Below are 57,671 nucleotides of genomic sequence, written 5' to 3'. Positions count from 1 at the left end.
TAGAGACAGAAACCAACTATTTAGAGTCAATGAGCTAGGTGAAGTCGAAAATACGTACACACTAAAAATCATCAATAAAACACAACAAAAGCAAGAATATAAACTGGACGTAAAAGGGTTAACGGATGTGTCTTGGTATGGAAAGCAAACCGTCAACGTCTTGCCTGGAGAAGTCTTTAGCTTACCTATGAGTCTTGGCGTACAACCCGAGAGCCTTAGCTCCCCCGTTGCAACCATAGAGTTTACTCTCTCAGATAATCATGACTTTACTATGTCGGTAGAAAGTAGGTTTATCAAAAAGCTCTAAGCTAGCGCCATTTCCCGAGTAGGAAGAAAGTCTACCCTTAGACTTTTCTCTTATTCGGGACTAACCACTTGCTGAAACTTTGGCTTCATTGGCACAAAGGCCACTAGCTGACCGTTATTATCGAAAAGCATGCCTTGCTCACTGACCCTATCAATCGATAGATATTCGCAACCTATCAACTTCTAGGCGAAAGAAACAAGGCTAGTAATAAAAAAGCGAACGCTTATACTCTGGCTGATTTATTCGTTAGGTATCCTAATGCCGCCCCTTGATGTATATTGTTCCATATGAAGTCGTCGAGCTTTTATTACAAGCCATTACACCAGCTACAATACTTGAGCTGCGGATCCTTTGACCTATGACACAACAAGCTTTTAACTTCGATGCATTAACTCCAGACTTTATGTGGTACGCCATAGAAAGCGTTGGAATTCGAGCAGAGTCTGGCTTCTTGCCACTTAATAGTTATGAAAATCGCGTTTATCAATTCACCGATGAGCAGCGCCAACGCTATGTAGTTAAGTTCTATCGTCCAGAACGTTGGACTGCATTGCAAATACAGGAAGAGCATGACTTTACACTAGAGTTGGTAGAATCTGAGATCCCAGTGGCTCCTCCTGTAAAAATCCATGACAAAACACTGCATCAGTACCAAGGCTACCTATTCGCCCTATTTGCAAGTGTAGGAGGGAGACAATTTGAAGTGGATAACCTTGATCAACTTGAAGGGGTAGGACGATTTTTAGGACGAATTCATAAAGTAGGCTCAAGAGTCCCCTTTCAGCACAGACCCACCATTGGCTTGGATGAATACTTATATCAACCACGCCAACTACTTGAGCAGTCTCAGTTTATCCCCACTCATTTAGAAACAGCTTTTTTCAATGACTTAGACTTACTTATCCAGTCTATTAAACAGCATTGGAATGAGCCTGATGACATCATTCGTCTTCATGGCGACTGTCATCCTGGCAATATTCTCTGGCGTGACGGTCCGATGTTTGTCGATCTCGACGATTCGCGCAATGGACCTGCAATACAAGATTTATGGATGCTATTAAGCGGTGAACGCTCTGAAAAACTGGCACAACTTGATATTATCTTGGAGGCGTATCAAGAATTTAACGATTTCGACACTAACCAACTGAAACTAATTGAACCGTTACGTGGTCTACGCATGGTGCATTACATGGCATGGTTAGCCAAGCGATGGCAAGATCCTGCATTTCCAATCGCCTTTCCTTGGTTCAATGACGCAAAATACTGGGAAAGCCAAGTTCTGGCTTTTAAAGAACAAATCTCGGCACTCAGTGAGCCACCACTCTCACTCATGCCACAGTGGTAAGAAGCCAAAATAATCAACACGGAGTCAACAATGAAAAAGCTGTTTGCACTTGTCGCAACTGTCATGCTGAGCCTGTCTGCTCAAGCAGCCCAATACAAAGAAGGAGAACATTACAAAGTTCTCGACTTGGAAGCATCCAAAAAGCCAACGGTCACCGAGTACTTCTCCTTTTTCTGCCCCCATTGCAACACTTTTGAACCCATCATTCAGCAGCTCAAAGCTCAGCTTCCTAAAGACACCAAGTTTCAAAAAGTCCATGTGTCTTTTATGGGAGGCAGTATGGGAGAGCCTATGAGCAGAGCCTATGCGACCATGGTGGTGCTAAAAGCTGAAGACAAAATGATCCCCGTGATGTTTAATCGTATACACAATATGCGCAAGCCACCTCAAAATGAGCAAGAGCTGCGCCAAATTTTTCTTGACCAAGGTATTGATGCCAAGAAGTTTGATGCCGCATTCAAAGGTTTTGCGGTAGATTCCATGGCGCGCCGCTTTGACAAGCAATTTGAACAAAGTGGACTTACAGGGGTGCCCGCTGTAATAGTCAACAATAAATATCTTGTTGAAGCTCAAGGCCTCAAGACAATAGATGAGTATTTCGAACTGGTTAATTTCCTAGTTAGCAAAAAGTAGCCGCTTACCCAGAGTAGCAAAAGAACATCATCTTCTTTTGCTACTCTCAATACCTGATTTTTTCACTCTGATGAATGTCTTGTAGCTGCTGATCTTTTTCCTGCCACACATCCCCAAGCCACTGTTGAAACTGACGCTTATAAGGTTTGTCGTTAAAATAATCACCTTTTAGAGTTTCATCTACTGGTAGTATTTGGCTACGCACCACAACTTTTTTCATACGTCCAGTTAATAAATCTCGAAATGGACTTTGATTGTTACTGGGGTAAGCTAAGGTAACATCAATAACATTATCAAACTGCTCTCCCATAGCGGCCAGAGTGTAGGCTATACCACCACTTTTAGGTTGCAGCAGGTATTGATACCCAGCGGAGCTTTTTCGCTGTTTTTGTATGGTAAAACGCGTTCCTTCAACATAATTAACCACTGTGGTTGGTGTGTGTTTAAACTTGACGCAAGAACGCCGCGTCGTTGCGAGATCTTGACCACGCTTTTCTGGATGACGCAGCAGATACTCCCGTGAATAGCGACGCATAAAGGGCATATCTAAAGCCCAGCAAGCCAAACCAATAAATGGCACATAGAGTAATTGCTGCTTAAGAAAAAACTTCGGCATGGGAATGCGGTCTTTAAATACGCAGCACAGCACCACAATATCTGTCCAACTTAAGTGATTACTGATAAGCAAATACCAACCGTCTTTGCGTAAGTTATCATCAACCTCTATATCCCACTCAATCGAATTTGTAACAGATAGAATACCGGAATTGATCGTTGCCCAAAGCCACATAACACGATTAGCCATTGCTGTCGCTTTTGCTTTCAACTGATCGGTTTGCAAGGCCATTTTTATCATAGCAATCAGACATATTAGCACTGAACACAATGCAGAATTCAGTATGACTAGGGTGGTATTCAATACAAGAACTAGATATGCAAACATAAGACTAAATAATAATGAGATCTCGAGTAGAATTTATAGGACTTCACCTGTTGAAGATGAAAACAGCGTGTAATTATACAAGCCCATGGTCATATTGAAATCGATATGACAGAGTTTTGTACTCTCTCTGACTCAGGTCAGACAAGTTCTGCGAGAATACCCCCAATTTTTAATTAACTCCGATAAATAAATGACAAGGAAATCACCTAATGAAAACAAGACTCTCGTTGTTAGCCTTTTCGCTTATAGCGTCTTGTGCACAAGCACAGCTAGCAGATCACTCAGGATTTAGTGGAGAGTTAGCGCTCAGTGCGGGCTTTGCCTCAACAACGTCTAACCTCAATACTAATGGTGATAAAGTCATTACTGATGTCAACCAAGGTGCTGCTGAAGATAGCGGCGGCTTAGTACTTCCACTTGGCGTCTTAGCTTATACGTTTGGCAATAACAAAGATAAACAAGTCTATGCTGGTACCTCTCGTGAGGATATCGCGGTCGGTACTCTAGTTCTAGAAGTCGGCTACAAACAAGAGCTATCGTCTGGGACTATAGTTGACGCCTCATTTCTCCCCACGGTTATGTCAGGTGAAACATGGGCGGATCCCTTTCTCACCAATCAAGAGCGTCAAACCACGGATGAAAAAGGCAACGCATTTCGTCTTAAGTTCAATAACATCATGGGATCTAGATTTAGCTTAGATACGGTTTACGGCAGTCGAGATATTGATAATGAATTATCAGGATCGAGTCTAACGAGTGAGGAAAGAAACGCTCTACAACGCGACGCAAAAACTTTCTATATTAAAGGCGACTTCCGACAACCAATCAGTAGAACCTCTTTCTTGAAGCCTTCCATTACTTACATCAACACAGATGCAGATGGCGATGCGAACTCTCTTAGCTCTGTTGGCGGTGAACTTACCTATCTTAGAATATTCGATAGACATCAACTCGCGCTGACTGCTGGCTACACCAGCCGTTCGTTTGACGGTACTAACCCAATCTATAATAAAGTTCGCGATGAGGACGAGTGGAGCTTATTCGCTGCATACGAATACAAAAACTTTATGGGCTGGCAAAACTGGTCTCTAATCTCACTTTCGGGTTACACAGAATCTGACTCAAATATTGATTTCTACGATACAAAGCAGTACCTATTTACCGTGGGTATGAACTACAAGTTCTAAATCAATCGGCCCACAGCTAGTGGGCCATTACACTGCTTGATTGGTTAGCTGTTTAAGTAAACGATCCATGGCTCTATAACCCAAAGCTTCGGCTATGTGATGACGCGCTATGCGTTCTTTACCATCCAAATCTGCAATGGTTCGAGCCACTTTGATAATCCGATGATACGCGCGTATCGACAAACCAAGCTGATGCAAAGCCGCTTCTAAAAATTGAGCGTCTGATTTTGCAAGCGGGCAGTACTGCTCCATTTCTCGACTGCCGAGCAAAGCATTAACCTTACCCGCTCTCTCCAGCATATAGTATCTTGCCTGTTCAACTCTAGCTTTTACAATTTCAGTTGGCTCCCCTCGTTCTCCTCCCTCAGACAAGGTGCCTTTGGGCAGTGCCGGTATTTCGATAGACATGTCAAAGCGATCTAGCAAAGGACCAGAAAGGCGACTCAGATAACGCAAAACAATTTGTGGATTCGCTCTTGAATGATGATCGTCATAATAGCCCGTAGGGCTCGGGTTTAAAGCACCAACCAACTGAAAACGAGCTGGAAAGCGGGTTTTTCCCTGTGCTCTTGAAATAATAATTTCTCCAGATTCCAGCGGCTCTCGCAAAGAGTCCAGAACTTTCCTTTCAAATTCAGGCATTTCATCTAGAAACAATAAACCATTATGCGCTAACGAAATCTCTCCTGGCCTTGGGATAGTCCCACCACCAACTAAAGCAGCCATAGAACTTGAATGGTGCGGAGCACGAAAGGGCCGTTTTTTCCAGTTAAGTGCATTGATGTCTTGCTGGGTTAAAGAAGCCACAGAAGCCGTCTCCATTGCTTCTTCTTCCGTCATATCTGGCAATAAGTCACACAAGCGCGACGCCAACATAGTTTTACCCGTTCCTGGCGGACCAAGAAAAAGTACGTTGTGATTGCCCGCTGCCGCAATCTCTAGAGCTCGCTTTCCTTGCTGCTGGCCTATGATATCTTGCAGATCGCGTTTTTGTTCAACTACTTGGCATTGAATCATGTTTTGATGCAAATCTAGTGCTTTTTGACCACAGATATCAGCGCAAACTTCAAGTAAACTAGCCGCTGATTGATGTATATCGTGTCCCACTAATGCAGCTTGATCGCCATTGAAATGGGGGACAACCAAGCGTCTTTTCACCTTTTGGGCGGCTAGCGCTGCCGGTAAAACCCCTTTCACTCTGCGCAGTTTACCCGACAGTGCTAACTCACCAACAAACTCGCGGCTGGATAAACCCTCAGCGGGGATTTACTCAGAGGCAGCGAGAATACCAAGGGCAATAGGTAAGTCGAATCTTCCACCCTCTTTGGGTAAATCTGCTGGGGCTAAATTCACCGTGATTCGCTTCGCGGGAAACTCAAAGCGTGAGTTGATAATCGCGCTTCTCACTCTATCACGTGATTCTTTGACTGTTGTTTCTGGCAATCCCACCAAGGTAAAACCTGGCATACCGTTGCTGATGTGTACTTCAACTGCTACCTGAGGGGCTTCGACCCCGACCGACGCTCGGCTGTAAATAATCGCGAGTCCCATACTCAACTTTACTCCCACACTATCAGTTTATCCCTCTGATAATTCGTTTAATTTAACGGCATGCTTGTTATATAACCTGCAGAGATAATGAAAGAATGTGAAAAAAGAATGAGATTTTGCTTGTCATGTAACAGAATTCTGTGTTAACACTAAGGACGCAAACATTTAGTATCAAATTACATAAATAAAACATCACAACAAGATATGAATAAAAACGCTCACATTAAACTGCTGATTAACCTGATTATCGTGGTCATTATCGATTCCGCGCGGGGGCTGGTGGGCGAAAAATAAACACCAAATTTGAAAAAACCCCCGCACTGAGAAGTTCGGGGGTTTTTTTCAACTTAAAAGCTGCTATCAGCAAAATAATAATCACAAATTTAAATGAGTCGGAAAACTTAGCTCGGCCAATAACGGGCAGGAAGAATGGGGAGCGCACATGAAGTGCAACACAACAAAAAGAATACCAAGCAAGATGGGGAGCGTTCAATGACAGGTGCGGAATTAGTCGTTGCAGCCCTCAAGCAACAAGGCATTAAAACGGTATTTGGCTACCCAGGTGGTGCCATAATGCCAATTTATGATGCGCTCTATGATGGTGGCGTTGAACATATACTCTGTCGTCATGAACAAGGAGCCGCAATGGCAGCCATTGGCATGGCTAGAGCAACGCAAGATGTTGCCGTATGTATGGCCACTTCAGGACCTGGCGCCACTAACCTAGTGACTGGTCTTGCAGACGCCTTGATGGACTCCATCCCTATGGTGGCAATAACAGGTCAAGTCGCAAGCTCGCACATAGGTACAGATGCATTCCAAGAAATGGATGTGATAGGTATGTCGCTTTCTTGCACCAAACATAGCTATCTAGTAACGGATATAGATGAATTAGCGCCAACCCTAGCCGAAGCATTTGAAGTTGCCAAAGCGGGTAGACCAGGGCCTGTCATCGTTGATATTGCTAAAGATGTCCAACTGGCTCAAGCACCCGTTGATAGTTTGCCATCTTTCACGCCTCCCTCCTCCCCACAACCTGGTGAGCAAGCGCTGGTTACAGCACAAAACCTGCTGTCACAATGTACTCGGCCTGTTTTTTATGTCGGTGGCGGCGTGCAACTTGGACAAGCAACAGAGACGGTACGCGAATTCTTACGCTTAAATCCTATGCCTTCGGTAAGCACCTTAAAAGGCCTAGGTACCATAGAGCGCCATGATCCTCATTACTTAGGTATGCTAGGGATGCACGGCACCAAAGCAGCAAACTTAGTCGTTCAAGAATGTGACTTATTGATTGCTGTCGGCGCTCGATTTGATGACCGAGTGACTGGAAAACTTGAAACCTTTGCTCCTCACGCACGTGTTATCCATATTGATATTGACGCTGCAGAGATCAACAAACTGCGCCATGCACATGCACCTTTGCGTGGTACTATCGATAGCATACTGCCCAAATTGGAGTTAGCTCAAGATATTACGCCTTGGGTTAAGCATAGTGAAAGTCTTCGTAGCGGCTTTAAATGGCGCTATGACCACCCTGGGGACCTAATTTTTGCTCCTAGGCTATTAAAACAGCTGTCCGATATGATGCCTGATAGCTCAATGGTATCGACAGATGTAGGCCAACATCAAATGTGGGCAGCTCAACACATTCAGCCTCGCGACCCACAAAACTTTATCACTTCTGCTGGGCTTGGCACTATGGGATTTGGACTTCCAGCGGCAATGGGGGCCGCTGTCGCCAGACCTAATGATCAATCTATCCTTATTACAGGTGATGGCTCTTTCATGATGAACATCCAAGAGCTGGGCACATTAAAGCGACGTCAGATCCCGGTAAAAATTGTTCTATTGAACAATCAACGCCTTGGGATGGTACGCCAGTGGCAATCGCTCTTCTTTGATGGTCGCCACAGCGAAACGATACTGGATGACAACCCAGATTTCATAACCCTAGCAAAAGCATTCGATATTCCAGGAAAAACCATCACCACCAAGCAAGAGGTGGAACCCGCACTCAAAGAGATGTTGGCAAGTGAAACATCGTATTTACTTCACGTCATGATTGATGAGGAAGAAAATGTATGGCCACTCGTACCACCGGGTGCGTCAAACAATGATATGCTGGAGAACACGTAAAATGGAAAGATATTTAATCGACATAAAAGCAGACGATAAACCCGTTTTACTTGAGCGCGTCCTTAGAGTGGTTCGCCATCGCGGTTTCATTGTTAGGCAGGTTGCTGGGACACAAAACCATGAAAGCAAGATTGCCAGTGTTGAAATCATTGTCGATAGCGATAGACCTATCTCTTTTCTGACCAATCAGATTGAAAAACTCTGGGATGTGCGTACTGTTGAGGTGACTCAAATTGCGAGTGATCAACTCCCTAACAACAATCTTCAGCAAAAAGTTTGCGCATAAAGGAAGGCAACAATGGCTACAAAAACAGCGGAATTTATTTGGTTTAACGGTGAACTGGTTCCTTGGGACAAAGCGAATGTTCATGTTCTCACTCATGCAATGCACTACGGTACTTCTGTGTTCGAGGGCGTGCGTTGTTACAATACTCCAAAAGGTCCAATCATCTTCCGCCATCGTGAGCATGCAAAAAGACTCAAAGATTCTGCCAAGATTTACCGCTTCCCAATTCCCTATTCGGTTGATGAAATCATGGAAGCAACGCGAGAAACCGTGCGTGCAAATCAATTAGACAGCGCTTACATCAGGCCGCTTGGCTTTGTCGGCAATGTGGGGCTGGGTGTTTGCCCGCCTGCAAATACAGCAATGGAATTAATTATTGCTGCTTTCCCATGGGGATCTTACCTAGGTGAAGAAGCATTAGAAAAAGGCGTTGACGCCATGATTTCCAGCTGGAACCGAGCGGCACCTAACACTATACCTACAGCAGCAAAAGCGGGTGGTAACTACCTATCATCCCTACTCGTTGGTGGTGAGGCTCGTCGCCACGGTTATGATGAAGGTATCGCATTAAGCGTCGATGGCTATTTATCAGAAGGTGCTGGTGAAAATATTTTTGTAATCAAAGATGGCGTTCTCACCACTCCTCCAGCAACTAGCGCAATTCTCCCTGGCATCACGCGTGATTCAATCATGACACTCGCTCGAGATAAAGGCTATCAAGTACAAGAAGCTAACATTGCTCGTGAAGCGCTTTATCTCGCCGACGAAGTGTTTATGACAGGTACTGCAGCAGAGGTCGTTCCTGTTGCAACTATCGATAAGATTGAAGTCGGCAGCGGAAAACGCGGACCTATAACAAAAGAGCTCCAAGAAGCTTACTTTGGACTTTTCAACGGTACCACAGAAGATAAGTGGGGCTGGTTGGATTACGTCCACCCATAAGACACGGCAAATTAAGGAAGTAGTAGAATGCCTAAATACAGATCAGCAACCACCACCCATGGTCGTAACATGGCGGGCGCCCGTGCTCTATGGCGTGCAACCGGCGTAAAAGATGAAGATTTTGGTAAGCCCATTATCGCTGTAGTGAACTCTTTCACTCAATTTGTACCCGGTCATGTGCACCTCAAAGACATGGGCCAATTGGTCGCGGGTGAAATAGAAAAAGCAGGTGGTATCGCGAAAGAGTTCAACACAATAGCCGTTGACGATGGTATTGCCATGGGCCACGGCGGCATGTTGTACTCACTGCCATCTCGTGAGCTTATTGCTGATTCGGTAGAATATATGGTAAATGCACACTGTGCTGATGCCATGGTCTGTATCTCAAACTGTGACAAAATCACACCGGGAATGCTGATGGCCTCAATGCGCCTCAACATTCCCGTTATTTTTGTTTCAGGTGGTCCAATGGAAGCAGGCAAAACCAAGCTTTCAGACCAATTGATCAAGCTCGACTTAGTTGATGCCATGATTCAAGGTGCAGACCCTAAGGTATCGGACAAACAAAGCGAGCAAGTCGAACGTTCAGCGTGTCCCACCTGTGGTTCGTGTTCTGGCATGTTCACCGCAAACTCTATGAACTGTTTAACCGAAGCACTGGGTTTATCTCAGCCAGGTAACGGATCAATGCTTGCAACTCACGCCGATCGTGAAGCTTTGTTTATCAATGCAGGTAAGCGCATTGTCGAGCTAACTCGTCGTTACTACGAACAAGATGATGAGTCTGCATTACCACGCAACATCGCCACCTTTGATGCCTTTGAGAATGCTATGGCATTGGATATTGCTATGGGTGGCTCAACCAATACTATTCTTCACCTTCTTGCGGCAGCGCAAGAAGGTGAGGTTGACTTCGATATGGACGATATTGACCGTCTATCTCGTCAAGTTCCACACCTGTGTAAAGTCGCTCCATCAACACCCAAGTATCATATGGAAGATGTACACCGCGCAGGCGGAGTAATGGCGATCTTAGGTGAATTAGACCGAGCAGGTCTGTTGCACAATGATGCGCGAACTGTGCTCGGACTCTCGATGAAAGAACAGCTTGCTAAATACGACATTATGCAAACAGAAGATGCTGATGTACTTAAGTTTTATCGAGCAGGACCAGCAGGCATTCGTACGACCAAAGCCTTTTCTCAAGATTGTCGCTGGGATCGCCTCGACGATGATCGCGTCGATGGCTGTATTCGCACCAAAGACAATGCCTTTAGCCAAGAAGGCGGGCTTGCAGTTCTATCCGGTAACATTGCCCTTGATGGCTGCATTGTCAAAACCGCGGGCGTCGATGAAAGCATTCTCAAGTTTACAGGACCTGCGGTCGTTTTTGAGAGTCAAGAAGACGCGGTTGAAGGCATTCTTGGTGGCAAGGTAAAAGCGGGGGATGTGGTCGTCATTCGCTACGAAGGCCCTAAAGGTGGCCCAGGTATGCAAGAGATGCTTTACCCAACCACTTATCTAAAGTCTATGGGGCTTGGCAAAGAATGCGCACTACTTACTGATGGGCGCTTCTCTGGTGGTACATCAGGGTTATCCATTGGACATGCATCTCCTGAAGCGGCTAACGGCGGTGCAATTGGCCTAGTTAAGCAAGGCGACATGATTGCGATTGATATTCCCAATCGCTCAATCGCATTAGAGGTCTCTGAGCAAGAACTTACCGAACGTAGGGCCAAACAAGACGAGCTAGGTTGGAAACCCGTCGATCGTCAGCGTGAGGTTTCTTTTGCCCTAAAAGCATATGCGAGTATGGCAACCAGTGCTGACAAAGGTGCAGTGCGAGACAAGTCTAAGCTAGAGGACTAGCTTATGTCAGCGTGTGAATTTTCAGGGAAAGAGAACCAGACTGGCGCAGACTACCTGCGCCAGATCCTAAGAGCACCAGTCTATGAAGCTGCAACCGTCACGCCATTACAAGCCATGCCGCGCTTGAGTGAGCGTATTGGTAATAAGGTGCAGATCAAGCGAGAAGACCGCCAGCCTGTTCACTCTTTTAAGTTGCGCGGTGCCTACAACATGGTTGCTAGCTTATCAGAAGAGCAGAAAGCTGCAGGTGTGATTGCCGCCTCAGCCGGCAACCACGCGCAAGGCATGGCGTTATCAGGCACTAAGCTTGGCATCAAAACCACCATTGTCATGCCAAAAACAACCCCAGACATCAAAGTCGATGCTGTACGTAGTTTTGGTGGGCTTGTTGTCTTGCATGGTAATAATTTCGACGAAGCAAAAGCAGAAGCGGAACGGTTAGCCAAGCAACATGGTTATACCTTTGTTCCCCCCTTCGATCACCCACTCGTGATTGCAGGTCAGGGGACAATTGGTATGGAGATGCTGCAGCAAAATGGCCACCTCGATCATATCTTTGTACCTGTTGGCGGGGGTGGCTTAGCAGCCGGTGTGGCTGTGCTTGTTAAGCAATTGATGCCAGAAATCAAAGTTATCGCAGTTGAGCCTGAAGATTCAGCCTGCCTTAAAGCAGCGCTGGATGCAGGCGAGCCCGTGGTTATTGATCAGGTCAGTATGTTTGCTGATGGTGTTGCGGTAAAACGTATCGGCGATGAAACATTTAGACTCTGTCAGCAATATCTTGATGGACATGTTACTGTTTCAAGTGATGAAATTTGCGCCGCAGTCAAAGATATCTTCGAGGATACCCGCGCGATTGCTGAACCTTCTGGCGCACTGGCTCTTGCAGGCCTTAAAAAATACAGCGAGCAAAACAAGCTCGAAAATTGCATCCTTGGCACAGTGCTATCTGGTGCCAATACCAACTTCCATGGTCTGCGCTATGTTTCAGAGCGTTGTGAACTTGGTGAAAAGCGTGAAGGCTTACTGGCTGTAACCATTCCCGAGCGTCAAGGGGCCTTTTTTGAGTTTTGTCACCTCATTGGTGGGCGCGCGGTGACTGAGTTCAACTACCGCTATAACGACGATGCATTAGCGAATATATTTGTTGGTGTGCGCCTTCAAGGCGGCCAAGAAGAACTAGAGCACATCATCCATGATCTGCGTGAAGGTGGGTATCCTGTGGTAGATTTGTCAGAGGATGAAATGGCTAAGCTACACATTCGCTATATGATTGGAGGCAGACCATCAAAGCAACTGAAAGAGCGTCTCTACAGCTTCGAGTTCCCTGAGTATCCCGGTGCCTTACTCAAGTTCCTCAGCACTCTTGGGACCCATTGGAATATCAGCTTATTCAACTACCGCAACCATGGAGCGGACTATGGCCGTGTGCTGTGTGGCTTTGAGCTTGATGAATCCGATCTGTCACGCTTTTCCTCTCATTTGAGAGAGCTTGGCTATCAATGTAAAGACGAAACCGATAATCCATCTTATAAGTTCTTCTTATCATCCTAACAAAGCCTGGGGGCTAGGCTTGTTCTGCCCCTAGTTTCTATGGTTTCATCACTAAATATGCCTAGCATCTACCCAAAGATTAAATGACGACCAAACTTTAATCTAGCTCAACAACATCTCCATAATACGAAAGTTTCATTTCAGTCAGCTACCTTTTGGATCTAAACTCAAAGCCCAACAAAACTCTTGCTTGGTTGTGGAGACCATTTTATGTTTAGCGCACTCGTTTTAAGACAAGAACAAAACCAAACTCTCGCTGGTATTGACAAGATAGACGAAAGTCAATTGCCACATGGTGATGTATTGATTGATGTTGATTACTCATCTCTCAATTATAAAGACGGCTTAGCCATCACTGGAAAAGGTAAAATCATCCGCAACTTCCCTATGGTGCCAGGCATAGATCTCTCTGGCACAGTTGCTCATTCGGATAATGATCGTTACCAAGCCGGTGATAAAGTCGTATTAACAGGTTGGGGAGTAGGTGAAAATCACTGGGGGGGGATGGCTCAGCGCGCTCGTCTACAATCCGACTGGCTTGTCCCCTTACCCAAAGGCCTTAGCGGTAAACAGGCTATGATGGTGGGTACTGCGGGCTTAACGGCCATGCTATGTGTTGAGGCTCTCATCGACGCAGGCATTCAACCAGACTCTGGGGAAATTTTGGTAACAGGTGCAAGCGGTGGTGTGGGCTCTGTGGCAATAACCCTACTCTCTCAGCTTGGATACCAAGTCTCAGCGGTAACTGGTCGTATCGAACAAAACGGTCCTCTGCTAGAGAAGCTTGGTGCGACGCGTATAATAGACCGTTCAGAATTTGAACAAACCGCACGCCCACTAGAAAAGCAAGCTTGGGCAGGCGCTATAGATACTGTTGGTAGTAAGGTATTAGCAAAAGTTTTATCCCAAATGGACTACAACGGAGCCGTGGCAGCTTGTGGGCTCGCGGGAGGCTTCGATTTACCAACCACAGTTATGCCATTTATTCTCCGTAACGTGCGTCTACAAGGTATTGATTCAGTCATGTGCCCAACAGAAAAACGCATTCAGGCATGGAATAAGCTGGCGAAACTATTGCCTCAAAGCTACTTCGAACAAGCATGTACAGAAATCAAGCTAGAACAAGCATCCAACTACGCAGAAGACATCACTAACGGAAAGGTTACCGGGCGAGTTGTAATTAAACTCTAACGGCGAAATAATTTAGAGTCAGTTGCAGTTTGACTGACTCAGCAGACACTCTGTTTGCTTGGGCTTGGCACTTATCCGAACGACTATGATGTTTACTAGCTAACAGCTTATAAGCTGTCATAAAATTTAGATAAAAAAATCCCGCCTTTCAGCGGGGAAGCCCAAGAAAAAATGGGGATAGTATCGGAATGTAACTGGCGCTTTTACCACACTCTTAAGCTTGGCGGTTATTGGATGACTCTCGCCAATAACGGGTCTCAAACCAAATACCAAAGATAGTAGCTAACATACCCACTGCCGGTAATAGCGAAACCTCATGTGAAGGTCGAAATACAAGAGTGCAAAAACACAGAAAGCAAAGCACGGAGTATATTGTTAATCGATCAAGCTCATTCATAAGCAATCCCCGCACACAATGTTATCAAGTTGTTAACCACGTTAAATCAATTCGTGTCGTTTGCCAAGAGGTTATTGAATATTTTTTCTCCGCCAGTATCATCTAGCCCCTTAAAGTTAACTTGAGATATGACCACAATGTTCAATGTAGAGCAGGCAGACAAAATACTGGACGCTGAAGGAATGCGCTGTCCAGAGCCAGTAATGATGGTCAGGAAGACGATCCGTAATATGAAAGACGGTGAAATATTACTTGTGACTGCTGACGATCCTTCCACCACCAGAGATATACCAAGCTTTTGCCGGTTCATGGATCATCAACTAATCGACTCACAAACCGAGCAGCTACCCTATCAATACCTGATCAGAAAAGGGATTGAATAGATACAAAAGCCTTTTCATTACAGGCTTTCTTTTATGCTTAACCTTTTACTTTAGCTTGGAGTGTAACTGCTCGACTTGCTCTTTCATTTGGCGCATTTCTTCCTGTAAAGGCAGGATATGCGCAACCCTGATCCAAGCCTCAACAGTCAGGGCAGTCAGAACAAACGAGCCTGCAACGATTGGCAGCCACATATCCGTCAGCGCCATTGCCAGCAAACATAGTACTAGGCCAAAGCTAAACAAGTAACTCTGACTTTTGGGAGATATCCCCATATAACGTGTCAGCATAATATTGACCTCTCATGCAGTCTGGTGAAAATTCATAAGATCTCACAACACTTTGAGTAACATTATTCAAATAGCTAACATAGCACGAGTATAGTTTGACTGGTATGCTAGGTGTCACGCCCTATATCTAGCGATATACAATTTATTTAGCCTGATAGGCTAGAGAGCCAAACTGCTCACTGCCAAGCCAGCAAACAATATCGCTGTAACTTTACGAATCATATCAAGCGGTAACCTGCCTGCTGACATACGACCAATAAAAACAACCGGTATATTCGCTAGCAACATACCTATTGTTGTACCGACAATGACCAAAACGAATGACTGGGCGTATTGGGCTCCAAGAATAGACGTCGCTATTTGAGTTTTATCTCCTATCTCAGCTATAAAAAAAGCAACAAAGCTGGTTAGAAATGCGCCACGATTTTTCATGCTGCTGTCTTCGTTTAGTTTGTCTGGAATAACAATCCAACACGCCATTACAAGAAAGCTAATGAAGAGAACCCATTTTAAAAGATTTGCAGGTATATGATCAGCGACAACGACACCCAACCATGCTGCCAAGGCGTGATTGACCAATGTTGCTAACGAGATAGCAATGATAATGGGAATTGGCTTTTGATATCGGCTGGCAAGCAACAAAGATAACAACTGGGTTTTGTCACCTATTTCGGCTAAGGCGACTGTGGTAATTGATATAGCTAAAACGCTCACGACATGCTCAATGAGGCAGGGATTATAATTTTAACCTAAGATAAACCTCGTGCCCCGCCCCGGTTCACGATGTTTATCTAAGGTCTTGCTAAACTCATCAGGCGATGAGTCTCGAACGCCATGGTGATTGTGCACCAAATATGTTGACGAACGAACCGAACAAATACTCCGTCGGCAAGCTACTCCCCAAAGATGGCCAAATTTTAAAGACCACTGCCAAAAATCACAAGTCAGATTTTCATCAAATCATGTGTTTTAGAAAAAATAGCAATAATAAGCGCCATAAATTCTATTAAATCGCACTTTTGATTACCAATTAAGCAAGATTACCCCTACTCCCATAGCCCAGTTATGGGTATACTTGATTGTTATTTTTTCAACCCTAGTTACTTTGAATCGCACTTTTTGCCTAAAAAGGCAACGAAGCAGGCGAAAATACAAGTAATCACAGAATTGCGCGAACCTGACTTATGCACAAATACGATACCAAAACCTTCCAAGGAATGATCCTCGCGCTGCAGGATTATTGGGCTCAAAATGGTTGCACTATTGTTCAACCACTTGATATGGAGGTTGGCGCTGGCACATCGCATCCAATGACCTGTTTGCGAGCGCTTGGCCCAGAGCCCATGTCAACAGCCTACGTACAACCTTCTCGTCGCCCAACGGATGGTCGTTATGGTGAAAACCCTAACCGTCTACAGCACTACTACCAATTTCAAGTCGCGCTGAAGCCATCCCCAGACAATATTCAAGAATTGTACTTAGGCTCTCTCGAAGTTCTTGGTGTCGACCCGCTAGTACATGACATTCGCTTCGTAGAAGATAACTGGGAAAATCCAACACTAGGTGCTTGGGGACTAGGTTGGGAAGTCTGGCTAAATGGTATGGAGATCTCTCAGTTTACTTACTTCCAGCAAGTGGGCGGACTTGAGTGTAAACCTGTTACTGGTGAGATAACGTACGGCATCGAGCGCCTTGCTATGTATATTCAAGAGGTCGATTCTGTCTACGATTTAGTATGGAACAAAGCACCAGATGGCAGCGTTGTCACTTATGGTGACATTTTTCATCAAAATGAAGTCGAGCAATCTACTTATAACTTCGAACATGCTGATGTTGACTTCTTATTTAGCTTCTTTGAGCAGTGCGAAAAAGAATGCCGTGAGTTACTTGAGCTTGAAAAGCCATTGCCACTTCCTGCCTATGAGCGCATCTTAAAAGCAGGCCATGCATTCAACTTGCTTGATGCCCGCAAGGCGATTTCAGTAACAGAACGTCAGCGCTATATTTTGCGTATTCGCAACCTGACCAAGTCAGTTGCTGAAGCATACTATGCATCTCGTGAAGCGCTTGGCTTCCCAATGTGTAAGAAAGAACAGGCGTAAGGGATAAGAGTAACATGGCAAAAGAATTTCTAATCGAACTTGGTACAGAAGAACTTCCACCAACACAGCTTCGTACTCTTGCTGAAGCTTTCGCTGCAAATTTTGAATCCGAGCTGCAAAGCGCTGAGCTTGCTCACCGAGGTATCAAGTGGTTTGCTGCACCTAGACGCCTTGCGCTTAAAGTCACTGAGCTAGCAGAAAGCCAAGCAGATAAGATTGTTGAAAAGCGTGGCCCTGCCATAACAGCGGCTTTTGATGCAGAAGGTAACCCAACCAAAGCTGCTCAAGGCTGGGCTCGTGGCTGTGGAATAGCGGTAGAGCAAGCCGATCGCATGGTGACAGACAAAGGTGAATGGCTGCTGTTCAAGCAAGAGGTCAAAGGTAAGCAAACGAGTGAAATAATAGTCAGTCTCGCTTCAAAAGCGCTCGCCAACCTCCCGATTGCAAAACCAATGCGTTGGGGCAACAAAACCACCCAATTTATCCGTCCAGTAAAAACTTTGACCATACTGATGGGCGCGGAACTGATCGACGGTGAAATACTTGGTGTCGCATCTGGACGTAGCATTCGAGGCCATCGCTTCATGGGTGAGCAAGTGTTCACTATCGAGTCTGCTGAGCAATACCCTGAGATCTTGCAAGAGCGCGGTAAAGTTATGGCTGATTACGAGACTCGTAAACAGATAATCATTGCCGAGGCACAAAAAGCGGCATCAGCAGTTGGCGGCATCGCCGATCTCGAAGATGATCTAGTCGAAGAAGTCACATCTCTGGTTGAATGGCCAGTTGTACTAACGGCCAAATTTGAACAAGAATTCCTAAAGGTACCTTCTGAAGCTCTGGTTTACACCATGAAAGGTGACCAGAAGTATTTCCCTGTTTACGATCAAAACAAGAAGCTTCTACCCAACTTCATCTTCGTATCAAACATAGAATCGAAAGAGCCTAAGTACGTCATCGAAGGTAACGAAAAGGTCGTTCGCCCTCGTCTAGCTGACGCAGAGTTCTTCTTTAACACTGATAGAAAACGTCCTCTTATCGACCGCTTACCTGAGCTAGAGCAAGCCATCTTCCAAAAACAGCTAGGCACGATTAAAGACAAAACCGACCGCATTACCGAATTAGCGGGTTATATCGCTGATAAAATCGGTGCGGACGTTGAAAAGTCAAAACGGGCAGGCCTGCTAGCTAAGTGCGATCTAATGACATCTATGGTGTTTGAGTTTACCGATACTCAAGGTGTCATGGGCATGCACTATGCGAGGCACGATGGAGAAGCGGAAGAAGTCGCTGTGGCAATTAATGAACAATATATGCCGCGCTTCGCTGGTGATACTTTACCATCACACGGCGTGTCTACTGCTGTAGCTATCGCAGATAAGCTTGACACCATAGTGGGTATTTTTGGCATTGGACAAGCGCCCAAAGGAAGCGATCCATTTGCTTTGCGCCGTGCTTCTTTGGGAGTGCTGCGTATCATCGTTGAAAATGGCTACCATCTGGATCTAACCGATCTGATTGCGAAAGCCAAATCTTTATTTGGTGATAAGTTAACCAATGCAAGTGTTGAAGACGATGTTGTCGAGTTCATGCTTGGTCGCTTTAACGCTTGGTATAAAGATGAAGGGTTCAGCGTAGACATTATTCAGGCCGTTCTAGCACGCCGCCCTACCAAACCAGCTGACTTCGACAGACGCGTAAAAGCGGTTTCCCACTTCCGAGAGCTTGAAGCCGCAGAAGCACTTTCTGCTGCTAACAAGCGAGTGGGCAACATACTGGCTAAGTTTGATGGTGAGCTTGCAGAGTCTATTGATCTTACTCTTCTTCAAGAAGATGCCGAAAAGGCGCTGGCTGAAAGTGTTGAAGTCATGGCAGAAGCTCTAGAGCCCGCCTTTGCAACTGGCAACTATCAAGATGCACTGAGCAAACTCGCGGATTTACGAGAGCCTGTCGATGCTTTCTTTGATAATGTCATGGTTATGGCAGATGATGAAGCCTTGAAAAAGAACCGTCTTACTCTTCTTAATAAGTTGAGAAACCTGTTCCTACAAATCGCAGATATTTCACTTCTTCAAAAGTAAAACATGCAACAATAGACATGTGATAAAGCCCAACTTATCAAAGTTGGGCTTTATTTTTTTACACGACCAAATTTTGTCCTTTGCCTCACGATCACATTAAGGTATGTTCAAGGATTGCCTGAACATTGACAGTCAATTAGTCTTGCGCAAGGAAGCCTTATTGACCTCAGGTTTTAGCAATTAATATAAAAACAATCACAACACATCAGGTATAACGACAAATGCAATTCTCTAAGTTTGGTGAAAAGTTTAACCAATATTCCGGAATAACTCGTCTCATGGATGACTTAAACGATGGCCTGCGCACCCCTGGTGCCATGATGCTTGGAGGAGGCAACCCTGCAGCCATTCCCGCAATGCTCGATTACTTTCAACAAGCTAGTGAAAAAATGCTCTCAAATGGAGAGCTTGTCGCCGCTCTGACCAACTATGACGGCCCTCAAGGGAAAAATACGTTTATTACCGCCTTAGCAGATCTACTCAAAAAAACCTATGGATGGGATATTAGCGCTAAAAACATCAGCCTTACCAACGGCAGCCAAAGTGGTTTTTTTTACCTATTCAACTTACTGGCAGGCCAGCAACCTGACGGCTCACATAAGAAAATTCTCTTACCTTTAGCACCAGAGTACATAGGTTATGGCGACGCAGGCGTTGATGAGAATATTTTTGTTTCATACCAACCGGATATTGAAATTCTCGATAATGGCCTTTTCAAATACCATGTGAATTTTGAAGAACTAAAAGTCGATGAGTCTGTCGCTGCTATTTGCGCATCACGGCCAACAAACCCCACAGGTAATGTTCTCACTGATGAAGAAATAGAGAAGCTAGATCAAATCGCTCGTGAAAACAATATTCCACTTTTAATAGACAACGCCTATGGGCTGCCCTTCCCCAATATTATTTTTGAGGATGTAAAACCATTTTGGAATGAAAATACCATTTTGTGTATGAGTCTATCGAAGCTTGGGCTGCCCGGAATACGCTGTGGAATTGTGATTGCGAGCGAAGAAATCACTCAAGCTCTAACCAATATGAATGGCATCATTAGCCTAGCCCCCGGAAGCTTAGGCCCGGCTCTTGGGTATCATATGATCGAAAATGATGATCTACTCAAGCTAAGCACTGAAGTTATTAAACCTTTCTACCAACAAAAATCACAGCGAGCAGTAGAGCTACTACAAAGAGAAATAACGGACCCTCGCTTTAGAATCCACAAACCCGAAGGCGCGATTTTCCTTTGGCTTTGGTTTGATGAACTACCGATAACCACGATGGAGCTCTATCAAAGGTTAAAAGCACGAGGCGTTCTTATTGTTCCAGGCGAGTACTTCTTTATTGGTCAAGAAGATGATTGGGAACATGCTCACCAATGTTTGCGCATGAACTATGTGCAAGACGATGACATGATGCAAAAAGGCATCAGAATTATTGCTGAAGAAGTAGGCAAAGCCTACCAACAAAAGTAACGATTGATGAACGCAACAAAAAAGAGCGCCTATGGCGCTCTTTCACTCTTCATCTAAAAGCAATTTTGTGGTTCTAGCCTTCAATAAGCTTTTTACCATTTATGGCTATAGTACGTGGCTGCATAGCTTCTGGTATTTCTCTTTCCAGCTCTATATGCAAAAGCCCATTTTCCATACTGGCACCAACCACTTTTACATAATCGGCCAACTGGAACTTGCGTTCAAAGTCACGCTCAGCGATCCCCTGATACACATAATTTTTGCTTTCTTCCTCTTTACGTTCACCTTTAACAATCAAGGTATTCTCTTTCTGAGTTAGCTCTAGCTGCTCTTCAGCAAAACCTGCAACTGCCATAGTGATACGGTAGTTGTTTTCATCTTTTTGCTCGATGTTATAAGGAGGGTAACCGCCAGAAGTGTTTTTCGCGGATGTTGCTTCCATCATATTAAACAAACGATCGAAGCCAATTGCGTTGCGGTAAAGTGGAGTGAAATCTACAGTTCTCATAATGCTATCCTCGTAGTAAGCAATAGTCTTAGCCGTGAGTTTGCGCGGATCTATCTCGTACAGGTCCTTGCCGACTAAGGGATTCATTCACTACTCCTCGGGTTCTGTTAACTCTGGGACCTAGTGTCGAATCAAGTTCAATTGTGTGCCTCTAAAGTCATCCTCTCCTGAGCGATACTTTATTAGCGGTTAGTGAGGTTCTGTTTCTTCTCTCTTGAGCAAGACAGCTTCCCTCTTCACAACTAGATATATGGATTAAGCAAACTGTTTTCAAGGGATTATTTTCAAATAATTTTAAAACTCAATATTTTTAATACACTTAAAAACAAAAAGACCACCATTTCTGGCAGTCCTTTAGAAGGTTTAGATTATTTTTATCAAAGCTGGACGAGCTTAGTTCAAGGAGAGGGCGGTTTATAAGCGTAAATGAGCACCCTCAGTACAGAAATCAGTTCATCGCGATCTAAACGTCTAGGTTTGCTACCTTGAGTGCATTCTCTTCGATAAAGTTTCGACGCGGCTCTACTTGATCACCCATCAAGGTCGTAAACAGCTGGTCCGCACCAACCGCATCTTCAATCGTTACTTGCATCATGCGGCGCGTTTCAGGATCCATAGTCGTCTCCCACAACTGGTCCGGGTTCATTTCTCCCAACCCTTTGTAGCGCTGGCGAGTAAGACCTCGGCGAGACTCTTTAATCAACCAATTTAGCGCATCAACAAAACTAGACACTAGCTGAGTGCGCTCACCTCGTTGAATGTAAGCGCCTTCTTCAATTAAGCCATCAAGCGCCTCTGACAAGCTCGCTAACTTAGCGTATTCCTTTGAATTGATCAGATCGACGCTTAACGCAAACTCATGAGTCACACCATGAGTGCGAACTAAAATCTTCGGCAGGTTAAGACCAAGTTCAGCATGCTGCTCAACTTCATAACTGTACTGGCTTGCACCCACTTCCTTAGCGTTAAGCTGCTCCACCAGCTGCTTGGTCCATGCATCAACAAAGCTAGCATCATGACATTTTTCTGCCGTAATACGCGGCGTGTAGATCAACTCATGAACCAAAGCACGCGGATAGCGGCGGCTCATACGTTCCACCAGCTTAATTGCCGCATTATATTGGTGAACCAATTTTTCAAGCGCTTCTCCAGCAAGAGCTGGTGCTTGTGCATTTACATGCAAGGCCGCATTATCAAGCGCGAGAGCAACCTCATATTGATTCATCGCATCTTCATCTTTGATGTATTGCTCTTGCTTACCTTTCTTCACTTTATAAAGCGGTGGCTGAGCAATGTACACATAGCCACGCTCTATAAGCTCTGGCATTTGGCGATAGAAGAAGGTCAAAAGCAATGTACGAATATGAGAACCATCGACATCCGCATCTGTCATGATAATGATGTTGTGATAGCGCAGTTTATCAGGGTTGTACTCATCCCGTCCGATACCACAACCCAACGCCGTAATTAAGGTAGCGACTTCTTGCGAAGACAGCATTTTGTCAAAACGCGCTTTTTCTACGTTAAGAATTTTACCCTTCAATGGCAAAATTGCTTGATTCTTGCGGTTACGACCTTGTTTAGCTGAGCCACCCGCAGAGTCACCCTCCACTATATAAAGCTCTGAAAGTGCGGGGTCTTTTTCCTGACAGTCTGCCAGCTTACCTGGCAAACCCGCCAAATCAAGAGCGCCTTTGCGACGTGTCATTTCACGAGCTTTTCGAGCAGCTTCACGGGCTCGAGCTGCATCGATAATCTTACTACAAACCGTCTTGGCTTCTGTTGGGTGTTCAACCAAAAACTCAGACAGCTTTTCTCCCATAACCGACTCAACCGCTGACTTCACCTCTGAAGAAACAAGCTTGTCTTTTGTCTGACTGGAGAATTTTGGATCTGGCACTTTAACAGAGATAACAGCAGTCAGACCTTCCCGAGCATCATCACCCGATGTGGCTGTTTTTGCTTTCTTAGAAAAGCCTTCCTTGTCCATAAAGGAGTTCAGAGTACGAGTCAGAGCCGCTCTAAAACCCGCAAGGTGAGTTCCGCCATCACGCTGAGGAATATTGTTGGTGAAACAGTAAATATTTTCTTGGAAACCATCATTCCATTGCATTGCTACTTCTACCGCAATGCCATCTTCTCGCTCGGCATTAAAATGAAATACTTTCTCAATGATGGGGGTTTTGTTGGTGTTAAGATGTTCAACGAAGGCCTGAATACCACCTTCATACATGAAGTGATCGCTTTTATCCTCTTCACGCTCATCAACTAACTTAATAGACACACCAGAGTTAAGAAATGACAGCTCACGCAAGCGCTTGGCTAAAATATCATAGTGAAACTCTATATTAGAGAAAGTCTCTTCACTCGGCCAAAAACGAATTTCTGTGCCGGTTTTATCTGTATTACCAATAACTGACAGAGGAGCCTTGGGCTCACCATGATGATAGGTTTGAGCATGAATCTGTCCACCTCGGTGAATCGTTAATGACACTTCTTTAGATAGAGCATTAACAACTGAAACACCAACACCGTGCAAACCACCCGATACCTTATACGAGTTGTCATCAAACTTACCACCAGCATGAAGTACTGTCATGATAACTTCTGCAGCAGAAACATTCTCTTCAGGGTGCATCTCGGTTGGTATACCACGTCCATCATCACGTACAGAGACTGATCCATCTTCATGAATCGTCACTATGATGTCTTTACAGTGGCCAGCTAACGCTTCATCAATAGAGTTATCCACCACCTCAAACACCATGTGGTGTAGGCCGGTACCATCGTCGGTATCGCCTATGTACATTCCCGGACGCTTACGTACCGCATCTAGGCCCTTTAGTACTTTAATACTCGATGAATCGTAATTTTCAGACATGAGTTATCTTCCACTATATATTTTGCTCTATTGTGCCATGTTCCAGCCGGAACATCTTGCCCTTTTCGTCTAACATATCGTCGATTTGACTTTGCGTAATAGAGCTGACAAAAACTTGTGCCCGCGTCTCTCTCAAGCAATCAGCAAGACGCTTACGACGTTGGCTATCTAATTCTGAAGCAAAGTCATCAATTAAATAGATGCATTGCTTACCGGTCACTTCAGTCAGGTGTTGTCCTTGTGCCACTCTCAAGGCACATACCATAAGCTTAAGTTGACCACGTGAAAGCACATCCTCAACAGGTGTCCCATTCACTTTGATTTTTAAATCGGCTTTGTTTGGGCCGCTAAAAGTATACCCTAACACCTGATCTCGTTCGAAGTTTTCGGCCAAGATTGATGCATAAGGAGTGCTCTTTTCCCACCCTCGATAGTACTTAAGCTGAATTTCATATTCAGGTAAAAATATCTGGCATATTCGCGCTATTTTTTCACTCACCTGACTGACATATTCTGCTCGCCAGCGGCTTATATTTTCAGCTAAGCTAGCCATTTCTTGATCCCAATAAGAAAGCTCGCGGTAACAGGAAGCGGTTTTCAAAAGAGCATTGCGCTGTTTATTGAGACGCTTAAATCTTCCCCACGTATCAAAAAATGCAGGCTCAACATGAAATACACCCCAATCAATAAATGCTCTGCGATGCTTTGGTCCATCGGTTAACAAATCAAAACCTTCTGGATGAATCATTTGCAATGGTAAAACCTGTGCGAGCTGGGCTAATTTCTGACCGGGTTGACCCCCTATCTTAACCTCTGTTGAACCATCACGCTGCTTATTAATACCAATAGGTAGCTCAAATTGATCCGAGTTCAAAAAACGGCCATGAACAAACAACTGATCGCAATCATTCTGAATTACTCGTCCAGTTAGACTGCTCTTAAATGAGCGGCCATGCCCAAGCATGTATATGGCCTCAAGAACGCTAGTTTTACCACTGCCATTTGGTCCAATAAGAAAGTTAAAGCCTGCAGATAATTCAATATCACAGGCTTCAATGTTACGAAACTGCTGAATAGCAAGGCGTGAAAGTGGCATATTAAAGTCGCATCGGCGAGACCACATATATAGAGCTGTCGTCTTGCGTATTTTCAATCATCGCACTGGCGTTGGCTCCTGACATTGACACTCTCACCTTTTCACAGCGCAAGGTATTCAATACATCTGAGACATAACTGACATTAAAGCCAATCTCAATCGGTTCACCTTCATAGCTGACATCAAGCGTTTCTTCTGCTTCTTCTTGCTCTGGGTTATTAGCCGTAATCCTCAACTCATTACCAGATAAGTTAACTCGCACACCACGAAACTTCTCATTGGATAAAATCGCTGCGCGCGAGAAAGCCTGACGCAACTCATCACAATCAGCTTCAAGTATCTTAGTTGTTGATTGAGGCATAACTCGGCGATAGTCAGGAAAACGACCATCAACGAGTTTGGAAGTAAACACAAAACGGTCAACTTCAGCACGAAGATTGGAGCTACCAATCTGCAAGGTGACATCCTGCTCAGGCGCGTCTAGTAATTTCATCAACTCTAATACACCTTTGCGCGGAACTATAATTTGCTGCTGGGCAAACTCGGTATCGAGCTGCGCTTGTGATACAGCCATACGATGTCCATCTGTTGCAACACTACGCAATGTTGTACCATCGATTTCAAACAGCATACCATTGAGATAGTAACGCACATCTTGGTTAGCCATGGAAAACTGCGTTTTCTCAATCAATGCTCGAAGTGTTCCTTGAGTAAGGGATAGCTTCACATCACTTTGCCAATCTTCAATATTGGGAAAATCGTTTGCTGGTAAGGTCGATAAAGAAAAGCGACTTCTACCCGAACGTACTTGTGCTTTATCCCCATCAAGAACGAAGGTGATAACCGAATCATCAGCAAGTCCTCGACAGATATCGAGAAATTTACGCGAAGGTACTGTTACACTGCCAGCTTCGAAGTCTCCTTCTAAAGCCACACGACTAATAAGTTCAACTTCCAAATCCGTTGCCGTCATTGAAAGCATATTACCCTCAACTTTAAGCAACAAATTACCGAGAATAGGAAGGGCTGGGCGTCCACCCAAAGCACCCGAGACTTGTTGAAGCGGCTTAAGTAGATGGCTACGCTCAATAGAAAATTTCATAGTACGCTCTTTTCAGAATTCGTTTAGCTTAATGAAAGAATGAATCGATTTTTTGCTTAGAATAATGCGATTTAAGAAGAAAGTGTACGAATCAAATTAGAATAATCTTCTTTGATATCGTGGCTTTCTTCACGCAACTGCTCGATTTTCCGACAAGCATGCAGTACCGTTGTGTGGTCACGACCGCCAAAGGCATCACCTATCTCTGGCAAACTGTGGTTAGTCAGCTCTTTAGCTAACGCCATGGCTAATTGACGAGGACGAGCAACAGAGCGCGAACGACGCTTTGACAACAAGTCAGCAACTTTGATTTTATAGTACTCTGCCACCGTCTTCTGAATATTATCGATAGTGACAAGCTTTTCTTGCAAGGCAAGAAGATCGCGTAATGCTTCTCGTACAAAATCAATGGTGATTGGGCGTCCAGTAAAATTGGCATTGGCGATAACACGGTTAAGCGCGCCTTCCAACTCTCGAACATTAGAGCGCAGCCTTTTAGCAATAAAGAAAGCAACTTCATCAGCAAGATGAATTTGGTGATCCTCTGCTTTTTTCATCAAGATAGCGACGCGAGTTTCTAGCTCGGGTGGTTCGATCGCAACCGTAAGTCCCCAACCGAAACGAGATTTAAGACGATCTTCTACACCACTGATCTCTTTAGGGTATCGATCGGATGTTAGGATGATCTGTTGATTGCCTTCTAGCAAAGCATTAAAAGTGTGGAAAAACTCTTCTTGAGATCGCTCTTTATTGGCAAAGAACTGGATGTCATCTATCAGCAAAGCATCAACACTGCGATAGTAGCGCTTGAACTCTTCAATCGCATTATTTTGCAGCGCTTTAACCATATCCTGCACAAAACGCTCAGAGTGCATATAAACAACTTTAGCGTTAGGCTTGTTATCCACAATAGCGTTACCAACGGCATGCAATAAGTGTGTTTTACCTAGGCCTGTCCCACCGTATAGAAATAAAGGGTTATACGCAGCTCCAGGATTATCAGCGACCTGCCTCGCGGCAGCTAAACCAAGTTGGTTAGACTTACCTTCAACAAAGTTATTGAATTTATGCTTAATGTTAACGTTAGATCTATGGTTTATTTCAGCTACTCGCTGCTCATCATCATCCCAAGTTTTGTGCACTGGCTTGCGCGCTTGCAACTGAGCAGGCGCTGATGACTCGGCAGCAACATCTGCCGGTGTTCTTTTGGGCACAGGCTTAGGTGCTGAGACAGGTTTACTCCCAACCTCAAAACGCAAGCTAGGAATATCGTTTCCACAGTAATCCTGCAGTAAGCGGTTGATACTATTTAGATATCTATCGCGAACCCAATCCATTACAAAACGATTAGGTGCGAATAAAGTGAGCGTGCTGTCATTGAGCTCCGCTTGTAACGGGCGTACCCACATACTGAATTCTGTAGCTGGTAGCTCTTCTTGAAGCTGCTGCATACATTGCAACCAAAGCGAAGATGACACGTTGGGCCCACCCTAAATAAATGATCGAAAAAGATTTGTAATTTTACCTGTTGATAACCAAGATCGCCAGTAAATGATCGCGGTTCCAGTGAATAAGATCTAAGTTATTCACAATATCTTCTTTATTATTCGTAAGATCAACACAAGCAGCCCTATTGTTACTCACAAAAAGATCCACATTTGAGCAATTTCTCACAGATCTAAACTCTGGTGATAACTCTGTGGAACAAGTTTTCTTAAGTTGTGATTGGTCGCGCTATTTTTGATCCTTTCACTCACAGCTTATTCCTCGACTGTCTAGGTTATTGCTCTTGGTTATTTTTATTAGTAAGCAAATTAGCAGTAGTATCAGCTCCATTAAACTATGGAGTTTTACTATGAAGACCTGGATTAAGGCTGCAATAGCCGCATTAGCACTTTCTGCAATAACCGTTCAAGCCGCAACGAATGTCAAGGTTGGCATGTCTGGACGTTATTACCCTTTTACATTTGTTGAACAAGACAAGCTACAAGGATTTGAAGTTGATCTTTGGGATGAGATTGGTAAACGTAATGACTACAAGGTCGAGTACGTTACCGCCAATTTCTCTGGGTTGTTTGGTCTACTTGAAACAGGACGTATCGATACTATTTCAAACCAAATAACGATTACCGATGCACGAAAAAACAAATACCTTTTTGCCAACCCTTATGTTGTTGATGGTGCACAAATCACGGTTAGAAAGGGCAATACAAGTATAAAAAACATAAACGATCTAGAAGGTAAAACGGTTGCCGTTAACTTGGGATCTAACTTCGAACAACTGCTAAGAAAGCATGACCAAAGCGGTAAAATAAACATTAAGACATACGATACTGGAATAGAGCACGATGTCGCTTTAGGTCGAGCAGATGCTTTTGTCATGGACCGACTTTCTGCACTTGAACTTATCAAGAAAACAGGTTTGCCTTTGCAACTCGCTGGCAAACCATTCGAAACCATTGAAAATGCCTGGCCATTTGTTGATAACGAAAAAGGTCACAAGCTTCAAGGTGAAGTGAATAAAGCTCTAGCAGCCATGCGTGCTGACGGAACATTAAATACCATTTCACAAAAATGGTTTGGTGCAGACATCACCCAATAATTTAGAAAAAGGTAATACAGCCCACTGTGCCTGGTTATTGCAGTGGGTTGTTACTTTTTGGTAAGACGAATTTTATCGAGATACGCTATGGGATTTGATTTCAACTACATGCTAAACCTAATGCCAATACTTCTAAAGTATCTTGGTACTACCATGGAAATGGCAACATTAGGTTTGGTCTTCGCTCTAATATTAGCTGTTGTATTAGCCAACATTAGAGTCTTTCGCGTACCAGTATTGGATCAATTGAGCCAAGTCTATATTAGCTTTTTCCGTGGTACACCGCTCCTCGTTCAACTGTTTCTTCTTTATTATGGGTTACCACAAATTTTTCCTCTATTTGTGGGGCTCAATGCCTTTAGCGCAGCTGTGATCGGTCTAACTCTGCACTTTGCAGCCTATATGGCGGAAAGCATTCGAGCAGCAATAATAGGGGTAGACCGCAGTCAGATGGAAGCCAGTATGTCTGTGGGAATGACCACTTTCCAAGCTATGCGTCGGATAATCCTTCCTCAAGCAACGCGAATTGCGCTTCCCTCACTGATGAATTACTTCATTGATATGATTAAGTCGACTTCGCTGGCCTTTACTTTGGGCGTAGCTGAGATCATGGCTAAAGCGCAAATGGAGGCTTCATCCAGTTTCCGTTTTTTCGAAGCCTTTTTGGCCGTCGCGTTAATTTACTGGGCCGTGGTTGTCATTCTCACCCGAATACAAAACTGGGCAGAGGTCAAACTGAATAAGGCGTATATAAGATGATTAAGCTTACCAATATCCATAAACGCTTTGGTGATTCAAAGGTTCTCAACGGCATTAATCTTGAAATCAACCAAGGTGAAATCATTGTCATTATCGGCTCCAGCGGAACAGGAAAATCAACCCTACTGCGCACAGTTAATTTTTTAGAACAAGCCGACAAAGGTGAAATAACCATAGGTGAAATTAGCGTTGATGCAGAAAAACACTCAAAATTTGAGATACTCAAGCTGCGTCGAAAAACAGGATTTGTTTTCCAAAACTATGCCTTATTCGCCCATATGACAGCAAAGCAAAACATTGCTGAAGGTTTAATTACGGTTCACGGCTGGAAAAAAGCACTCGCCCTAACACACGCACAAAAAATTCTCGATGATATTGGCCTTGGAGATAAAGGAGATAGTTATCCAGCTGCTCTTTCTGGCGGTCAGCAGCAACGTGTAGGCATAGGTCGAGCCATGGCGCTTCAACCAGAACTACTATTGTTTGATGAACCAACTTCAGCTCTGGATCCTGAGTGGGTTGGCGAGGTTCTACAACTTATGAAAGAATTGGCCAACAAGGATCAGACCATGTTGGTAGTCACTCACGAAATGCAATTTGCCCGAGAAGTCGCAGACAGAGTGATCTTTATGGCCGAAGGAAATATTGTAGAACAGGGTATTCCACAGGATATTTTTAATCATCCACAGGATCCTCGACTTAAAAAATTCCTTAGACAAGTTGGCGAAAAATAAAGATCGCCACCGAACAGCGCTTGATCCTTGAGATTTTGCGTACACTCCGTATAATCGCTCAGCCGGAATTTAGCAGTTGCTCAATGATTGACACTTTGTGTGACTGTGATTACAATTCCGCCTCTTTGTTTAGAGGTGTCGGTCTGTCTAATTTGCGTAGCAAGAGACAAAATGGCCAACGCAAGGATAACATTGACCTAAAACTACTGATCAGTAAAGGTAATTATCATGAAACGCACTTTTCAACCTTCAGTTCTAAAGCGCAAGCGTACTCACGGTTTCCGTGCTCGCATGGCAACTAAGAACGGTCGTAAAGTAATCAATGCACGTCGTGCAAAAGGCCGTGCGCGCCTTTCAAAGTAATCATTAGTTTATTTTGAATACGTACGCGTTCAATCGGGAGTTACGTTTGTTAACTCCCGAGCATTACAAAAATGTCTTCCAGCAAGCTCATAGAGCTGGCTCACCTCATTTCACTATCATTGCTCGTAATAACTCTCTTTCTCACCCAAGATTGGGGTTAGCTGTTCCGAAAAAGCAAATTAAAACAGCGCCTGCTCGTAATCGCTTTAAGCGCCTAGCTCGTGAAAGTTTTCGCAATAAACAACATCAGCTTCCTAATAAGGATTTTGTTGTAATTGCTAAAAAAAGTGCTCAGGATCTCAGCAATGATGAAATTTTTAAGTTGTTTGATAAATTATGGCAACGTCTGTCTCGCCCTTCGCGTGGGTAGCTATCGGGTTAGTCCGTCTTTACCAAGGCCTAATAAGTCCACTGATAGGACCGCGTTGTCGTTTCACTCCAACCTGCTCAAGTTACGCTATTGAAGCACTTAAATCTTATGGATTTGTAAAAGGTTGTTGGTTATCGAGCAAACGTCTATTAAAATGCCACCCTTTGAATGCGGGTGGTTTTGACCCAGTACCACCAGTCCAGAAACAAGACAGAGATAAATAACGATGGATTCTCAACGTAATATCCTGTTGATCGCGCTAGCACTGGTTTCTTTCTTGTTGTTTCAACAATGGCAAGTAGCAAAGAATCCAGCACCACAGCCGGTTGAACAGGCACAATCAAGCAGTACAGCACCTGCACCGTCTCTTGCGGATGATTTAGATCCCGCTCCCGCGCAGCAAGCGTCTGCTAAAACGATTACCGTGACAACTGACGTCTTGACTCTGTCGATTGATGCGGTAGGTGGTGATGTAATCACCGCAGACCTAAATCAATACTCAGCTGAACTTAACTCCGCAGACCCATTCGTTCTATTGAAAAATGAAGCGGGTCATCAGTTCATCGCCCAAAGTGGATTAGTCGGACCTCAAGGTATCGATTTGAGCAGTGGCAACCGTCCTGCTTATCAAGTCGCAGCCGACAGTTTCACCCTAGCCGATGGCCAAGATGAGTTACGTATTCCAATGACTTATCAAGCCAATGGACTTGAGTATACAAAGACCTTCATTTTAAAGCGCGGCAGTTATGCAGTTGATGTTGAATATGATGTAGTAAACAACTCAGGCAACAACGCCACTTTTGGTATGTATGCTCACCTGCGTCAAAATTTAATGGATGATGGCGGCAGTATAACCATGCCAACATACCGTGGCGGTGCTTACTCAAGCGAAGAAACACGCTATAAAAAATACAGCTTTGACGATATGCAAGACCGCAATCTATCGGTCAACTTGCCAGATGGTCAAGGTTGGGCTGCTATGATTCAGCACTATTTTGCTACTGCATGGGTCCCTCGCAATGAACCTGGTACCAACCTTTATACTCGTGTAATTGGTAACCTTGGTGATATTGGTGTTCGCATGCCAAACAAAACTATCGCTAACGGTGACTCTGCTCAGTTTAAAGCCACACTTTGGATTGGTCCTAAGCTTCAAGAGCAAATGGCAGAAGTGGCTCCAAATCTAGATTTGGTAGTGGATTACGGCTGGTTATGGTTTATCGCTAAACCACTTCATACTCTGCTTTCTTTCATCCAAGGCTTTGTGGGCAACTGGGGTCTGGCAATTATCTGTCTAACCTTCATTGTACGTGGTGCTATGTACCCACTTACTAAAGCTCAGTACACCTCAATGGCTAAAATGCGTATGCTTCAGCCTAAGCTACAAGCTATGCGTGAGCGTATTGGTGACGATCGCCAGCGTATGAGCCAAGAGATGATGGAGCTGTATAAGAAAGAGAAAGTGAATCCATTGGGTGGCTGTTTACCTCTACTTTTACAAATGCCTATTTTCATCGCTCTGTATTGGGCACTGATGGAATCGGTAGAACTTCGCCACTCTCCATTCTTTGGTTGGATTACTGACTTATCAGCACAAGATCCGTATTACATCTTGCCATTGCTGATGGGCGCTTCTATGTTCATGATTCAAAAGATGAGCCCAACTACAGTCACAGATCCTATGCAACAGAAGATCATGACCTTTATGCCGGTTATGTTTACTTTCTTCTTCCTATTTTTCCCATCAGGCCTAGTGCTGTACTGGCTAGTATCAAATGTTGTGACACTTATCCAACAAACCTTGATATACAAGTCATTGGAAAAGAAAGGCTTGCATAGTAAGTAAGCCATTAATAGAAATACTATCAAAAGGCGACCAAAGGGTCGCCTTTTCGTTTTGAGCTGATTACAATTCAGCTAACAGATATTTGCCATATAGGGCATGCAAAGACTACACAGGCACATTTATGACAACTGATACCATAGTGGCTCAAGCCACCGCTCCTGGTCGTGGGGGCGTAGGCATTATTCGTGTATCCGGTCCTCTTGCGAGTCAAGTCGCGTTAGCAGTTACGGGTAAGCAACTACGGCCTCGATATGCTGAATACCTGCCATTTATCGACCAAGATGGTATTCAGCTTGACCAAGGTATTGCCCTATTTTTCCCGAATCCAAATTCTTTTACAGGGGAAGATGTTCTTGAACTTCAAGGACACGGTGGACCAGTCGTGATGGACATGCTCATCAAGCGTATCTTAAAAATAGAGGGGATCAGAACCGCGCGTCCTGGTGAATTTTCTGAGCGAGCGTTTCTAAATGATAAGCTGGATCTTGCTCAAGCAGAAGCGATCGCCGATTTAATTGATGCCAGTTCAGAGCAAGCAGCAAAGTCTGCGTTAAAATCTCTCCAAGGTGCTTTCTCACAGCGTATTCATGCACTAGTAGAGTCTCTAATCCATCTAAGAATATATGTCGAAGCGGCGATCGATTTTCCTGAAGAGGAAATAGACTTCCTTGCTGATGGCAAAGTATCAACTGATCTACAGGCAATCATAGACAAACTCAATTCAGTTCGAAAAGAGGCCAATCAAGGGGCCATTATGCGCGAAGGCATGAAAGTGGTTATTGCAGGTAGACCAAATGCGGGAAAATCCAGCCTTCTCAATGCGCTATCAGGTAAAGAGTCTGCGATAGTCACAGACATTGCAGGTACTACACGTGATGTTCTTCGTGAGCACATACATATAGATGGTATGCCACTGCATATTATAGACACAGCAGGGTTACGCGATGCCTCTGATGAAGTAGAAAAGATCGGTATTGAAAGAGCTTGGGAAGAGATAGAGCAAGCTGATCGCGTACTTTTCATGGTGGATGGCACAACAACCGATGCCACCGACCCCAAAGAAATATGGCCAGACTTTGTTGATCGCTTAGCGGATAATATCGGCATGACAGTGATCCGCAACAAAGCCGATCAAACCAATGAGGAAATCGGAATTTGTCATGTTAATAATCCGACCTTGATTCGCTTATCTGCTCGAACAGGACAAGGTGTTGAAGCGCTGCGTCATCATCTCAAAGAATGTATGGGCTTTGCCGGTAGTAGCGAAGGTGGTTTTATGGCTCGCCGGCGTCACTTGGAAGCACTTGAACAAGCTGCAACGCACCTTAATATTGGTCAGCAACAACTCGAAGGCTATATGGCAGGAGAGATTCTTGCAGAAGAGCTCAGAATCGCCCAGCAGCACCTTAATGAAATCACAGGCGAATTTAGCTCTGATGATCTTCTTGGACGTATTTTTTCTTCTTTTTGTATTGGGAAATAATTCATCTGTTCAGCACATAAAGAAAGCAATCTTTAGATAAAGGAAACAACATGATCCAAATCATTACAGGCAGTACTTTAGGTGGCGCAGAATATGTTGGTGATCACCTAAACGATCTATTAGTAAAACATGGTTTTGAAACCTGTATCCATAACGAGCCAGTACTCGATGAAATTCCAGCAGAGGGGACTTGGCTTATCATCACCTCCACTCATGGTGCTGGAGATTATCCGGATAATATTCAGCCATTTATTCAAGCGTTACAAGACACCCCACCAAAAATGTCTAATGTAAAATATGCCGTGATCGCGATTGGAGACTCAAGTTATGACACCTTTTGTGGTGCAGGGAAACATGCGCATACTTTACTTGAGGATATAGGAGGCACACCTATTACAGAATGCCTCACCATTGATGTTCTAAGCCATGATGTACCTGAAGATGCCGCAGAAACTTGGTTAACAAAGTACATTAATCAACTATAAAATCGGTGGGAAGTAGCAGCTCTGGCTACTTCCTACCTGAAATATTTTCGCCAAATTCTCAAAAAGTGTTGTGGATAAAATGATAATTATCCGGTGATCAACCTATAGTTATCCCAATAACAACTTAATGATCCTAATTCGCCTGTGTATAACCAGCCATTTTGATCTCAGGAAATCCTTGTTTAGATCAAAGCTAGATCACAAGATTAGATCCACCTAAGATCCATGATCTTGTTGATCAAAATTCACTTATCCACAGAAAACTGCGATCCTAATAATAGATCCAATAAAAGATCATATATAAGATCATATAAGATTAAACTTTGTCAGTGGCTTAGATTAAAAACATCAAAAGCGATTTTCTATCTCAGCGAAAGCAGGTAGAATAACGCTCCTTTTAGTTGCCTATATCTCTTTTGAATACCAGAGGTCAGTACATGTTGTACCATGAAAGTTTTGATGTCATCGTTGTTGGTGGTGGACATGCAGGAACCGAAGCGGCTCTTGCCTCTGCTCGTACAGGACAAAAAACCTTATTGTTGACTCATAACATCGATACTTTAGGTCAAATGTCCTGCAATCCTGCAATCGGCGGGATTGGTAAAGGACATTTAGTTAAAGAAGTAGATGCTATGGGCGGTCTGATGGCAAAAGCGATTGACCATGCAGGTATTCAATTTAGAACTCTCAATGCATCTAAAGGACCAGCGGTAAGGGCAACACGCGCTCAGGCCGATAGAGCTTTGTACAAAGCTTATGTTCGTGAAGCATTAGAAAATGAGCCAAATCTCACCTTATTTCAACAATCAGTCGATGATTTAATTGTTGAGCAAGATCGCGCTGTCGGGGTTGTCACCCAAATGGGGCTCAAATTTAAAGCTCAAGCGATTGTACTTACAGTTGGAACTTTTCTCGGTGGTAAGCTTCACATTGGTATGGAAAGTTCATCAGGAGGTCGTGCAGGCGATCCTCCTTCAATTGCTCTTTCAGATCGATTGCGTGAGCTCCCATTTAGAGTTGATCGACTTAAAACGGGAACCCCGCCAAGAATTGATGCCAGAAGTGTAGATTTCTCCGATCTTCAGGTTCAACATGGTGATGATCCCACTCCTATATTTTCATTCATGGGTCAAAGATCTCAGCATCCTAGGCAAATACCATGCTTCATTACTCACACTAATGATCAAACTCATGAGATCATTAGAAACAATCTCGATCGCAGTCCAATGTACTCTGGAGTTATTGAAGGAATTGGCCCGCGTTATTGCCCATCAATTGAAGATAAGGTAATGCGTTTTGCTGATAAGAATAGTCACCAGATCTTCATTGAGCCTGAGGGGCTAACAACGCATGAGCTTTATCCTAATGGTATTTCCACCAGTCTACCTTTCGATGTTCAGGTCGAAATTGTAAGATCCATGAAAGGGTTTGAAAATGCGCATATTGTTCGACCTGGTTATGCAATCGAATATGACTTTTTTGATCCTAGAGACCTGAAACAAACCTATGAAACTAAATTTATTCAGGGTTTATTTTTTGCTGGTCAAATCAATGGTACAACAGGTTATGAAGAAGCTGCGGCGCAAGGATTGGTTGCAGGGCTTAATGCCAGCCTATATAGCCAAGAAAAAGAAGGTTGGAGTCCACGAAGAGATCAAGCTTATATGGGTGTTTTGATCGATGATCTCTCTACCATGGGGACAAAGGAACCTTACCGTATGTTTACTTCTCGCGCCGAATATCGGCTGCTCCTAAGGGAAGATAATGCTGATTTACGTTTGACAGAAAAAGCGCGTGAGCTTGGTCTGGTAGATAATACTCGCTGGGCACGATTCAATCAGAAATTAGACAACATAGCGAAGGAAAGACAAAGACTTCAAGATGTGTGGATGAACCCAAAGTCTGCAGGTGTTGATGATCTCAATCTGTTGCTCAAAACACCAATGATCCGTGAGGCGAGTGGCGAAGATTTGTTACGTCGACCTGAAATGACGTATCAAAAGTTGACTCAACTTGATGCTTTTAGCCCAGCGATGGATGATACCCAGGCTGCAGAGCAAGTTGAAATACAAGTTAAGTACGAAGGCTATATCAAACGTCAACAAGATGAGATTGAGAAATCACTTCGTCATGAGAACACTTTACTACCAGCTGATCTCGATTATTCGAACATTAAGGGCTTATCCAACGAAGTGGTGGTAAAATTGAGTGATTCGAGACCAGAATCTATTGGTATTGCATCTCGTATCTCTGGAATAACACCAGCAGCAATATCAATCTTGCTTGTTCATTTAAAAAAACAAGGCATGCTGCGCAAAGGCGGTGAAGCATAATGAGCCAATTACGTCTACAGTTGGATTCTTTGATCGCCCAAACTACACTTGAAGTATCTGATAAACAACGCCAACAGCTTGTTGGTTATGTTGAAATGCTACACAAGTGGAATAAAGCGTATAATCTCACTTCCGTTCGTGAGCCAAGTGATATGCTCGTCAAACATATTTTAGATAGCATAGTGGTTGGTGAGTATTTAGAAGGCGAACGCTTTATTGATGTAGGAACAGGCCCAGGATTGCCAGGTATACCGCTGGCGATCATGCATCCAACAAAAGAGTTTTATTTACTTGATAGCTTGGGCAAGCGTATTCGTTTTATTAAACAAGTTTTACATGAGTTACAGATTGAAAATGTCACTCCAGTTCAGAGCCGAGTTGAGCAGTTCCAGCCTGACGATAAGTTTGATGGTGTGTTGAGCCGAGCATTCGCATCCATGGTTGATATGGTTGAATGGTGCCATCATCTTCCTAAACAAGGAGTTGGACGTTTCTTTGCATTAAAGGGACAACTACCACAGGATGAGATTACACAGTTACCAAGTTGGTGTTCTGTGATGGACATCAAAGCTTTGACTGTTCCTCAATTGGAAGGTGAGCGTCATCTAGTAATCTTATCCCGCAAGGAATAAAAGCGAGGTTCGTCGTGGGAAAAATCGTAGCAATTGCAAACCAGAAAGGTGGTGTTGGTAAAACAACGACCTGCATTAACTTAGCCGCGTCTATGGCGGCGACAAAGCGCAAGGTGTTGGTTATTGACCTCGATCCCCAAGGCAATGCCACTATGGCCAGTGGTGTAGATAAATACCAAGTTGATGCGACCGCTTACGAATTGTTGGTCGAAGAAATGGCCTTTGACGATGTCGTTTGTCGTAAGACATCGGGTAACTATGATCTCATTGCTGCAAATGGTGATGTGACTGCTGCAGAGATCAAATTAATGGAAGTCTTTGCTCGAGAAGTCCGTTTAAAGCACGCGCTTGCTGGCGTGCGAGATCATTATGACTTTATTTTTATTGATTGCCCCCCTTCGCTTAATCTTCTTACCGTTAATGCGATGGCTGCTGCTGATTCTGTATTGGTACCTATGCAGTGTGAGTATTTTGCTTTAGAGGGGTTGACGGCTTTGATGGATACCATCAGTAAGCTTGCCGCTGTCGTTAATGATAAACTCAAAATAGAGGGTCTTTTACGTACCATGTATGACCCTCGTAACCGTCTATCCAATGAAGTTTCGGATCAGTTGAAAAAGCATTTCGGTAATAAAGTCTATCGGACGGTTATTCCGCGTAATGTCCGTCTGGCTGAAGCGCCTAGCCATGGCAAACCAGCTATGTACTACGACAAGTATTCTGCAGGTGCTAAAGCTTATCTTGCTCTGGCCGGAGAGATGCTTCGCCGTGATGAAGTTCCTGCATAACTCAACCAAAGGAATTGTGTTTCATGTCTAAACGTGGCTTAGGTAAGGGGCTAGATGCTCTGCTTTCAACAAGTTCTCTTGCGCGTGAGAAACAGCAAAGTGCAATACACAGTCAGGAGTTGTCTTCTGAGGGAGATTTCACTGAAATTAATATTAATTATCTCAAGCCAGGTATGTACCAACCGCGCACAGATATGGAACCAGAAGCGCTTGAAGAGTTGGCGGCATCAATAGAATCTCAAGGCATAATACAGCCTATTGTTGTTCGTCAGGTCGAGAATGATAAGTATGAGATAATTGCTGGTGAAAGGCGTTGGCGCGCGGCGCGCAAAGCCGGTTTAAAAGAAGTACCTTGCGTGATCAAAAATGTTGATGATCGCGCGGCGATCGCTATGGCTTTGATCGAGAATATCCAGCGAGAAGATCTTAATGTGATCGAAGAAGCTGTGGCGTTAGATCGTCTCCAAGAAGAGTTTTCTCTGACTCATCAGCAAGTCGCTGAAGTCATCGGTAAGTCGCGAACAACAGTAACCAACTTGCTCAGACTCAACCAGTTAGAGATGGATGTTAAGTATCTCTTGTCCGAAAGGTTGCTCGAAATGGGCCATGCTCGCGCTTTACTTGCTCTTGAGGGTGAACAGCAAGTTGATGTGGCAGAGCTTGTGGCTAAAAAGCGCATGACGGTTCGTCAGACAGAGCAGCTAGTGAAAAAATGCCTTCAGCCACAATCTGAAGAGAAAAATCAGCCGCAAGACACTGAAGCACAACAAATGTCACAGAAATTAAGTCAAATGTTGGATGCTAAGGTTGCAATTGTAAAAGCCAAAAATGGAACATCCAAGGTAACTATTAGTCTAGATGAACCTCACAAATTAGAGCATCTTATTGCCAAGCTAGCAGGCTAGATGAGATAATCGCTCCCAATCAATTATGTAAAAAACGATTTTTTGTGCGAAAGTTGTCGGTTTGTAAACAAAATTGTAACTTTTTGCGGTGTTTTAATTGCATTCAATAAGACTCACCGTATAATTTTCGCCAATTTCCCAGCATGAGGTAGTAAGGCTGTGGATTTTACTCGAGGTACGAATACATGGTAGCGGCGTTAGCTAGACCAGGGCGAGAGCTTGCAAAGCGATTGTTAATGATCCAGTTAAGCGCGGTTACACTTACGGCAGTGGTAATGGCACTGGCTGTGAATGTTAAATGGGGACTTTCTGCACTGATTGGCGGCGGCATTTTTGTCGTGGCTAATGCGGTGTTTGCTTTATTTGTGTTTATGTATGGAGGAGCTCGTGCTGCAAAGCGCATAGCGAACTCTTTCTACGCAGGTGAAGCACTGAAAATCCTGATCACGGTTGCGCTTTTTTCCATTGCTTACATGTATATACAGGTGGAACTTGTTCCCCTTAAGCTAACCTATTTGCTGGCACTAGGTATTAATATCTGTGCGCCAGTGCTATTCATTAACAACAAAAAAATAGGATGAGTTATGGCTGCGCCAGGTGAAGCGCTAACTTCGTCCGGATACATTTCCCACCACCTTGCAAACCTTTCTACTTATAAGTTAGGTCTTGTAGCGGAGGAGGCAAGTTTCTGGAACGTACATATCGATAGCCTGTTTTTTTCTTGGTTTACTGGTTTAATTTTCCTTGGAATTTTTTACAAAGTAGCAAAGAGAACAACAGCGGGTGTACCAGGTAAGCTTCAGTGTGCTGTAGAAATGATCGTTGAATTTGTCGCAGAAAACGTCAAAGACACGTTCCATGGACGCAACCCACTGATCGCACCTTTAGCACTGACTATCTTTTGTTGGGTATTTTTAATGAACGTGATGGACCTAGTGCCTATCGACTTCTTACCTTACCCAGCACAACATTGGCTTGGTATTCCTTATCTTAAGGTTGTACCGTCAGCTGATGTTAATATCACCATGGCTATGGCTCTAGGCGTGTTTGCTCTGATGATTTATTACAGCATCAAAGTGAAAGGTCTAGGTGGATTCGCTAAAGAATTAGCATTGCATCCATTTAATCACCCCTTGATGATTCCGTTTAACCTGCTAATCGAAGTGGTTTCGCTACTGGCAAAACCTCTCTCACTTGGTATGCGTCTTTTCGGTAACATGTTCGCGGGTGAGGTTGTATTCATTCTTTGTGCGGCAATGCTGCCATGGTATTTACAATGGATGGGTTCACTACCGTGGGCAATCTTCCATGTATTGGTTATTACGATTCAAGCCTTCGTGTTTATGATGTTGACAATTGTTTACCTGTCAATGGCACATGAAGACAGCGATCATTAATTTTTTTAAAAGCTTTTATTTGGGCAACTAGCCAAAAAACTATAAATTGGAGATAGTAATGGAAACTTTACTGAGCTTTTCTGCAATCGCCGTAGGTCTTATCGTCGGTCTTGCTTCTCTTGGTACAGCGATTGGTTTCGCACTTCTAGGTGGCAAATTCCTTGAAGGTGCAGCGCGTCAACCAGAAATGGCTCCTATGCTACAAGTTAAGATGTTCATCATCGCAGGTCTACTTGATGCGGTTCCAATGATCGGTATCGTTATCGCACTTCTATTCACGTTCGCTAACCCGTTCGTTGGTCAGCTAGGTTAATCTCGTTTAAGGTCGACAAGCCTAGCTTGTTATTGATTAACACTAAGTCCGAATAGAAGGGGTAGCTGTTGTGAACATAAACGCAACTCTGCTGGGTCAAGCAATCTCGTTTGCACTATTTGTATGGTTCTGCATGAAGTATGTATGGCCACCATTGATGCAAGCGATCGAAGAACGTCAGAAAAAAATCGCTGACGGTCTGCAAGCAGCTGAACGTGCTGCTAAAGATCTAGACCTAGCACAAGCAAACGCTTCTGATCAGTTGAAAGAAGCGAAGCGCACAGCAACTGAGATCATCGAGCAAGCGAATAAGCGTAAAGCTCAAATTTTAGATGAAGCTCGTGAAGATGCTCAGACAGAACGTCAGAAAATTCTTTCGCAAGCAGAAGCTGAACTTGAAGCTGAACGTAACCGTGCACGCGATGAGCTGCGCAAACAAGTTGCAACTCTGGCTGTAGCTGGTGCTGAGAAAATCATTGAACGCTCTATTGATAAAGAAGCGCACAAAGATATTCTCGACAACATTACTGCAAAACTTTAAGTCTGGGGGCGCTTATGTCTGATTTGACTACTATCGCACGCCCCTATGCTAAAGCAGCATTTGACTTTGCCGTAGAAAAGAACGCATTGGACCAATGGGGTCAAATGCTATCTTTCGCTGCGGAAGTTGCTAGAAACGAGCAAATCCATGAACTCTTAACCGGGTCTATGTCAGCAGATAAGCTGGCTGAGGTATTTGTAGCTGTTTGTGGCGACCAAGTTGATGTTCATGGTCAGAACCTTTTGAAGGTGATGGCGGAGAATGGTCGTTTGGCGACCCTTCCTGATGTTTGTGAGCAGTTTTTAGCGCTTAAAAAAGAGCGTGAGAAAGAAATTGACGTTGAAGTTATTTCAGCATCAGAGCTTTCGCAGGAACAGTGCGCAAATATCAGCAGCAAACTTGAGCAGCGTTTAGAGCGCAAAGTTAAGCTGAATTGCAGTATAGATGAGGCCCTACTTGGTGGGGTGATTATTCGAGCCGGAGACTTAGTCATCGATGATTCAGCACGTGGTCGTCTGAATCGCCTAAGCGATGCATTGCAGTCTTAATGGGGATTGGAGCATGCAACTTAATTCCACGGAAATTAGCGATCTAATTAAACAACGTATCGAATCTTTCGACGTTGTTAGTGAAGCTCGCAATGAAGGTACTATCGTATCGGTAAGCGATGGTATCATCCGCATTCACGGCTTAGCTGACGTGATGCAAGGTGAAATGATTGAATTACCGGGTGGCCGTTATGCCCTTGCACTTAACCTTGAGCGTGACTCGGTTGGTGCGGTTGTAATGGGTCCTTATGCCGACTTAAAAGAAGGCATGAAAGTTACAGGTACAGGTCGTATTCTTGAAGTTCCTGTTGGTCCAGAACTTTTAGGTCGCGTAGTGAATACACTAGGTGAGCCTATTGATGGTAAAGGTCCAATTGAAGCCAAGTTATCTTCACCTGTAGAAGTGATTGCACCTGGTGTAATCGACCGTCAGTCGGTTGATCAACCAGTTCAAACTGGTTACAAATCAGTTGACTCAATGATCCCAATCGGTCGTGGTCAGCGTGAGCTTGTGATCGGTGACCGTCAGACAGGTAAAACTGCTCTAGCGATCGATGCAATCATCAACCAGAAAGATTCTGGTATTTACTCAATCTACGTAGCAATTGGTCAGAAAGCCTCGACGATTGCTAACGTTGTTCGCAAATTGGAAGAGCATGGTGCGCTAGCAAACACTATCGTGGTTGTGGCATCAGCTTCTGAATCTGCTGCGCTACAATATCTAGCGCCTTATTCAGGTTGTGCGATGGGTGAATACTTCCGCGATCGCGGTGAAGACGCATTGATTGTTTATGATGATCTATCAAAGCAAGCGGTGGCTTACCGTCAGATCTCTCTACTACTAAAACGTCCACCAGGCCGTGAAGCATTCCCAGGGGATGTATTCTACCTTCACTCTCGTCTACTAGAGCGTGCTGCTCGAGTAAATGCAGACTACGTAGAAAAATTCACTAACGGTGAAGTGAAAGGTAAAACTGGTTCATTGACCGCTCTGCCTATCATTGAAACTCAAGCCGGTGACGTTTCAGCATTCGTACCGACTAACGTAATCTCGATTACCGATGGTCAGATCTTCCTACAAACTGAGCTATTCAATGCGGGCGTACGTCCAGCGGTTGATCCAGGTATCTCAGTATCTCGTGTAGGTGGTTCTGCTCAGACGAAAATCATTAAGAAGCTATCAGGTGGTATCCGTACTGCACTGGCTCAGTACCGTGAACTTGCAGCGTTCGCTCAGTTCTCGTCTGATCTTGATGAAGCAACGAAGAAGCAGTTAGACCATGGTCAGAAAGTTACAGAGCTAATGAAGCAAAAACAATATGCTCCAATGTCTGTATTTGACCAAGCGCTGGTAATCTTCGCTGCAGAGCGCGGCTATTTAGAAGATGTTGAACTCAACAAACTGCTAGATTTCGAAGCGGCTCTACTATCGTATGCTCGCGGTCAACACGCTGAATTTGCGTCTGAGATCGACAAGACGGGTGCTTTTAACAATGATGTCGAAGCTCAGCTTAAGAAGCTAGTGGATGATTTCAAAGCAACCCAAACTTGGTAATAGGTCGGTGGCATTGATTGCCACCAACTAATGGAGAGTAACGATGGCCGGCGCAAAAGAGATACGTAATAAAATCGGTAGTGTTAAAAGCACTCAGAAAATTACGAAAGCGATGGAAATGGTAGCAGCTTCAAAAATGCGTCGTTCACAAGACGCTATGGAAGCTTCTCGTCCATACGCTGAAACAATGCGTAAAGTGATCGGTCACGTGGCGAACGCAAATCTAGAGTATCGTCATCCGTACTTAGAAGAGCGTGAAGCGAAACGAGTTGGTTACATCATCGTTTCTACAGACCGTGGCTTGTGTGGTGGTTTGAATATTAACGTGTTCAAGAAAGCAATCACAGACATGCAAGCTTGGAAAGAAAAAGGTGCTGAGGTTGAACTTGCAGTTGTCGGTTCAAAAGCAACCGCTTTTTTCAACAATAGTGGTGCTAAAGTCGCCGCGCAGGTTTCTGGTCTTGGCGATAGCCCGAGCCTAGAAGACCTAATTGGTTCTGTAAGCGTAATGCTAAAGAAATACGATGAAGGTGAACTGGACCGTCTGTATGTAGTGTTCAACAAGTTTATTAACACTATGGTTCAGCAACCAACGATCGATCAATTGCTACCTTTGCCTAAATCAGACAGCGAAGAAATGCAGCGTGATCATTCATGGGACTACATCTATGAGCCTGAGCCACAACCTCTACTGGATGCACTATTGGTGCGTTACGTAGAGTCTCAGGTCTACCAAGGTGTGGTAGAGAACCTTGCTTGTGAGCAAGCGGCTCGTATGATTGCGATGAAAGCTGCAACTGACAATGCGACCAACTTGATTGAAGATCTTGAACTTGTGTATAACAAAGCCCGTCAGGCTGCGATTACTCAAGAACTGTCTGAAATTGTTGGTGGTGCTGCTGCGGTGTAAGCATAGGTAAAACGAAATAGTTTAGAGGATTAACGATGGCTACAGGTAAGATCGTACAGATCATCGGTGCGGTAGTCGACGTAGAGTTCCCACAGAGCGAAGTACCTAGTGTATATGACGCTCTAAACGTAACGGACTCAAAAGAGCGTTTAGTTCTTGAAGTTCAGCAACAGCTAGGCGGTGGCGTAGTTCGTTGTATCGTGATGGGTAGCTCTGATGGTTTACGTCGTGGAGTAGAAGTAGTAAATACTGGTGCTCCAATTTCAGTACCAGTTGGTACTAAGACCCTAGGTCGTATCATGAACGTTCTAGGTGACGCAATTGACGAGCGTGGTGAAATCGGTGCAGAAGAGACTTACTCTATCCACCGTGAAGCACCAAGCTACGAAGAGCAATCAAATGAAACTGCTCTACTAGAGACTGGCGTTAAAGTAATCGACCTAGTTTGTCCATTCGCTAAGGGTGGTAAGATTGGTCTATTCGGTGGTGCTGGTGTTGGTAAGACCGTTAACATGATGGAACTTATCAACAACATCGCACTTCAGCATTCTGGTCTATCAGTATTTGCAGGTGTTGGTGAGCGTACTCGTGAGGGTAACGATTTCTACTTTGAGATGCAGGAAGCGGGCGTTGTAAACGTTGAGAAACCTGAAGAGTCTAAAGTAGCAATGGTTTACGGGCAGATGAACGAGCCACCGGGTAACCGTCTACGTGTTGCTTTGACTGGTCTAACAATGGCTGAGCGTTTTCGTGACGAAGGCCGTGACGTTCTACTGTTCGTTGATAACATCTATCGTTATACACTAGCAGGTACTGAGGTATCAGCCCTTCTAGGTCGTATGCCTTCAGCGGTAGGTTATCAGCCTACTCTAGCTGAAGAAATGGGTGTTCTACAGGAGCGTATCACGTCAACTAAGCAAGGTTCTATCACGTCTGTACAGGCGGTATACGTACCTGCGGATGACTTGACTGACCCGTCCCCAGCTACTACGTTCGCGCACTTGGATGCAACGGTTGTACTTAACCGTAACATCGCTGCTATGGGTCTATACCCAGCGATCGACCCACTAGATTCGACATCTCGTCAGCTTGACCCTCTCGTTGTAGGTCAAGAGCACTATGATATCGCTCGTGGTGTTCAGTCTACACTACAGCGTTATAAAGAGCTGAAAGATATCATTGCGATTCTAGGTATGGACGAGCTGTCTGAAGAAGATAAGCAAGTAGTATCTCGTGCACGTAAGATTGAGCGTTTCCTAACTCAGCCTTACCATGTAGCGGAAGTATTCACTGGTGACCCTGGCATCTACGTACCTCTTAAAGAGACTCTACGTGGCTTCAAAGGTCTACTAGCTGGTGATTACGATGACGTTCCAGAGCAAGCGTTTATGTACTGTGGTGCAATTGACGATGCTATCGAGAATGCGAAGAAGCTATAAGGCTAACTAGGAGGCGATATGGCACCAATAACCTTTCACTTAGACGTTGTCAGCGCAGAAAAGAAAATCTTTTCTGGTCGTGTTGAAACGTTCCAGGTGACCGGTAGCGAAGGTGAGCTAGGGATTTTCCATGGCCACACTCCGTTACTGACCGCTATCAAGCCTGGTATGGTGCGTATTGTGAAACAGCACGGCCACGAGGAAATTATTTATGTTTCCGGTGGTATGATAGAAGTTCAGCCAGGTACAGCGACTGTATTGGCAGACACGGCTATCCGTGGTGAAGAGCTAGACGCAGCGAAGGCAGAAGAAGCCAAACGCCGTGCTGAGGAGAGTATCCAAAATCAGCATGGTGATATGGACTTTGCTCAAGCGGCCAGTGAGCTGGCAAAAGCCATTGCTCAGCTACGTGTTATCGAGCTGACAAAGAAACGCCGTTAAAAATTTTAAGGTGTTTCAAAAATGATAAAGGCGGTCGTTTGACCGCTTTTTTTCTATTTTAAAGTAAATTTTTTCTGCAATGATTAACTAATTATCCGTTAATGTCTACAATACATCTCAGTTTTACAACACCAATTGAAGGTCTTTTGAATGAAATTTAGCGCGGTGATCCTCGCAGCGGGTAAAGGTACTCGCATGTACTCTAACAAACCCAAAGTGCTGCATACTCTAGCGGGTAAGCCTATGGTTAAGCATGTTATTGATACATGTAAAGGTATAGGAGCGCAGAATGTCCACTTAGTTTATGGTCATGGTGGCGATCAGATGCAGACAGTACTCTCGAAAGAGTCTGTCAATTGGGTGTTGCAGGCAGAGCAGCTGGGTACAGGGCATGCAGTGGACCAAGCATCGCCTCAGTTTGAAGACGATGAAAAAGTGTTAATTCTCTACGGTGATGTCCCCTTGATCTCTGAAGAGACTCTAGCAAGCTTGCTTGATGCGCAGCCAACGGGCGGAATCGCATTGCTTACTGTGGTTTTGGATAACCCTACGGGCTATGGTCGCATTGTGCGTAAAAATGGCCCAGTAGTGGCAATTGTCGAGCAAAAAGATGCGACTGAAGAGCAGAAACTTATCAAAGAGATAAACACTGGTGTGATGGTCGCTACGGGAAGAGATCTCAAACGCTGGCTATCTGGGCTAAGTAATGATAATGCTCAAGGTGAATATTATCTGACTGATGTGATTGCAGCTGCCCACAGTGAAGGGCGAGCGGTAGAGGCGGTTCACCCTGTAAGTGCTATCGAGGTTGAAGGCGTCAATGATAGAGCGCAGCTTGCTCGTCTAGAGCGTGCTTTTCAGCAGGCGCAGGCACAAAAGTTACTTGAGCAGGGCGTTATGCTGCGCGATCCTGCTCGCTTTGATCTTCGCGGGGAATTGCAATGTGGTATGGACTGCGAAATAGACACTAATGTGATTATTGAGGGCAAAGTTACTCTTGGTGACAATGTTTTCATCGGCACGGGTAGTGTACTTAAAGACTGTGAGATTGATGACAATACCCTAGTTCGCCCATACAGTGTTATCGAGGGTGCAACTGTTGGTGAAGATTGTACAGTTGGTCCATTTACACGTCTTAGACCAGGTGCTGAGATGCGCAATGACTCTCATGTTGGTAACTTTGTTGAAGTGAAAAACACCTTAGTTGGAGAGGGCTCTAAAGCCAATCATCTCACCTATCTGGGGGATGCTGAGATTGGTAAACGTACCAATATTGGTGCAGGAACGATTACCTGTAACTATGATGGAGTGAATAAATTTAAGACCATCATAGGTAATGATGTCTTCATTGGCTCAGACACTCAGCTAGTGGCACCAGTTTCGGTTGCTGATGGAGCGACACTTGGTGCGGGCACGACTCTTACCAAGGATGTCGAAGAAGGTGAGTTAGTGATCACTCGCGTCAAAGAGCGAGTGATACAGAACTGGCAGAGGCCAACGAAAAAATAACAGACTTGAGCGCCGCAATTAGCGGCGTTTTTTGTTTATTTTTCTGTAACGGCAGAGGCGTTATCCATCTCTATTCCAGTATCTTTGCTTCGGGCTGATAGCCAGTAGCCAACCCATAATCCCACCATACAGATTAGGATTGCGATTCCTGTTACTGTTTGTGCTTGGCTTGCCATTGCAGCCACTAACGCGCTAGAAAGGCTGCTGATGCAAATTTGTAAGCTATTTTGCAGGCCTGCTGCGGTCGCTGGGCTTTGTTTGGCACTTGCGAGCGCTCTATTGACCACTATGGGATATAGGGCACCGTTGGCGATAGCGATTAAGCAAAAAGGCGCTAGAATAGGCCAGATTGAAGACAGCTGCCATTGTGATGTTGCAAATATCATGACTGAGGCTAGGCTAAACAGTCCGATGAGTATTCTAAGGACGTGTTCATCACCATATTTGGCCACGCATTTTTTACCGATATATCCGCCCGCCATAAAAGCGATTGTTTGGGGAATGAAGCTTAAGCCTATATCTCTGGCATCATAGCCTAGCTGAGCCATAATTTCTGGCATGCCAGTAAGGTAGGCAAAAAAGGCGGCAGAAGCGGTCGCGAATATGGTGACATTGCCTATGTAGGTTTTCGAGGTGAGCAGAGCTTTTATATCGGCTCCAACTGTGGATTTTTTCTCTTGCTGCTCTGGGTTATCTTGCGCCATAGTGGCTGTGATTAAGACTAATCCGACTATGGTTAAGGTTATAAAAATACTCTGCCATCCCCAAAAGTCAGAGAGTAGAACGCCTAGCTGAGGCGCCAGTGCAGGTGAGAGAGCAACTAAGGGCATTATAGTGGCAAAGATTTGCTGGCTTTGGCTTGCGTGGCGTTTAATGACCATGGCTTGCCAAATCACCGCTGGAGCGCATACGCCAATCGCTTGAATAAAACGCAAAGTGAGGAGTTGCCAGACTTGATCGCTAAATGCCAAACCTAAAGATGCGAGTGTAAATAAACCTAATCCCGCAGCTAGGGTATTTCTGTGGCCAAATTTATCAGAGGCGAGCCCCCAAGATAGCTGGCCAACCGCCATTCCAACTAAAAATACCGTTAGGGACAAAGCGATTTGCTCTGGGCCTGTGGCGAAATCACTTTCCATTGCTTTGAATGCTGGCAGGTACATATCTGTCGCAATAAACCCGAGCATCGAAAGAGAAGCAAGGTAGAGAAGTTGTATCTTTGAGATGTTCATTTTATATCCATTCAAAAAAATTCATTTGAAAATATTGTCCATTTCCAACGCTAATATTGGTCTTTAGATTATATTTTTGGTAAACCTAGCTTATAAGCGTTGTTTTTTATGGTTATCAATCAAAAAATTTGAAGGGAAGTGATGAGTGCTTTTTCTCAGGTATCTTTAGAGCTAATAGAGACGGTTGCTCGGCTTGGAAGTTTTACTTCTGCTGCTGAAGTTTTACATAAAGTCCCGTCTGCAATTAGTTATAGCGTTCGTCAGGTTGAGCGAGATCTTGGTGTGGTTTTGTTTCGCCGCTTACCTAGGAAGGTGGAGCTCACCATTGCTGGAGAAGTATTTGTTGAGCAAGCAAGAGCTATGCTAAGGCAAATGGAGGAGGTGAAAGCTCAAACTAAGAGAGCCGCTCATGGCTGGCAAAAAACGCTCAAGCTAACGCTTGATAATGTGGTCAAATTGGATCGCTTAAAGCCACTGGTTGAAGATTTCTACAAAACTTTTCCGCATGCTGAACTGCAGATTAACATGGAAGTGTTTAACGGCTCTTGGGAGGCCATATCACAAGAAAGGGCGGATATTGTGATTGGTGCAACTTCAGCTATTCCTGTTGGAGGAGATTTTGAAGTAAGAGATATGGGTGTTTTGGATTGGACGTTTGTTGCAGCCCCGGAACACCCGTGCGCAAAGGCTAAGGTGCTAGCCGAAGAATTTGTCAGTCAATTTCCAGCCATTTGTTTAGATGATACCTCTACCGTCTTACCCAAACGCCACTCTGGCCATTATCCTTATCAACGTCGACTACTTTTACCCAATTGGCATACTGCAATCGAGTGTTTAAAAAATGGTGTGGGCGTGGGATATATGCCACGTCACCTGGCTATGCCATTAGTTAAAAATGGTTCTTTGAAAGAGAAGATTTTGCCTGATCAACAGCCTGTGAGTCGATGTTGCTTGGTGTGGCGTAAGGACGATAACCATAAACTAATTCAATGGATGATCGATTATCTGGGGGATAGTGAGCGCCTTCATAAAGACTGGCTGGGGGATAACTAACTGTGCACATTTAAGGCCAGCGTAGTGCCGGCCTTAATTTTATTGTGTTTAAGGACGCTCAAATACGGTCGCAATGCCTTGGCCAAGGCCAATACACATAGTGGCTAGGCCGTATTTTGCATTCTTATCTTCCATAAGATTGATGAGTGTGGTCGAAATACGAGAACCTGAGCAACCGAGTGGATGACCAAGCGCGATCGCACCACCGTTGAGGTTTACTTTTTCATCCATGACATCAATTAAGCCTAGGTCTTTTGCACATGGGAGCGATTGCGCCGCAAAGGCTTCATTTAGCTCCACAACGTCCATATCTTCTATTGATAAACCCGCACGTTTCAAAGCTTTCTGAGTTGCGGGAACAGGGCCATACCCCATAATGGATGGGTCGCATCCCGCCACTGCCATGCCCTTAATTTTGGCTCGGATCTTAAGGCCTAGTTGTGTGGCTTTCTCTTCACTCATGATCAGCATTGCCGATGCACCATCAGATAGAGCGGATGAGCTGCCAGCGGTCACTGTACCATTGGCTGGATCAAACACTGGACGAAGTTGTGAAAGACCTTCGACAGAGGTTTCTGGACGTATGACTTCATCATTCTCAAGAGTGAAAAGCGTTCCGTCAGGAGCGTGCCCTTCTGTGGGCAATATTTCGTTTTTGAAGCGCCCTTCGACAGTTGCAGCATGTGCACGTGCATGAGAACGGGCTGCAAACTCGTCTTGCTGCTCACGGCTAATATTGTGTATTTTTCCCAACATTTCAGCTGTGAGTCCCATCATGCCAGCTGCTTTTGCAACATTTTTTGACATGCCAGGATGGAAATCAACGCCGTGAGTCATAGGAACGTGTCCCATGTGCTCAACGCCACCAATCAAACAAATCTCAGCATCACCTGTCATAATGGCGCGCGTAGCATCATGCAGAGCTTGCATAGAAGATCCACATAAGCGATTAACCGTGACTGCACCAATTTCAATAGGCAGCCCAGCGAGCAGAGCTGCATTTCGAGCAACATTGAAACCTTGCTCAAGCGTCTGCTGCACACAGCCCCAGTAGATATCTTCTATGTCTTTAGGGTTAACTTGAGGGTTGCGAGCTAGAATCCCTTTCATTAGATGAGCAGAAAGGTCTTCAGCGCGGGTGTGGCGAAAAGCGCCACCTTTGGAGCGCCCCATGGGTGTACGTAGGCAATCGACTACGACAACACTTTTTGTTTGGTTATTCATACGGGTATCTCCTTAGATAGAACCTTGTTGCTGATTGCCATAAAAGGTTTCACCTTTAGCTGCCATATCTATTAGTAGCTGTGGTACTTGGTACATAGCACCTAAACCTGAGTGCTGTTTTGCCATTGCGACAAATTCCACAATGCCAACACTGTCAAGGTAACGGAATACGCCGCCACGGAATGGAGGGAAACCTAATCCGTACACTAGAGCCATATCTGCTTCTTGAGGAGAGGCGATAATATTTTCTTCTAGACATAGGACGACTTCATTGATCATTGGAATCATCATGCGTTGAATGATTTCTTGATCGTCAAAGTCTTTTTTCTCCGCGCACACATCTGAGAGAACGGGCAGAATATCCTCGCTAAAGGTTTTTTTCGGCTTGCCGCGTTTATCAACGCTATAGCTGTAGAATCCATGGCCATTTTTCTGACCATACTTGTTGGCCTCAAATAAAGCATCTATAGCGTCGCGATATGACTTGCCCATACGTTGTGGGAAGCCTTCGGCCATAACCGTTTGTGCGTGGTGAGCAGTATCAATACCTACTACATCAAGCAAATACGCAGGACCCATTGGCCAACCAAACTTACGCTCCATCACTTTGTCAATCTGGGTGAAGTCTGCTCCATCGCGCAGTAGCATGCTAAAACCACCAAAGTAAGGAAACAGCACACGGTTAACGAAGAACCCCGGACAATCATTGACTACGATTGGGGATTTGCCCATTTTAGCCGCGTAGGCCACAACGCGATTGATGGTTTCTTCTGAGGTGTGTTCACCGCGAATAATTTCAACCAATGGCATTCTATGAACAGGGTTAAAGAAATGCATGCCACAGAAATTCTCAGGGCGTTTTAGCGATTTTGCGAGATGATTAATTGGTATGGTTGACGTATTAGATGTGATGACAGTATCTGGGCTGACTTGTTGCTCCACATCACTAAGAACGCTAGCCTTGATTTTTGGATTCTCAACCACAGCTTCGACAATAACATCTGACTCGTCAATACCTGCATAGTGTAGGCTAGGCGTGATGGAAGCTAGAATACCCGCCATCTTAAATCCATCAATTCGACCACGAGAAAGTCGCTTATTGAGCAGTTTAGAGGCCTCTGTCATACCAAGCTCAAGCGATGCCTGTGCAATATCTTTCATTAAGACAGGTACACCTTTTAAAGCCGATTGGTGGGCGATGCCACCTCCCATGATCCCCGCGCCTAACACAGCAGCGCGTCTGGTCTCTTTGCTTGCTGACTTTTCTGCTTTCTTGGCAATGCCCTTAATATATTGATCATTAAGAAACAGTCCGACAAGCGATTTGGCTTCTTCTGACTTGGCAAGCTCAACGAAGTATTTTCTTTCAATATCAAGCGCATCATCTCGAGCGCTTTGTGCCGCTTGCTCAATCGCAACGACCGCTTTCATTGGAGCGGGATAGTGTGGGCCTGCTTTTTGAGCAACAAGTCCTTTAGCCATGGTAAAGCTCATCATAGACTCGAGTTTGCTAAGCGTAAGCGCTGATGTTTTTTGCTTGCGACGTTGCTGCCAGTCTACCTTCTCGTTAATTGCTTGCGATATGGTCGCTAGAGCAGATTCAAATAGAGACTCACTTTCTACAACTGCATCTATTAAACCAATTTTTAGGGCTTCATCGGCTCGACATGCTTTGCCTTGGGTGATGATTTCCATTGCGCTGTCTGCGCCGATCAGGCGAGGAAGACGAACACAGCCACCAAAACCTGGCATTATGCCGAGTTTTGTCTCTGGTAATCCTATGCTTGTCGTTTTGTCACCTATTCTAAAGTCGGTAGCAAGTACACACTCACACCCGCCACCAAGAGCGTGTCCTTTCAATACCGAAAGGGTCGGCACTGGCAAATCTTCCAGTTTGTTAAAGATACTATTTGCAAACTGAAGCCATTTATCCAGTTCGGCTTCTGGCTTGGCAAACAATCCCATAAATTCAGTAATATCGGCACCGACTATAAAGGCATCTTTGTTTGAGGTAAGTAATAGGCCTTTTAGTCCATTATGGCTATATAGTGCATCAAGGGCTTTGTCGATTGATTCGAGGGTCGCTAGGTCTAGTTTATTGACGGAGTTTGGAGAGCAAAAACTTAGCTCAGCGATGCCGTCTTGTAATTCCTTTACCTGTAGGGTTTCGGCTTGGTAAATCATTATCTATCTCCATGACATACAATCTTGAGATTGCGCGTATGTCGGTCTTAAGCCGACATTGATAAATGTCGTACATTTGTTCTGGTTAGACCAGTTTGTTAAGTTTGGACTTAGAGAAAATGAAATTCAATACATTTTTTAAACAAGTGTTTAACACTGTGCGCTGTAACTGATCTTTTTGGCGCTCTTGTTGGGTTGGCATGATAGACTCAAATGTCAGATGTTTATAGCAATAGAGCCATGAATCAAAAGCCATTTCTTATCCCTGAAGAGTTAACTCTTTATCGAGAGGAAATAAAGAAAAGTGTATTTATTACTCACTTAAATCACACGTCATCGGTTGCAGAGGCTAAGGCCTTTATCGAAGAAGTAAAAAGCCAGCATACAGCAGCTAGACATAATTGCTGGGGTTTTGTTGCGGGTCGTCCTGAAGATTCAATGAAATGGGGTTTTAGTGATGATGGAGAGCCCACTGGTACAGCAGGAAAGCCTATTCTTGCGCAGCTTTCAGGATCTGGGGTTGGTGAGATTACCGCTGTGGTGACTCGATACTCTGGAGGGGTAAAGCTTGGAACCGGAGGCTTAGTTCGAGCTTATGGTGGCGGAGTGCAGCAAGCGCTTAAGTTGCTTCAAACAATTGAGAAAAAAATAACCACAAAGCTACTACTAGAGTTAGACTATGGTTTTGTTGCTATTGTTCAAGGTTTACTCATTCAATTTGATGCGCAAGAAGTCGAGGCTGACTATAGTCAACAAGTGAAAATGGTTGTGGACATTGAAATGCGTTATGTCAGTCATTTCACCCAGAGCGTAATCAATAAGAGCGGTGCCAAAGTGATGGTGACCTCTATAAATGGTAAACAATGATAATCAGGAAGTCGGGAGCTTTGCTTCGGTAATCATCAATTCATGCAATTTCGTTCAATTATCCGAATTGTCGGGCTTTTGCTCGCTCTTTTTAGTGTGTCTATGTTGGCTCCTGCACTTGTCGCTTTGATCTATCGCGATGGTGCAGGTGTTTCCTTTGTGACAACTTTCTTTTTCCTATTTATTTGTGGGGCGATATGCTGGTGGCCAAACCGACGTCATAAACATGAACTTAAAGCGCGAGATGGCTTTCTGATAGTCGTTCTTTTTTGGACGGTCATTGGCAGCGCAGGTTCGATTCCTTTTTTACTGGCTGACAACCCCAGTGTGTCAGTGACCGATGCCTTTTTTGAATCTTTCTCCGCTTTAACGACTACTGGGGCGACCGTCATAGTGGGCCTTGATGAGCTGCCCAAAGCCATTTTGTTTTACCGTCAATTTTTACAATGGTTTGGCGGGATGGGAATCATAGTTTTAGCCGTCGCTATTCTTCCTGTACTCGGAATTGGAGGGATGCAGCTCTATCGTGCTGAAATCCCCGGGCCAGTCAAAGACAGCAAAATGACCCCACGTATTGCTGAAACGGCCAAGGCACTATGGTATATCTATTTAAGTCTGACTATTGCTTGTGCATTTGCATTTTGGTTAGCAGGGATGACACCTTTTGATGCGATTGGGCATAGTTTTTCTACCATAGCTATTGGTGGCTTCTCTACTCATGATACCAGCATGGGCTACTTTGATAGTTATGCTATTAATATGATTACCGTGGTTTTTTTGCTTATATCTGCGTGTAATTATTCTCTGCATTTTGCCGCTTTCGCCTCAGGTGGAGTACATCCGAAATATTACTGGAAGGATCCTGAATTTCGAGCGTTTATTTTTACTCAAACCTTGCTCTTTTTTGTGTGCTTTCTGGTTTTGCTTAATCACCATTCTTACAATTCTGTTTACGATGCATTTGACCAAGCGTTGTTTCAAACCGTTTCTATTTCGACTACCGCTGGTTTTACTACAACGGGCTTTGCTGATTGGCCGCTGTTTTTGCCTGTGTTGCTGCTGTTTTCTTCGTTTATCGGTGGGTGCGCTGGATCAACAGGTGGAGGAATGAAGGTGATTCGTGTGTTACTGCTGACATTGCAAGGAGCTCGCGAGTTGAAACGCCTTGTCCACCCCCGTGCGGTTTATACGATTAAGGTTGGCGGTACCGCACTCTCTCAGCGAGTTGTTGATGCAGTTTGGGGATTCTTCTCTGCGTACGCTTTAGTTTTTGTCGTGTGTATGCTTGGTTTAATTGCTACTGGCATGGATGAACTGAGTGCTTTCTCTGCCGTTGCGGCAACATTAAATAACTTGGGGCCTGGTCTGGGAGAAGTAGCGCTTCATTTTGGCGATGTGAACGAGAAAGCTAAATGGGTACTGATTGTTTCCATGCTATTTGGACGATTAGAAATTTTCACCTTATTGATTCTGCTAACCCCAACTTTTTGGCGTAGCTAAGGAGGCTGTGTGTCTAAAGCGTTATTTCTATATTCATCTCGTGAAGGACAAACAAAAAAAATCCTCTCTTATATAGAGGATAGCTTATCTAACCTCGAGATCGAAATATCCGATTTACATACTGTTGAGCAGGTTGATTTTTCAAAGTATGACAAAGTTTTGATTGGTGCTTCCATTCGCTATGGTCACCTCAATAAAAAGCTTTATCAGTTTATTGAGCATCATAAAGACCAATTAGATGCCGCTAAGGTTGGCTTTTTTTGTGTAAATTTAACGGCGAGAAAAGAAAGCCAAGGGAAGGACACTCCCGAAGGTAGTGCTTATATACAGAAGTTTTTAAGTAAGTCTCCATGGCAACCTACTTTAATAGGTGTTTTTGCTGGTGCGCTATATTATCCACGTTATAAATTTTTCGATAAAATGATGATTAAACTAATAATGAGCCTGACTGGTGGAGAGACAGATACGAGTAAAGAAGTCGAATACACCAATTGGGAAAAGGTATCTTTATTTGCCCAAAACTTTAATGAACTCTAGATAATAGAGTCAAATTTAGGCGTTTGAGTCTGTTTTTTAGCCTAAAAGTAAAAAATACCGAAAAATATCGAAAAGTACTTGTCATCGAGAATGTAATCTCTATAATGCCCCTCCGCTGACAGGGAAAGGCCTGATTAAACAAGTCAAGCTCATAAAATGCTCAGCACTCTAGGCTCTTAGAGTTAAGCATAAATGCTTAAAAATAAGTTAAAAAAGTGGTTGACACTTAACTTTAGAACGCTAAAATAGCCGACTCTTCTTTAGAGAGTAAATAAAGCTAAAGAAGAATGCTCTTTAACAAACTAAACCTATCAATCTGTGTGGGCACTCGTTGATGATAATCCAAAAAGATTTATCAATGAACTGAGTGACCAATCGGTAGTAATACCGGCACAGTCAATTCAACATTACACAGTAATGTTATCAGTATTCATTGAGCCGCATCTTAGATGCACAAAACTTTAATTGAAGAGTTTGATCATGGCTCAGATTGAACGCTGGCGGCAGGCCTAACACATGCAAGTCGAGCGGAAACGAGTTATCTGACCCTTCGGGTGACGATAATGGCGTCGAGCGGCGGACGGGTGAGTAATGCCTGGGAAATTGCCCTGATGTGGGGGATAACCATTGGAAACGATGGCTAATACCGCATAATAGCTTCGGCTCAAAGAGGGGGACCTTCGGGCCTCTCGCGTCAGGATATGCCCAGGTGGGATTAGCTAGTTGGTGAGGTAAGGGCTCACCAAGGCGACGATCCCTAGCTGGTCTGAGAGGATGATCAGCCACACTGGAACTGAGACACGGTCCAGACTCCTACGGGAGGCAGCAGTGGGGAATATTGCACAATGGGCGCAAGCCTGATGC

At 44.4% G+C, this 57,671-nt stretch carries 53 protein-coding genes, 1 rRNA gene and 1 pseudogene (1 of these 55 running past the window's edge); 42 read left to right on the top strand and 13 right to left on the bottom strand.

Annotation, left to right across the window (positions count from 1 at the left end; genetic code table 11):
* The 3 genes from ccoG to DPF90_RS18215 form a co-directional block, all read left to right on the top strand.
* Nucleotides 1–307, top strand: partial view of a cytochrome c oxidase accessory protein CcoG gene (gene ccoG, locus DPF90_RS18225; protein ID WP_114787745.1) — the 3' end only. It extends 1,112 nt beyond the left edge of the window; the window shows 307 of its 1,419 coding nt (coding positions 1,113–1,419); its start codon lies beyond the left edge, outside the window; it ends in the stop codon at nt 305–307.
* 358 nt (nt 308–665) lie between these two features.
* Nucleotides 666–1,652 carry a serine/threonine protein kinase gene (locus tag DPF90_RS18220; protein WP_114787744.1) on the top strand — a complete coding sequence of 329 codons (987 nt, stop codon included), beginning with the start codon at nt 666–668 and terminating at the stop codon, nt 1,650–1,652.
* 30 nt (nt 1,653–1,682) lie between these two features.
* Nucleotides 1,683–2,285 (top strand): thiol:disulfide interchange protein DsbA/DsbL, encoded by a 603-nt coding sequence (locus DPF90_RS18215; RefSeq protein ID WP_114787743.1) that lies wholly within the window; start codon nt 1,683–1,685, stop codon nt 2,283–2,285.
* Nucleotides 2,286–2,331: 46 nt separating this feature from the next.
* Here the strand turns inward: DPF90_RS18215 and DPF90_RS18210 are convergent, their stop codons facing one another.
* Nucleotides 2,332–3,228, bottom strand: coding sequence for an acyltransferase (locus DPF90_RS18210; protein WP_114787742.1), 897 nt, complete (start codon nt 3,226–3,228; stop codon nt 2,332–2,334).
* A 209-nt stretch (nt 3,229–3,437) separates the two neighbouring features.
* Between DPF90_RS18210 and DPF90_RS18205 the strand changes: the two genes are divergently transcribed.
* Nucleotides 3,438–4,415, top strand: coding sequence for a DUF2860 domain-containing protein (locus tag DPF90_RS18205; protein WP_114787741.1), 978 nt, complete (start codon nt 3,438–3,440; stop codon nt 4,413–4,415).
* A 27-nt stretch (nt 4,416–4,442) separates the two neighbouring features.
* Here DPF90_RS18205 and DPF90_RS18200 read toward each other — a convergent pair.
* A pseudogene (locus DPF90_RS18200) lies at nt 4,443–5,966 on the bottom strand (YifB family Mg chelatase-like AAA ATPase).
* Nucleotides 5,967–6,458: 492 nt separating this feature from the next.
* Here DPF90_RS18200 and ilvG point away from each other — a divergent pair.
* The 6 genes from ilvG to acuI all read left to right on the top strand — a co-directional run bounded on the left by ilvG (nt 6,459) and on the right by acuI (nt 13,947).
* Nucleotides 6,459–8,105 (top strand): acetolactate synthase 2 catalytic subunit, encoded by a 1,647-nt coding sequence (gene ilvG, locus DPF90_RS18195; protein ID WP_114787765.1) that lies wholly within the window; start codon nt 6,459–6,461, stop codon nt 8,103–8,105.
* Nucleotide 8,106: 1 nt separating this feature from the next.
* Entirely contained in the window at nt 8,107–8,391 is a 285-nt protein-coding gene (gene ilvM, locus DPF90_RS18190; protein ID WP_114787740.1) for an acetolactate synthase 2 small subunit, read from the top strand.
* A 12-nt stretch (nt 8,392–8,403) separates the two neighbouring features.
* Nucleotides 8,404–9,333: a branched-chain-amino-acid transaminase gene (gene ilvE / locus DPF90_RS18185; protein WP_114787739.1), complete on the top strand. Its 930-nt coding sequence runs from the start codon at nt 8,404–8,406 to the stop codon at nt 9,331–9,333.
* Nucleotides 9,334–9,360: 27 nt separating this feature from the next.
* Nucleotides 9,361–11,202 (top strand): dihydroxy-acid dehydratase, encoded by a 1,842-nt coding sequence (ilvD, locus tag DPF90_RS18180; RefSeq protein ID WP_114787738.1) that lies wholly within the window; start codon nt 9,361–9,363, stop codon nt 11,200–11,202.
* Between the two features lie 3 nt (nt 11,203–11,205).
* A complete protein-coding gene (gene ilvA, locus DPF90_RS18175) occupies nt 11,206–12,756 on the top strand; it encodes a threonine ammonia-lyase, biosynthetic (protein WP_114787737.1) in 1,551 nt (516 codons plus the stop codon).
* Nucleotides 12,757–12,966: 210 nt separating this feature from the next.
* Nucleotides 12,967–13,947, top strand: a complete 981-nt coding sequence (acuI, locus tag DPF90_RS18170; RefSeq protein WP_114787736.1) for an acrylyl-CoA reductase (NADPH) — start codon at nt 12,967–12,969, stop codon at nt 13,945–13,947.
* A 214-nt stretch (nt 13,948–14,161) separates the two neighbouring features.
* Here the strand turns inward: acuI and DPF90_RS20385 are convergent, their stop codons facing one another.
* Entirely contained in the window at nt 14,162–14,344 is a 183-nt protein-coding gene (locus tag DPF90_RS20385; protein ID WP_114787735.1) for a hypothetical protein, read from the bottom strand.
* Between the two features lie 128 nt (nt 14,345–14,472).
* Here DPF90_RS20385 and tusA point away from each other — a divergent pair, with 128 nt between their 5' ends.
* Nucleotides 14,473–14,727 (top strand): sulfurtransferase TusA, encoded by a 255-nt coding sequence (gene tusA / locus DPF90_RS18160; protein ID WP_420855789.1) that lies wholly within the window; start codon nt 14,473–14,475, stop codon nt 14,725–14,727.
* 45 nt (nt 14,728–14,772) lie between these two features.
* Here tusA and DPF90_RS18155 read toward each other — a convergent pair whose 3' ends face one another.
* The gene (locus DPF90_RS18155) at nt 14,773–15,015 is read right to left on the bottom strand and encodes a hypothetical protein (RefSeq protein ID WP_114787733.1); all 243 of its coding nucleotides are present in this window, start codon (nt 15,013–15,015) and stop codon (nt 14,773–14,775) included.
* 159 nt (nt 15,016–15,174) lie between these two features.
* Nucleotides 15,175–15,729 (bottom strand): TMEM165/GDT1 family protein, encoded by a 555-nt coding sequence (locus DPF90_RS18150; protein WP_114787732.1) that lies wholly within the window; start codon nt 15,727–15,729, stop codon nt 15,175–15,177.
* Between the two features lie 470 nt (nt 15,730–16,199).
* Between DPF90_RS18150 and glyQ the strand changes: the two genes are divergently transcribed.
* The 3 genes from glyQ (at nt 16,200) to DPF90_RS18135 (ending at nt 20,670) form a co-directional block, all read left to right on the top strand.
* Nucleotides 16,200–17,117, top strand: a complete 918-nt coding sequence (gene glyQ / locus DPF90_RS18145; RefSeq protein ID WP_114787731.1) for a glycine--tRNA ligase subunit alpha — start codon at nt 16,200–16,202, stop codon at nt 17,115–17,117.
* 14 nt (nt 17,118–17,131) lie between these two features.
* Nucleotides 17,132–19,198, top strand: a complete 2,067-nt coding sequence (gene glyS, locus DPF90_RS18140; protein ID WP_114787730.1) for a glycine--tRNA ligase subunit beta — start codon at nt 17,132–17,134, stop codon at nt 19,196–19,198.
* Between the two features lie 221 nt (nt 19,199–19,419).
* On the top strand, nt 19,420–20,670 hold the full coding sequence (locus tag DPF90_RS18135) for a valine--pyruvate transaminase (RefSeq protein WP_114787729.1): 1,251 nt from the start codon (nt 19,420–19,422) through the stop codon (nt 20,668–20,670).
* Nucleotides 20,671–20,743: 73 nt separating this feature from the next.
* On the opposite strand, the gene DPF90_RS18130 is transcribed toward DPF90_RS18135, so the two are convergent.
* The 5 genes from DPF90_RS18130 to dnaA all read right to left on the bottom strand — a co-directional run bounded on the left by DPF90_RS18130 (nt 20,744) and on the right by dnaA (nt 27,735).
* A complete protein-coding gene (locus DPF90_RS18130; RefSeq protein WP_114787764.1) occupies nt 20,744–21,178 on the bottom strand; it encodes an Hsp20 family protein in 435 nt (144 codons plus the stop codon).
* Between the two features lie 463 nt (nt 21,179–21,641).
* A complete protein-coding gene (gyrB, locus tag DPF90_RS18125) occupies nt 21,642–24,059 on the bottom strand; it encodes a DNA topoisomerase (ATP-hydrolyzing) subunit B (RefSeq protein WP_114787728.1) in 2,418 nt (805 codons plus the stop codon).
* A gap of 13 nt (nt 24,060–24,072) precedes the next feature.
* On the bottom strand, nt 24,073–25,155 hold the full coding sequence (gene recF, locus DPF90_RS18120; RefSeq protein WP_114787727.1) for a DNA replication/repair protein RecF: 1,083 nt from the start codon (nt 25,153–25,155) through the stop codon (nt 24,073–24,075).
* A 1-nt stretch (nt 25,156) separates the two neighbouring features.
* Nucleotides 25,157–26,257 carry a DNA polymerase III subunit beta gene (gene dnaN / locus DPF90_RS18115; RefSeq protein ID WP_114787726.1) on the bottom strand — a complete coding sequence of 367 codons (1,101 nt, stop codon included), beginning with the start codon at nt 26,255–26,257 and terminating at the stop codon, nt 25,157–25,159.
* A gap of 71 nt (nt 26,258–26,328) precedes the next feature.
* On the bottom strand, nt 26,329–27,735 hold the full coding sequence (dnaA, locus tag DPF90_RS18110) for a chromosomal replication initiator protein DnaA (protein ID WP_114787725.1): 1,407 nt from the start codon (nt 27,733–27,735) through the stop codon (nt 26,329–26,331).
* A 377-nt stretch (nt 27,736–28,112) separates the two neighbouring features.
* Here dnaA and DPF90_RS18105 point away from each other — a divergent pair, with 377 nt between their 5' ends.
* The 23 genes from DPF90_RS18105 (at nt 28,113) to glmU (ending at nt 48,210) form a co-directional block, all read left to right on the top strand.
* The gene (locus DPF90_RS18105) at nt 28,113–28,859 is read left to right on the top strand and encodes an amino acid ABC transporter substrate-binding protein (RefSeq protein WP_114787724.1); all 747 of its coding nucleotides are present in this window, start codon (nt 28,113–28,115) and stop codon (nt 28,857–28,859) included.
* Between the two features lie 87 nt (nt 28,860–28,946).
* Nucleotides 28,947–29,618, top strand: coding sequence for an amino acid ABC transporter permease (locus tag DPF90_RS18100; RefSeq protein WP_114787723.1), 672 nt, complete (start codon nt 28,947–28,949; stop codon nt 29,616–29,618).
* On the top strand, nt 29,615–30,352 hold the full coding sequence (locus DPF90_RS18095; protein ID WP_114787722.1) for an amino acid ABC transporter ATP-binding protein: 738 nt from the start codon (nt 29,615–29,617) through the stop codon (nt 30,350–30,352). Before DPF90_RS18100 ends, DPF90_RS18095 begins: the two co-directional genes overlap by 4 nt.
* Nucleotides 30,353–30,580: 228 nt before the next feature.
* Nucleotides 30,581–30,715, top strand: coding sequence for a 50S ribosomal protein L34 (gene rpmH, locus DPF90_RS18090; protein ID WP_006880025.1), 135 nt, complete (start codon nt 30,581–30,583; stop codon nt 30,713–30,715).
* 46 nt (nt 30,716–30,761) lie between these two features.
* Nucleotides 30,762–31,085, top strand: coding sequence for a ribonuclease P protein component (gene rnpA / locus DPF90_RS18085; protein WP_240314543.1), 324 nt, complete (start codon nt 30,762–30,764; stop codon nt 31,083–31,085).
* On the top strand, nt 31,052–31,309 hold the full coding sequence (yidD, locus tag DPF90_RS18080; protein WP_114787720.1) for a membrane protein insertion efficiency factor YidD: 258 nt from the start codon (nt 31,052–31,054) through the stop codon (nt 31,307–31,309). The genes rnpA and yidD overlap by 34 nt, the downstream gene beginning before the upstream one ends.
* A gap of 2 nt (nt 31,310–31,311) precedes the next feature.
* Entirely contained in the window at nt 31,312–32,931 is a 1,620-nt protein-coding gene (gene yidC, locus DPF90_RS18075; protein ID WP_114787719.1) for a membrane protein insertase YidC, read from the top strand.
* Nucleotides 32,932–33,052: 121 nt separating this feature from the next.
* A complete protein-coding gene (gene mnmE / locus DPF90_RS18070) occupies nt 33,053–34,414 on the top strand; it encodes a tRNA uridine-5-carboxymethylaminomethyl(34) synthesis GTPase MnmE (protein WP_114787718.1) in 1,362 nt (453 codons plus the stop codon).
* A 50-nt stretch (nt 34,415–34,464) separates the two neighbouring features.
* Nucleotides 34,465–34,899: an FMN-binding protein MioC gene (mioC, locus tag DPF90_RS18065; RefSeq protein ID WP_114787717.1), complete on the top strand. Its 435-nt coding sequence runs from the start codon at nt 34,465–34,467 to the stop codon at nt 34,897–34,899.
* Nucleotides 34,900–35,336: 437 nt separating this feature from the next.
* On the top strand, nt 35,337–37,232 hold the full coding sequence (gene mnmG, locus DPF90_RS18060; RefSeq protein ID WP_114787716.1) for a tRNA uridine-5-carboxymethylaminomethyl(34) synthesis enzyme MnmG: 1,896 nt from the start codon (nt 35,337–35,339) through the stop codon (nt 37,230–37,232).
* Nucleotides 37,232–37,864 carry a 16S rRNA (guanine(527)-N(7))-methyltransferase RsmG gene (gene rsmG, locus DPF90_RS18055; RefSeq protein WP_114787715.1) on the top strand — a complete coding sequence of 211 codons (633 nt, stop codon included), beginning with the start codon at nt 37,232–37,234 and terminating at the stop codon, nt 37,862–37,864. The genes mnmG and rsmG overlap by 1 nt, the downstream gene beginning before the upstream one ends.
* 14 nt (nt 37,865–37,878) lie before the next feature.
* Entirely contained in the window at nt 37,879–38,652 is a 774-nt protein-coding gene (locus DPF90_RS18050) for a ParA family protein (RefSeq protein ID WP_114787714.1), read from the top strand.
* Nucleotides 38,653–38,675: 23 nt separating this feature from the next.
* A complete protein-coding gene (locus DPF90_RS18045) occupies nt 38,676–39,557 on the top strand; it encodes a ParB/RepB/Spo0J family partition protein (protein WP_114787713.1) in 882 nt (293 codons plus the stop codon).
* Between the two features lie 185 nt (nt 39,558–39,742).
* Nucleotides 39,743–40,138, top strand: coding sequence for a F0F1 ATP synthase subunit I (locus DPF90_RS18040; RefSeq protein ID WP_114787712.1), 396 nt, complete (start codon nt 39,743–39,745; stop codon nt 40,136–40,138).
* 3 nt (nt 40,139–40,141) lie between these two features.
* A complete protein-coding gene (atpB, locus tag DPF90_RS18035; protein ID WP_114787711.1) occupies nt 40,142–40,954 on the top strand; it encodes a F0F1 ATP synthase subunit A in 813 nt (270 codons plus the stop codon).
* A 58-nt stretch (nt 40,955–41,012) separates the two neighbouring features.
* Entirely contained in the window at nt 41,013–41,267 is a 255-nt protein-coding gene (gene atpE, locus DPF90_RS18030; protein WP_006957448.1) for a F0F1 ATP synthase subunit C, read from the top strand.
* A gap of 70 nt (nt 41,268–41,337) precedes the next feature.
* On the top strand, nt 41,338–41,808 hold the full coding sequence (gene atpF / locus DPF90_RS18025; RefSeq protein WP_114787710.1) for a F0F1 ATP synthase subunit B: 471 nt from the start codon (nt 41,338–41,340) through the stop codon (nt 41,806–41,808).
* A gap of 14 nt (nt 41,809–41,822) precedes the next feature.
* Complete coding sequence (atpH, locus tag DPF90_RS18020) at nt 41,823–42,356, top strand: F0F1 ATP synthase subunit delta (RefSeq protein ID WP_114787709.1); 534 nt, start codon at nt 41,823–41,825, stop codon at nt 42,354–42,356.
* 13 nt (nt 42,357–42,369) lie between these two features.
* Nucleotides 42,370–43,911 (top strand): F0F1 ATP synthase subunit alpha, encoded by a 1,542-nt coding sequence (atpA, locus tag DPF90_RS18015; RefSeq protein WP_114787708.1) that lies wholly within the window; start codon nt 42,370–42,372, stop codon nt 43,909–43,911.
* Nucleotides 43,912–43,954: 43 nt separating this feature from the next.
* Nucleotides 43,955–44,821 (top strand): F0F1 ATP synthase subunit gamma, encoded by an 867-nt coding sequence (gene atpG, locus DPF90_RS18010; protein WP_114787707.1) that lies wholly within the window; start codon nt 43,955–43,957, stop codon nt 44,819–44,821.
* A 35-nt stretch (nt 44,822–44,856) separates the two neighbouring features.
* A complete protein-coding gene (gene atpD / locus DPF90_RS18005; protein WP_114787706.1) occupies nt 44,857–46,260 on the top strand; it encodes a F0F1 ATP synthase subunit beta in 1,404 nt (467 codons plus the stop codon).
* Nucleotides 46,261–46,278: 18 nt separating this feature from the next.
* On the top strand, nt 46,279–46,701 hold the full coding sequence (locus DPF90_RS18000; RefSeq protein ID WP_114787705.1) for a F0F1 ATP synthase subunit epsilon: 423 nt from the start codon (nt 46,279–46,281) through the stop codon (nt 46,699–46,701).
* Nucleotides 46,702–46,851: 150 nt separating this feature from the next.
* Entirely contained in the window at nt 46,852–48,210 is a 1,359-nt protein-coding gene (glmU, locus tag DPF90_RS17995) for a bifunctional UDP-N-acetylglucosamine diphosphorylase/glucosamine-1-phosphate N-acetyltransferase GlmU (protein WP_114787704.1), read from the top strand.
* A 35-nt stretch (nt 48,211–48,245) separates the two neighbouring features.
* Here the strand turns inward: glmU and punC are convergent, their stop codons facing one another.
* The gene (punC, locus tag DPF90_RS17990; protein ID WP_114787703.1) at nt 48,246–49,442 is read right to left on the bottom strand and encodes a purine nucleoside transporter PunC; all 1,197 of its coding nucleotides are present in this window, start codon (nt 49,440–49,442) and stop codon (nt 48,246–48,248) included.
* Nucleotides 49,443–49,583: 141 nt separating this feature from the next.
* Between punC and punR the strand changes: the two genes are divergently transcribed.
* Entirely contained in the window at nt 49,584–50,495 is a 912-nt protein-coding gene (gene punR / locus DPF90_RS17985; RefSeq protein WP_114787702.1) for a DNA-binding transcriptional activator PunR, read from the top strand.
* 48 nt (nt 50,496–50,543) lie between these two features.
* On the opposite strand, the gene fadA is transcribed toward punR, so the two are convergent.
* Together fadA and fadB are read right to left on the bottom strand one after the other, a co-directional pair.
* Entirely contained in the window at nt 50,544–51,719 is a 1,176-nt protein-coding gene (gene fadA / locus DPF90_RS17980; RefSeq protein ID WP_114787701.1) for an acetyl-CoA C-acyltransferase FadA, read from the bottom strand.
* Nucleotides 51,720–51,731: 12 nt separating this feature from the next.
* Nucleotides 51,732–53,903 carry a fatty acid oxidation complex subunit alpha FadB gene (fadB, locus tag DPF90_RS17975; protein ID WP_114787700.1) on the bottom strand — a complete coding sequence of 724 codons (2,172 nt, stop codon included), beginning with the start codon at nt 53,901–53,903 and terminating at the stop codon, nt 51,732–51,734.
* A 240-nt stretch (nt 53,904–54,143) separates the two neighbouring features.
* On the opposite strand from fadB, the gene DPF90_RS17970 reads away from it, so the two are divergent.
* The 4 genes from DPF90_RS17970 to DPF90_RS17955 all read left to right on the top strand — a co-directional run.
* Nucleotides 54,144–54,770: a YigZ family protein gene (locus DPF90_RS17970; RefSeq protein ID WP_114787699.1), complete on the top strand. Its 627-nt coding sequence runs from the start codon at nt 54,144–54,146 to the stop codon at nt 54,768–54,770.
* A gap of 42 nt (nt 54,771–54,812) precedes the next feature.
* Nucleotides 54,813–56,270 carry a TrkH family potassium uptake protein gene (locus DPF90_RS17965; RefSeq protein WP_114787698.1) on the top strand — a complete coding sequence of 486 codons (1,458 nt, stop codon included), beginning with the start codon at nt 54,813–54,815 and terminating at the stop codon, nt 56,268–56,270.
* 9 nt (nt 56,271–56,279) lie between these two features.
* A complete protein-coding gene (hemG, locus tag DPF90_RS17960) occupies nt 56,280–56,807 on the top strand; it encodes a menaquinone-dependent protoporphyrinogen IX dehydrogenase (RefSeq protein ID WP_114787697.1) in 528 nt (175 codons plus the stop codon).
* 462 nt (nt 56,808–57,269) lie between these two features.
* Nucleotides 57,270–57,671, top strand: a 16S ribosomal RNA gene (locus DPF90_RS17955); the annotation flags it as partial.

The sequence above is a fragment of the Vibrio tetraodonis genome, from assembly GCF_003350295.1.
GTDB lineage: Bacteria > Pseudomonadota > Gammaproteobacteria > Enterobacterales > Vibrionaceae > Vibrio > Vibrio tetraodonis.
Note: the sequence above shows the minus strand (reverse complement) of the source record. Positions and strands in the feature narration are given on the sequence as shown.

Excerpts from the sequence above, each read along its gene's own strand:
- DPF90_RS18220 (WP_114787744.1), top strand. The coding sequence starts at position 666 with ATGACACAACAAGCTTTTAACTTCGATGCATTAACTCCAGACTTTATG.
- DPF90_RS18215 (WP_114787743.1), top strand. The coding sequence starts at position 1,683 with ATGAAAAAGCTGTTTGCACTTGTCGCAACTGTCATGCTGAGCCTGTCT.
- DPF90_RS18210 (WP_114787742.1), bottom strand. The coding sequence starts at position 3,228 with ATGTTTGCATATCTAGTTCTTGTATTGAATACCACCCTAGTCATACTG.
- DPF90_RS18205 (WP_114787741.1), top strand. The coding sequence starts at position 3,438 with ATGAAAACAAGACTCTCGTTGTTAGCCTTTTCGCTTATAGCGTCTTGT.
- ilvG (WP_114787765.1), top strand. The coding sequence starts at position 6,459 with ATGACAGGTGCGGAATTAGTCGTTGCAGCCCTCAAGCAACAAGGCATT.
- ilvM (WP_114787740.1), top strand. The coding sequence starts at position 8,107 with ATGGAAAGATATTTAATCGACATAAAAGCAGACGATAAACCCGTTTTA.
- ilvE (WP_114787739.1), top strand. The coding sequence starts at position 8,404 with ATGGCTACAAAAACAGCGGAATTTATTTGGTTTAACGGTGAACTGGTT.
- ilvD (WP_114787738.1), top strand. The coding sequence starts at position 9,361 with ATGCCTAAATACAGATCAGCAACCACCACCCATGGTCGTAACATGGCG.
- ilvA (WP_114787737.1), top strand. The coding sequence starts at position 11,206 with ATGTCAGCGTGTGAATTTTCAGGGAAAGAGAACCAGACTGGCGCAGAC.
- acuI (WP_114787736.1), top strand. The coding sequence starts at position 12,967 with ATGTTTAGCGCACTCGTTTTAAGACAAGAACAAAACCAAACTCTCGCT.
- DPF90_RS20385 (WP_114787735.1), bottom strand. The coding sequence starts at position 14,344 with ATGAATGAGCTTGATCGATTAACAATATACTCCGTGCTTTGCTTTCTG.
- tusA (WP_420855789.1), top strand. The coding sequence starts at position 14,473 with ATGACCACAATGTTCAATGTAGAGCAGGCAGACAAAATACTGGACGCT.
- DPF90_RS18155 (WP_114787733.1), bottom strand. The coding sequence starts at position 15,015 with ATGCTGACACGTTATATGGGGATATCTCCCAAAAGTCAGAGTTACTTG.
- glyQ (WP_114787731.1), top strand. The coding sequence starts at position 16,200 with ATGCACAAATACGATACCAAAACCTTCCAAGGAATGATCCTCGCGCTG.
- glyS (WP_114787730.1), top strand. The coding sequence starts at position 17,132 with ATGGCAAAAGAATTTCTAATCGAACTTGGTACAGAAGAACTTCCACCA.
- DPF90_RS18135 (WP_114787729.1), top strand. The coding sequence starts at position 19,420 with ATGCAATTCTCTAAGTTTGGTGAAAAGTTTAACCAATATTCCGGAATA.
- DPF90_RS18130 (WP_114787764.1), bottom strand. The coding sequence starts at position 21,178 with ATGAGAACTGTAGATTTCACTCCACTTTACCGCAACGCAATTGGCTTC.
- gyrB (WP_114787728.1), bottom strand. The coding sequence starts at position 24,059 with ATGTCTGAAAATTACGATTCATCGAGTATTAAAGTACTAAAGGGCCTA.
- recF (WP_114787727.1), bottom strand. The coding sequence starts at position 25,155 with ATGCCACTTTCACGCCTTGCTATTCAGCAGTTTCGTAACATTGAAGCC.
- dnaN (WP_114787726.1), bottom strand. The coding sequence starts at position 26,257 with ATGAAATTTTCTATTGAGCGTAGCCATCTACTTAAGCCGCTTCAACAA.
- DPF90_RS18105 (WP_114787724.1), top strand. The coding sequence starts at position 28,113 with ATGAAGACCTGGATTAAGGCTGCAATAGCCGCATTAGCACTTTCTGCA.
- DPF90_RS18100 (WP_114787723.1), top strand. The coding sequence starts at position 28,947 with ATGGGATTTGATTTCAACTACATGCTAAACCTAATGCCAATACTTCTA.
- DPF90_RS18095 (WP_114787722.1), top strand. The coding sequence starts at position 29,615 with ATGATTAAGCTTACCAATATCCATAAACGCTTTGGTGATTCAAAGGTT.
- rpmH (WP_006880025.1), top strand. The coding sequence starts at position 30,581 with ATGAAACGCACTTTTCAACCTTCAGTTCTAAAGCGCAAGCGTACTCAC.
- yidD (WP_114787720.1), top strand. The coding sequence starts at position 31,052 with ATGGCAACGTCTGTCTCGCCCTTCGCGTGGGTAGCTATCGGGTTAGTC.
- yidC (WP_114787719.1), top strand. The coding sequence starts at position 31,312 with ATGGATTCTCAACGTAATATCCTGTTGATCGCGCTAGCACTGGTTTCT.
- mnmE (WP_114787718.1), top strand. The coding sequence starts at position 33,053 with ATGACAACTGATACCATAGTGGCTCAAGCCACCGCTCCTGGTCGTGGG.
- mioC (WP_114787717.1), top strand. The coding sequence starts at position 34,465 with ATGATCCAAATCATTACAGGCAGTACTTTAGGTGGCGCAGAATATGTT.
- mnmG (WP_114787716.1), top strand. The coding sequence starts at position 35,337 with ATGTTGTACCATGAAAGTTTTGATGTCATCGTTGTTGGTGGTGGACAT.
- rsmG (WP_114787715.1), top strand. The coding sequence starts at position 37,232 with ATGAGCCAATTACGTCTACAGTTGGATTCTTTGATCGCCCAAACTACA.
- DPF90_RS18045 (WP_114787713.1), top strand. The coding sequence starts at position 38,676 with ATGTCTAAACGTGGCTTAGGTAAGGGGCTAGATGCTCTGCTTTCAACA.
- DPF90_RS18040 (WP_114787712.1), top strand. The coding sequence starts at position 39,743 with ATGGTAGCGGCGTTAGCTAGACCAGGGCGAGAGCTTGCAAAGCGATTG.
- atpB (WP_114787711.1), top strand. The coding sequence starts at position 40,142 with ATGGCTGCGCCAGGTGAAGCGCTAACTTCGTCCGGATACATTTCCCAC.
- atpE (WP_006957448.1), top strand. The coding sequence starts at position 41,013 with ATGGAAACTTTACTGAGCTTTTCTGCAATCGCCGTAGGTCTTATCGTC.
- atpH (WP_114787709.1), top strand. The coding sequence starts at position 41,823 with ATGTCTGATTTGACTACTATCGCACGCCCCTATGCTAAAGCAGCATTT.
- atpA (WP_114787708.1), top strand. The coding sequence starts at position 42,370 with ATGCAACTTAATTCCACGGAAATTAGCGATCTAATTAAACAACGTATC.
- atpG (WP_114787707.1), top strand. The coding sequence starts at position 43,955 with ATGGCCGGCGCAAAAGAGATACGTAATAAAATCGGTAGTGTTAAAAGC.
- atpD (WP_114787706.1), top strand. The coding sequence starts at position 44,857 with ATGGCTACAGGTAAGATCGTACAGATCATCGGTGCGGTAGTCGACGTA.
- DPF90_RS18000 (WP_114787705.1), top strand. The coding sequence starts at position 46,279 with ATGGCACCAATAACCTTTCACTTAGACGTTGTCAGCGCAGAAAAGAAA.
- glmU (WP_114787704.1), top strand. The coding sequence starts at position 46,852 with ATGAAATTTAGCGCGGTGATCCTCGCAGCGGGTAAAGGTACTCGCATG.
- punC (WP_114787703.1), bottom strand. The coding sequence starts at position 49,442 with ATGAACATCTCAAAGATACAACTTCTCTACCTTGCTTCTCTTTCGATG.
- punR (WP_114787702.1), top strand. The coding sequence starts at position 49,584 with ATGAGTGCTTTTTCTCAGGTATCTTTAGAGCTAATAGAGACGGTTGCT.
- fadA (WP_114787701.1), bottom strand. The coding sequence starts at position 51,719 with ATGAATAACCAAACAAAAAGTGTTGTCGTAGTCGATTGCCTACGTACA.
- fadB (WP_114787700.1), bottom strand. The coding sequence starts at position 53,903 with ATGATTTACCAAGCCGAAACCCTACAGGTAAAGGAATTACAAGACGGC.
- DPF90_RS17970 (WP_114787699.1), top strand. The coding sequence starts at position 54,144 with ATGAATCAAAAGCCATTTCTTATCCCTGAAGAGTTAACTCTTTATCGA.
- DPF90_RS17965 (WP_114787698.1), top strand. The coding sequence starts at position 54,813 with ATGCAATTTCGTTCAATTATCCGAATTGTCGGGCTTTTGCTCGCTCTT.